The following is a 57671-nucleotide window of genomic DNA, read 5'->3' on the forward strand; positions in this document are numbered from 1 at the left end:
CGCAGCCCCCGGGCAGGCGTCCGGCCGCGTGCCGCACACCGTGTTCGGGCACGGCCGCCACGCCTGCCCGGGGGCTGCGAAGACCAGCAGGACACGCTCGCCCGCCGCGATGTCCCGGCCGGCGAGCGAGGTGTGACGGGCCGCCGTACGACGCGCCTGAAGGATCGGGGGATGGCCGCGCAGGGTCTCGTCCAGCAGAGCGGGCACGCCCCCGGCCGCCCCGCCCCCGGGCAGCGCCCGCAGCAGTTGTGCCCCGGCCGAGACCGTCGCCCCGAAGCCCGCCTTGACGAGGAGGACCCAGTTGAGCGCGAACCCGCCGGTGGACGACGTCAGCCGGGTGGCCAACGAGGTGGGGAGGTCGTCGGCGGGGTGGGCGGTGCGGTGCCGACGCAGCCGCGTGCAGAGGTGCAGGAAGGCGCGCAGCGCCTGTTCCTCGGCCTCGGGATCGGACGCCATCTCGCTGCTGTCCACGCACCAGGACCGGAACTCCTCCGCCAGGCCCCGCGGCACGCCGAGGAGTTCGCCCAGCGCGTCCGCCACCACCGGCACGACCACGTCCCGCACGAGATCCGCGGCCGCCGGCTGCGGCCCGGCACCGGCGGCCGTGCGGGAGAGGAGGGCCGTTGGGGCGGCCCCGGCGGCCGCGCGGGAAAGGGCAGCCGTCCGGGCGGCGGTGGCCTCCCTCACCCGGTCGCTCAGTCCCCGGGCCATGTCGGCGCGCAGTGGGGCGGAGAGCCCATGCCGCATTCGGGCGTGCGGACCGCAGGACAGCCCGGGGAGCTGGAGGCGCAGCAGGGCGATCTCCTCGGGGGACGGGTCGCTCATCGCCGTTCCGAGCAGTTCCCCGCTGAAGTCCCGCGGCCTCAGCGCCGCCTCGCGCAGCGCGCGATGCCCGGTGACGGCCCAGGCCCGCCCGCCGTCAAGGGTGCGCACGGCGACACAGGGCCCCCGGGTTCCGAGGTACGGGAGCAACCCGGCCCGTAACGCCGCGGGGTAGAGGGAGCTGTCGTCCCAGGCGTCGAGGAGGGCGGCGACCGGCGCGGGGACGGCGTTCACGCCGCACCCGCCGCGGTGCGGGATGCCAGCGCGTCCAGGACGGTCCGCGCGTCGCCGTCCCCGGCCAGCACGCCCCTCACGGTCTTCCAGGCAGCCGGCGCGGCCCACCAGCGCGGGCCCCAGCCGTCCGTCAGACATCCCAGGGCCTCGTCGCGCCAGGCGAATCCGGCCAGGTAGGAGCGGAGGCGGAGGCCGTCGGCGGCGTCCTGGAGCAGGGCCTGGGGCGCGCGGTCGATACCCAGGCGGGCGTTGAGGCCGACGGTCAGCGCGAGAGCCCCGACCGGGGTGGCGCCGGGCGGCAGCTCGTCGTCGAGGGCCACTGCGGCGCGGAACATCTGGAGGTCGAGGAGGCCGGTGAACGCGGCGGTGTCGCGGACGGCTTCGGTGAAGGGGGACGGGAGGCCGAGCGTCGCGAGCCACTCGGGGTCGGTGGCCAGGGATTCCAGGAGCAGGGCCCACCCCTCGGATCGCACGGGGTCGAAGCGCCAGCGGCTCTCCAGCGCCGCGTCCGGTGCGCGCAGGGCGTGTTCGGCCACATGGGCCAGCTCATGGAGGAGGTGGGCGAGTGCCGGCACGGCGGGGGTGGTGGACTGGACGAGCACACTGCGGCCGGGTACCCGTACGGGTACGGCCACGGCGCTCGTCCAGACCTTCCGTACGAGCGTGACCCGGTGCTCCGGGGGCAGCAGGCCGGCCCGGCGCAGCCGGGGGACCAGGATCCGCAGCAGGGCGTCGGCGGACGGCAGTGCGACGGCCGGGCCGTGGCGGCCCTCCCGGAGGGCCGTCCTGAACGCGGGGGTGGTCACCTCCTCGTCCCGGCCCGCTCCGGCCCAGCGGCGCAGCAGTCCGTCGACGGGCTCGACCGGGCCGCCGCAGCGGAGCAGCCAGGACCGGGTGCCCGCCGTGAGCGGGAACGGCCGCCCCCACTCCCACCACGGGTCGCCCGTCCTTCGCCGTTCCAGGAAGCCGGCCGCCAGCGCCGAGGCGTCCACCGAGGCGAGGCGCCGGTCGACGGCGGTCCGGCGGACGGCCGGATCAGCGGTGGGACTCGTGTCGAGGGCGAGCAGGGGCGTGGGCGGTGCCCCGCGGCCGGCCGGTGCGAGCTGGGTCAGCAGCTGCCGCACGCTCCCGGAGGCGGCGGCGGGAATCGGCCCCGGGTCGGCGCCCAGCCCGAGGTGGGCCAGCACCCGAGCTTCGAGGTAGTCCTCCGCCGGCTGCGGCATTCGCTCACCGCCTCCCGCCGCAGAGCCAGGCCGTCAGCGCCCCTCCGGCGGCAAGCCCGGCCGCGGCGACCGACCAGGTGACGGTGACCGAGTCGATGGCACCCACGAACCATCCGACGACGAACAGTCCGACTCCGGTCACGGCTCCGGACACCAGGGAGACGAAGGACAGCATGGTGGCCCGGTTGGCGCTGGTGAGCCGGTCGTTGACCGCGCCCTGGACGACCGGCACGGCCACACCCGACGCCGCGGAGAAGCAGGCGAACAGCGTGACCGCCTGCCAGGCGCCGTCGCTGAACGCGGTCCCCAGGAGCAGCACCGCGGCCGCGAACGACGCGGCCAGGACGATCGGCGGACGGGCGACACCCCGCTTGGTGCGCAGCCTGCGCACCAGGTCGAGGAGCGGGATCTGTACCAGCGGCCCCACGCAGCGCACCAGCCCGATCAGTACCAGGGAGGTCGTGAACTCCCCGTCCAGATAGGCCGTCCACTGCACGCCGGGCAGGCTGCTCATCAGGGCCACGAAGGCCACCGCCCCGGCCAGGAACATCAGTACCCGGTCTCCGCGCAGCGCCGCCCCCGTGCCGCCCAGGTTCTCCCGCAGGGCCGTGGACAGCGAGAGCCCGCCGGGGCGCGGGGCCCGGCTGTGTTCGCGCATGACCAGAGGCAGGACGGCCGCGGTCACCGCACACACCACCGCCGACAGGAGGAAGGGCAGGGCCAGGCTCCGGGTGCCGATGACCGCTCCTGTCAGGACACCGGAGATCAGACCGGAGTTGCAGGCGATGCGGCTGCGGGTGAACAGCGCGTCGACCGTCTCGTCCGCTCCGAAGTGCTCGCTCTCGTCGACCGCCCAGGCCTCCAGCGCGCCCGACTCGAACGTCGTACCGATGGAGACCAGTACATGCGCGAGCAGCAGGACGGGCAGGTCGTGAGCGAAGAACAGCACCCCGAACCCCACCGCCCGGAACACGAAGCTCGCGATGACCGAACTACGCCGCCCGAGCAGGTCGGCGACCAGGCCCGTCGGGATCTCGAAGACCGCCTCGGCCAGCCACACCACCGCGACCGTGGCGAAGATCGCCCCCGGGCTCAGGCCGATGGAGGCGAAGTAGAGGATGGAAGTCGCGGCCCAGGTGAAGTCGATGAAGTAGCCGACGTACGAGATGCCGTAGAACATCCTGGTCGTACGACGGATCGCCGCCAGGTCCTTCACAGGGGGCGGTCCGGTGTCCGCACCGAGGGACGCGGACGGCTCCTGGGCGGGCAGATCAGTGGTCAAGGTCTTCCTTCTCCGTCATGCACGAGGACAGTCATGCGAATCGAGTGAGCAGCGAAGGGTCCCGGTCGAGGTGCTCGTCGCCCACCGACTCCCTTACCCGGGCGATCAGTTCGGGCAATGCGGTCCGTGGAGCGCCGGTCGTGGGCAGATGGGCACCGTACTCCTCGTCGGCGACCGGCAGACCGGTACCGGCCACCTCCACCAGGTGCTGCATGTAGAGGTAGGGGACGTGCCGCAGGGCGACCAGGTCCAGTTGGAGCTGCGAGAGGTGATCGCCGGTACGGCCACCCGCACGCCACTTCTCGGCGCAGAGCTCGCCGTCGGCGAGCGCGGTGTCGATGGCGGGCTGCCAGGCGCGGCGGAACCACCGCATGCCCGCGGCGACCGCGGCGACATCGTCGTTCTCGTACAGGCCCACGATGTCGGGGAGTTCGTTCGGAGCGAAGACGCGGCCGTGCCGACGTTCGTAGAACTCCCGGATGGGGGTGCCCTGATAGAGCACGAGGGTGGTGTAGATCGCCTCGTGCGGGACGTAGTCGTAGAAGCCGAGCCGCCGGAGGAACGACAGGTTCAACCGCAGATCGGCCAGCGTGGTGGCCGGATCGAACATGATGAAGTCGACGACGATCTCCAGCCCGAGCCGCTGCAGCGTGCGCACCGCGTCGACGTTGACCTGGGGCGACACACCCTTCGCCAGCCGTTCCAGCATCGTGGGCGAGGCGCTTTCGATGCCGAGCTCGACGAACCGCAGGCCGATCTCCTTCATCCGCGCCAGGACGTCCTCGCTGCGCAGGATCTGGTTGACGCGGGTGCCGAAGCTGACCGTGATCCCGGGGTCGTACGCATGGATCGCCTCGATGACGGCGAGGGAACGGCGCGGGTTCACGTAGAAGTTCGCGTCGCTGAAGTAGATGTGCTGGTACGGGATCCCGTCCCGCTTCCGGAAGTAGCCGATCTCCTCGACCACCGACTCCGGCGAGCGCGTGCGGTAGCGCCGCCCGATGGTGAGCACACCGCAGAAGGAGCAGTTGTACGGGCAGCTCCGGCTGGTGTTGACGGTCAGCGCGGGTTTGAGCCGGCCGCTGACGTCGTCGAAGTACGTCAGCGTCGGGTAGCCCGAGTCGGAGGTGAACCGGGCGTCGGGGAACGGCAGGCTGTCCAGGTCCTCGATGAACGGCGGGTCCTCCCGCGATGCCGCCTCTCCGCTCGGCTCCCGCCATGTCGTGCCCAGCACGCCGGTCACCGGACGACGCGCGGCGACCCGTCGCGCGATCTCCAGCATCGGCTCCTCGCCCTCGCGGCGCACCACCAGATCGACCTGCGGATGCGCGACGACCAGGTGGCCGGCGACGGCGGTCGCATGGGGGCCGCCCAGCACGACCAGGGCGGCCGGGTTGCGCTCCTTGACCCAGGCGGCCATGCGCAGGGCGTTGTCGGCGGACTCGTTGTAGACGGAGAAGCCCACGATGTCGTACGTGTCGAGACGGTGCTCGGCGGCGAGCAGCTCCGGCTCGCGGAGCGCGCCGCCGAAGTCGAAGCCCTCGCTCTCCAGGCCGTGGGAGCGCAAGTAGGCCATCACGTAGGCGAGCCCGATCGGCTTGGACTTGCGGCGGTCCGAGTACCCGACCGACGGGTTCACGAATGCCATGGCCGGGCTGAACTCGGCAGCCTCGGCCGGGGTGAGTGCCGGGGCGATCCGCAGGATCTCGGGCCCCTGCCGGGTTCCGGAGGTCTTCCGCGTCGCCGGAGTGGTCCGCGCCATCAGCTGCTCCGTTCCGGGAGGAGCACGCCGTCGGCCAGCAGGGAGAGGGCGAACATCCGGTCTCCTCCCTCCAGTTGGTCCGGGGTGGCCTGCCCGGCGAGCAGTGCCCGCCAGACCGCGGAGGCGGCGGAGTTGAACCGCACGCACTGCCCCTGCGGGCCCCCCTCGGCCACGTAGACGTGACCGGCCTCGTCGAGCCAGCGATGAGTCGTCCGCATCCCGTTCTTCCCTGTGGTCCGTGTGTTCGGCGTGGTGGGACCACTGGTGCCGACCGGCACATCAGGTGGCGGTCCAGGTACGGCCGAGCATCTTCACGTAGCTCGCGCCGCCCAGGCTGACGGCCTCGGCCGCGGCCTCGTCCGTGTCCTCGAAGCCGTCCAGGGACAGCTCCTCGGCCAGCTTCGCCACGAGCTCCTGGTCGGTGGACTTGGTGGTCATGTTGTTCACCTCCCCCGTTCGTTCCGTGCGTCCCCCGCGGACTGTGTCCCCGGGGGCTGCTCGATCACCATCAGGCCGGTGTCGAGCAGGTCCGTGAGCGCCCGGGTCACCGCGGTCGCGGCCGAGCCGGGCGCGGCGGCGCGGAGGGAACTGACGGCGAGGCCGCTGTCCACCCCGTCGCACGCCGTGAAGAAGGCCCACTGGTACGCGTTCAGCACGTGGACGTCCCACGGCTCGAACGTGGCCACGAGGCAGAGGTCGGGCTCCGGCCGCCAGGCGCGGTGGCCGGGAGCGCTGCGGCGGAGGGTGCCGGCGGGAAGGGCGGCCGTGCTGCCCGGCCGGGACAGCGGCCCCGGCTCCCGTTCCCGCCGGGGGCCCGGCCCTGGCACGGCCGCCCCGCCCTCGTGGTTCCGCGGTGCGGCGTCCAGGACGTCGCGCAGCCACCGTGCCATCCGCACGCCGGCCGGCCCCAGGTCGCGGGAGGCGTCCGCCAGCAGTTCCGTCAGCAGGTACGCGGCGCGTTCGCGGCACACGTCCGGGCCGGTCGCGCGACTCCGGGCGGACGGGGCGTGACGTTCGTACAGCGCGACGAGGTGGACGTAGACATGGGCGGCGGCGAGTGCCCGGTTGGCCAGCCACCGGTGCGGCGCCCCGGACGCCGCGTCCCGGTGCCAGGGGACCGGCAGCAGCAGCGCGCTGTCGTCGGCCACGCCCGCGCGATGGACCGGGCGGGTCAGGGTGAGCGCGTTGAGCTTGAGGTGGAGCGCTTCGTGCAGGAGTGCTTCGGCGAGGCGGTCGGGATCGTCAATGATGCGGCGTTCGATGAAGATGATCCCCGGCTGCGAGAGAAGGGTTCCGCTGGCGAAAAGATCACCGTCGAAGAATGTGATTCCGTCGATGAACGGAAATGTTTCCCGAGTGATCTCGGGAACGGCCGCGCAGAGCAGCTCGGTCGCAGATTCGACGGCTTTCCGTTCGATTTCCCCGGCGACATAGAGGGTGCTGACCTTGAAATCCCCGTTCCCCGCGCCGAGGGCGCGGGAATGCGTTTCGCGTGAGGCCGGCGCGGTGCGTGCGTACCGTCCGAAAGCCGCGTCGACGGCCGCGGTCAGCGGCCCGTGCACCCCTTGCCACAGCCAGACGGTCTGCTGCCGCCGCTCGCCGATCCGCGCCGTGCACGAGCGCGCCGGCTCCGAGCCGGTCGGCGACAGACCATCCCGCCGGGGTGCCCGCGGCGCGATGGCGGCCGCCAGTACGGACGACGGTTCGGTCACCGGCTCGTGCAGGCCGTCGAACATCGACTGCAACGCGGCCCATACGGCCGGGTCCCCGGCGACCTCCGGACCCACCGCGACGTCGTCCCCGTGCCCGAAACGCCGCAGGGCGGCCGCGAGGGTGAACCCGAGAACCTGCCGGGCGCGCCGCCCGATCGCGTCCGCGCGGCCGAAGTCCGGGTGCGCGGCCAGGAGGGCGGCTCGTCCGGGTGCCACCCCTGTGAGCTGCTCAGTCATAGGTGGGCACCGCCCCGATGTCGTACTCGTAACCCCGGCCGGCCTCGTCGAAGGTGCGGCGGACGGCCTGACGGACGGCGGCCGGAATCTGCTGCGGATGGCGGCGGTGGAAGGCGCGCTCGTGCTGGAACATCACGAACGTCTCGGGCCGGCCGAACCCGTAGCGGGCGTGGTCCTCGCCGAAGCAGGGAGCGAAGCAGAGCACGAACGCCCGGTGCTCTCCCCACCGGAACCAGTGGCTGGGGTCCGTGACGTCCTCCGGCGACACCGCGGGGCGCCGGGGGGCCGAACGGGCCCCGTACCAGTCGAAGACCGCGACGGTGGTCTCCTCCAGCCGCTCCAGCGACTCGCCGGCCCAGCCCGGCAGTTCGAGCACATAGCCATCTGCCTCGCCGGTCAGGCACTCTGCGAAAGCGGCCCGGAAAGACGGAAAGGCGCATTCCAGATGTTCTTCGAGTGTCGCGGAGCAGTCGCTCGGCGGTGAGGTGCGGATGACCGAACGTGCCGCGTAATGGCATTCGCTCCGGTCCAGCACGTACTGAAACGTATTCTGGCTCATACCCGGCCCCCGTCGGATATCCATGCTCACTTCGGAAATGGTCACCACTTCCGAACTTCTCGCATAACAATTGATGGCCACCGCGGGGCGGGGCGTCAATCGCACACCGGGAAATTGGCTGAAAGGGCGCGTGGCGTGAAAGTGCGTCTTGCGTGATGGTGGAAAAGCTGCCCTGGAGGCGGCCGGCCGGGCGATGCGCGGGGTGTGTCCGGGGTGCGGGGCGGTGGACGCGCTCGCTGGACCGGACCGTCGTGCCGGACGGGGCGGGATGCCCTGCGATGTCCGCACGTTCCGCAGAGCGCCCGGCCGGGGTGCGGCGCAGGCCGCACCCCGGCCTGTCCTGCGGGGTCAGGGCTTGACGAGGACCTTGAGGCTCTTGCGGTCGGCCATGTCCCGGTAGCCGGCGGGGACGCCGTCGAGGCTGGTGGTGGCGTCGAAGACCTTTCCGGGCTCGATGCTTCCGTCGAGGATGGCCGGCATCAGTTCTTCGATGTAGGCGCGGACGGGGGCGGGGCCTCCGGCGAGGCGGAGGTTGGGGCGGAACAGGCTGCCCATGCCGATGGGTGCCTCTTCGTACTGGGGTACGCCGACGCGGCTGATGACGCCGCCGGGGCGGACGATGCCGAGGGCCTGCTGGTAGGCGGGCATGTGGCCGACGGCTTCGAGAACCACGTGCGTGCCGTGGCCGCCGGTGAGCTGACGGACCCGCTCGATGCCCTCCTCGCCGCGGGCGGCGACGACGTCGGTGGCGCCGAACTCGCGGCCGAGGTCGGTGCGTTCCCGGTGGCGTCCCATGAGGATGATCTGCTCCGCGCCCAGGAGCTTGGCCGAGAGCACCGCGAGGAGGCCGACGGCGCCGTCGCCGATCACGGTGACGCGGGTGCGCTCGTCGACTCCGCCCATGACGGCGGCGTGGTGGCCGGTGCCGAAGACGTCGGAGAGTGTCAGCAGGGACGGGATGAGGGCGGAGTCCGCGGCGACGGGCAGCTTGACGAGGGTTCCGTCGGCCAGTGGCACGCGAATGGCTTCGGCCTGGGCGCCCTCCTCGCTCTCGCCGTCCCAGAAGTTGGCCTGCGGGTGGGAGCAGGAGGTGTGCAGTCCCTCGCGGCAGAACTCGCAGGTGTTGTCGGAGATCGCGAACGGGGCGACGACCAGGTCGCCGCGCTTGACGGTGGTCACCTGCGGCCCGGTGTCCTCGACGACGCCGATGAATTCGTGGCCCATCCGCGCAGGGCCGTCCTCGGGCTTCATCGAGCCGTAGGGGTGCAGGTCGCTGCCGCAGACGCAGGACGCGGTGATGCGGACGAGGGCGTCGGTGGGGTGCTTGATGACGGGGTCGGGGACGTTCTCGACACGGACGTCGCCGGCGCCGTACATGAGGGTCGCGCGCATGAGTGGTGCTCCGTTTCCAGATGGTGTGTGGTGTGTTGACCAGGTGCCCGTGGAGAGCAGGATCTTGCTGAACCACTCTCGCCGGTTTGATGTGGGCTGTCCTTATTTGCGGTGCCTGTCCTCGCGTTCCTTCCGTGCCGGTGTCCGCGCAGGTGTCCGCAGTCTCCTAAGGGCTGTACCGCCAGGAATCGCAGGTCAGCGCTCAGGCGACGGCTGCTGCCGTGCGGCGGCGCTGGAGGAGCGCGATGGCGAGTGTGGGGATCAGGGTGAGGGCGGCGATCACGGTGCCGACGACGGCGGGGCCGGTCGTGCCGAGCGAGGAGTCGAGGGTGAGGCCTGCGATCCAGGAGCCCACGGCGGTGCCGAGGTTGAACGCCGAGACGGTCAGGGCGGAGGCCAGCACCGGCGCCTGCTTCGCGAAGCGCACGGCCAGGGCCATCAGCACCGGGTTGGCGCCCAGACCGAAGAAGCCGAGCAGGGTGATCAGGATGACGGTGGGCACGGCGTAGCCGGCCAGCAGGGAGATCGCGAGCAGCAGGAGGGTGGCTCCGGCGGGAGCCAGGATCGTGACTGTGTGAGGGCGGTGGTCGCCGAGGCGGCCTCCGACGAGCGAACCGGCCAGGGCGCCCAGGCCGAAGCCGACCAGGACCAGCGGCACGCTGCCGGACTGAACCTCCGAGCGGCCGATCAGCAGCGGTGAGATGTAGGAGTACGCGGCCAGGACGCCGCCGGTCGTGGTGGCACAGGCCGCCAGCACCAGCCACAGGCGGCCGGAGCGCAGCGCGGTCAGCTCGGAGCGCACCGACACCGTCCGCTGGGCCGGTCCGTCGTGCGTGACCGTACGGGCGATCAGAACGATGGCTGCGGCTGAGAGGACCGCCAGTGCCCAGAAGGGTCCGCGCCAGCCCGTGAGCTGTCCGGCGAACGCGCCCAGCGGCACGCCGACGACGTTGGCGAGCATCGCGCCGGCCCCGACGAGACCGAGGGCGCGGGAGCCGGCGGCCGGGCCCGCGGCGTTCGTGGCAGCCACATTGGCCACCGCCCAGAACGCCCCGGTGGCGATCGCGGTCAGGAACCGCGCCCCTAGGATCACGGTGAAGTCCGAGCCGAGAGCGACGATGACATGCCCGACGGCGAAGACCCCGAGGGCGAGCATCAGGGTGAGCCGCCTGGGCAGCCGCAGGGTGAGCATCGCCATCAGCGGCGCGCCGATGATCATTCCGACCGCGAAGACGGTGATCATCAGGCCGGTCCGGGCCACGCTCACGTCCAGGTCGCCCGCGATCTCGGGCAGCAGGCCGGCCACGACGAACTCGGTCGTTCCCATCAGGAACGTGCCGATCGCCAGGATGTGGACGACGAGCGGCAACCGGGACGGGCCTGCTGCCTGCTCGGCCGGTTCGGGCCGGACCTCGGCGGGAGCCTGGAGGGTTCCTCCTCGCGTACTCACAGTGCATCTCCATGGGGGTCGTTATTGGGTACGTCATCCAGGAAACCGACCCCGCCACCCTTGAGGAAGGTCGCGTTTATGGGGGGTACAAGCTCAACCTCCCTCCCCGCCCGCCGGTGGCTACCGTGGAAGACATGGACGACCAGCACGATCACCGCACCGAGATCCGGGACTTTCTCGCCAGCCGCCGAGCGAAGATCACCCCGGAGCGGGCCGGGCTGCCCACCAGCGGCCGGCGCCGGGTCCCGGGCCTGCGGCGCGAGGAGGTCGCCGTCCTCGCGGGAGTGAGCACCGAGTGGTACACCCGCCTGGAGAAGGGCCACATCAGCGGTGTCTCCGAGGACGTCCTCGCCGCCGTCGCCCAGGCCCTCCAGCTCGACGAGGACGAGCGCACCTACCTCTTCGACCTGGCCCGCGCCGCACGCCCGGCCCGGCGCACGCCGTCGCGCCGCCGGGACGTCGCAGTCCCGCCCCGCATCGAGTGGCTGCTGGACTCCATCACGATGTCGGCCGCCTTCGTCCGCAACGGCCGCCTGGACGTCATCGCCCACAATCCGCTCGGCCGGACCCTGCACGCGCCGATGTTCGACAGCCCCACCACCGACAGGCGCGGCCGACCCAACTTCGCCCGCTTCCACTTCCTCGACGACACCTCCCACGACTTCTTCGTCGACTGGGAATCCGGCGCCGCCGCCACCGTCGCACTGCTGCGCGCCGAAGCCGGGCGCGAACCGCACGACCGGACCTTGCGCGAACTGGTCGGCGAGCTGTCCACCCTCAGCCAGGACTTCCGCACCCTGTGGGCGGCGCACGACGTCCGCATCCGCCACGACGGCGTCAAGCGGCTCCAGCACCCCGAGGTCGGCGAGCTGGAGCTGACCTACCAGTCCGTGGACCTGCCCGTGTCCCAGCGAGCCGTGCATGACCTGAGCCTCTACACCGCCGAACCCGGCAGTACCTCCGAAGACCGGCTCAAGCTCCTGACCAGCCTGGCGGCAACCCGTACCGCCAGGACCGGCACGGCAGAGACCGATCAACGGAGCTGAGCGGGCGAAAGAGCGGAAACGGCTGGGTTTGCCGCCGAATGCCTCGATTGGATGCCGCAGGACGGTGGCCGGACATGACCCGTCCACGGTGATGTACTAGAGTTATCTCGACATCGAGATATATGCCGAAGGCGCACAGCGGGCCACCGCGCGGTAAGGGTTACCTAACTAAGCCTTACCTTAGCGGATGTCCGGCTCGCCGAAGGCGGCACCACGCGGCGCCCGCCGTAGTGAGGCGCGGCGCGGAGTTACGCGCACATTGATGAAGGAGACTGTCGTGTCGGCGAACAGCTTCGACGCCCGCAGCACGCTGCGCGTGGGCGACGAGTCGTACGAGATCTTCAAGCTGGACAAGGTCGAGGGCTCCGCGCGCCTCCCTTACAGCCTGAAGGTGCTGCTGGAGAACCTGCTCCGCACGGAGGACGGCGCGAACATCACCGCCGACCACATCCGTGCGCTCGGAGGCTGGGACTCCCAGGCCCAGCCCAGCCAGGAGATCCAGTTCACGCCGGCCCGCGTGATCATGCAGGACTTCACCGGTGTGCCCTGTGTCGTGGACCTCGCCACCATGCGTGAGGCCGTCAAGGAGCTCGGCGGTGACGCGACGAAGATCAACCCCCTCGCCCCGGCCGAGCTGGTCATCGACCACTCCGTGATCGCCGACAAGTTCGGCACGAACGACGCGTTCGCGCAGAACGTCGAGCTGGAGTACGGCCGCAACAAGGAGCGCTACCAGTTCCTGCGCTGGGGCCAGACCGCCTTCGACGAGTTCAAGGTCGTCCCCCCGGGCACCGGCATCGTCCACCAGGTGAACATCGAGCACCTGGCCCGTACGGTCATGGTCCGGGGCGGCCAGGCGTACCCCGACACCCTCGTCGGCACCGACTCGCACACCACCATGGTCAACGGCCTCGGTGTGCTGGGCTGGGGCGTCGGCGGCATCGAGGCCGAGGCCGCGATGCTCGGCCAGCCGGTCTCCATGCTCATCCCGCGCGTCGTCGGCTTCAAGCTGACCGGCGAGCTCCCGGCCGGCACCACCGCCACCGACCTCGTGCTGACCATCACCGAGATGCTCCGCAAGCACGGCGTCGTCGGCAAGTTCGTCGAGTTCTACGGTGAGGGCGTCGCCGCCACCTCCCTCGCGAACCGCGCCACCATCGGCAACATGTCGCCGGAGTTCGGCTCCACCGCCGCGATCTTCCCGATCGACGACGAGACGCTGAAGTACCTGCGTCTGACCGGCCGCGACGCGCAGCAGGTCGCGCTTGTCGAGGCGTACGCCAAGGAGCAGGGCCTCTGGCTCGACCCGGCCGCCGAGCCCGACTTCTCCGAGAAGCTGGAGCTCGACCTCTCCACGGTCGTCCCCTCCATCGCCGGCCCGAAGCGCCCGCAGGACCGCATCGTCCTCGCGAACGCCAAGGCGCAGTTCGCCCAGGACGTGCGCAACTACGTCTCGGACGACGAGGAGGCGGGCAAGGAGTCCTTCCCGGCCTCCGACTCGCCGGCCACCCACAACGGCGTCCCGTCGAACCCGGTCACCGTGACCGCCCCCGACGGCACCACGTACGAGCTGGACCACGGCGCCGTCACCGTCGCCGCGATCACCTCCTGCACCAACACCTCGAACCCGTACGTCATGGTCGCCGCGGCGCTCGTGGCGAAGAAGGCCGTCGAGAAGGGCCTGACCCGCAAGCCGTGGGTCAAGACCACCCTCGCCCCGGGCTCGAAGGTCGTCACCGACTACTTCGACAAGGCGGGCCTGACCCCGTACCTCGACAAGGTCGGCTTCAACCTCGTCGGCTACGGCTGCACCACCTGCATCGGCAACTCCGGCCCGCTGCCGGAAGAGGTCTCCAAGGCGGTCAACGACCACGACCTGGCCGTGACCTCGGTGCTCTCCGGCAACCGTAACTTCGAGGGCCGGATCAACCCCGACGTCAAGATGAACTACCTGGCCTCCCCGCCGCTGGTCGTCGCGTACGCCATCGCCGGTTCGATGAAGGTCGACATCACCAAGGACGCCCTCGGCGTCGACCAGGACGGCAAGCCCGTCTTCCTCGCCGACATCTGGCCCTCCGAGGCCGAGGTGAACGACGTCGTCGCCAACTCCATCGGCGAGGACATGTTCAACAAGTCCTACCAGGACGTCTTCGCGGGCGACGCCCAGTGGCAGGCGCTCTCGATCCCCACCGGCAACACCTTCGAGTGGGACGCCGAGTCCACCTACGTCCGTAAGCCCCCTTACTTCGAGGGCATGACGATGGAGACCACCCCGGTCTCCGACATCACGGGCGCCCGCGTCCTCGCCAAGCTGGGCGACTCGGTCACCACCGACCACATCTCCCCGGCCGGTGCGATCAAGGCCGACACCCCGGCCGGCAAGTACCTCACGGAGCACGGCATCGAGCGCCGTGACTTCAACTCCTACGGCTCGCGCCGTGGCAACCACGAGGTCATGATCCGCGGCACGTTCGCCAACATCCGCCTGCGCAACCAGATCGCGCCGGGCACCGAGGGCGGCTTCACCCGCGACTTCACCCAGGCCGACGCGCCGGTGGCGTTCATCTACGACGCCTCGCAGAACTACCAGGCCGCCGGCACCCCGCTCGTCATCCTGGCGGGCAAGGAGTACGGCTCCGGCTCGTCCCGCGACTGGGCGGCCAAGGGCACCGCGCTCCTGGGCGTCAAGGCCGTCATCGCCGAGTCCTACGAGCGCATCCACCGCTCGAACCTCATCGGCATGGGCGTCCTTCCGCTCCAGTTCCCGGAGGGCCACACCGCCGAGACCCTCGGTCTCACCGGCGAGGAGACCTTCTCCTTCACCGGCGTGACCGAGCTGAACGACGGCACCACCCCGCGCACGGTCAAGGTCACCACCGACACCGGTGTGGAGTTCGACGGCGTCGTCCGCATCGACACCCCCGGTGAGGCGGACTACTACCGCAACGGCGGCATCCTGCAGTACGTGCTCCGCAGCCTGATCCGCAAGTAGGCATCAGCGGCAGTACGGCGAGAGGGCCGCACCCCCGGCGACGGGGGTGCGGCCCTCTCTCATGATGTGGTGGAGACTACCGGGCTCAGTAGAGCAGTCGGTAGGTGCTCCAGCCGCTACCGATCTTCACGCGCGCCTTGTACGGCGAGGCCGCGTTGCCGGTGCCGGAGTAGCGCCAGAGGATGCCGTCCTTGTCACGGGCGAGCAGGTCTGCCCTGCCGTCGTAGTCGAGGTCACCCGACGAGATGAGCAGGTTGTACGCGTTCCAGCCACTGCCGACCTTGGTGCGGGCGGCGAACGGGGCCTTGTAGTTGCCCGTCCCCTTGTAGAGCCACAGGACGCCGGACTTGTCCTGGGCGACGAGGTCGTGCTTTCCGTCGCCGGTCAGGTCGCCGTTGCCCGCGATCTGGTTGTACGAGTTCCAGCCGCTGCCGACCTTGTAGCGGGTCGTCAGCTTGCCGGTGCCCGTACCCAGGTAGAGGTAGAGCACGCCCGAGCTGTCACGGGCCAGCAGGTCGCCGGCTCCGGCGCCGCCGAAGTTGCCCGCGGAGAGCATCTTGTTGTAGATGTTCCAGCCGCCGCCGAGCCGGAATCCCGCGGAGTCCCAGGGCATGTAGTACAGCGAGCCGGAGTAGTCCCGCGCCCACAGGCCGTCGGTCTTGGCGTCAGTGCCGTTGTTGACCTGGCCGAGCTCCTTGATGTCCGACCAGTTGTCGTCGCTGTTCGACTCGCGCGCCAGGAAGGCGCCCTTGCCGTTCTGCGTGTAGCCGTACGAGTTGCCGGCCTTGTCGATTCCGTACAGAGCGGACGACACGGTGGCGGCGGCGGCTGCTGCCGCGGCGGGCTGCTGAGCGGAGTTGACCGCGCTCGGAGCCACCGGGCTCGGGGAGTCGGCGGCGACGGCGGAGGTGCCGGTGCCGACGAGGGCGGCGGTGATTGCCGCTGCTGCCACGCGGGCGGCTATGCGTCTGTGCTTACGGCCAGAGGTTTTGGCCACGAAGTACTCCATGGTTCTCGATGAAGAGTGGCCTGCCCGCCCCAAGAGGGAGGGCAGGCCACGGGTTTCATCCGAATCGTGTCATGACTTCGGTCGCGAAACCTTCACTTTTTGGTCAGAAGATAAGACGATACGTGTTCCAGCCACCGGTACCGATCTGCGTGCGGTACCCGTACGGGGCCGCCGCCTTGCCCGTTCCCTTGTAGAGGTACAGTGCGCCCTTGGCGTCCCGGCCTACGAGGTCGGTCGTGCCGTCCAGGTCGATGTCGCCGGGGGCGAAGACGGTGTTGTACGCGTTCCAGCCACTGCCGACCTTGGTGCGGGCGGCGAACGGGGCCTTGTAGTTGCCGGTGCCCTTGTAGAGCCACAGGACGCCGGACTTGTCGGCGGCGACGATGTCGTTCTTGCCGTCGCCGGTCAGGTCGCCGTTGCCCGCGAGCTGCGTGTACGCGTTCCAGCCACCGCCGACCTTGTACCGCTGGGTGACGGTGCCGTCGCCGTATCCCAGGTACAGGTACAGGTTCCCGGCGGAGTCGCGGCCGAGGAGGTCACCGGCCTCGCCGCCGCCGAGGTTGCCCGCGGAGACGAGCTTGTTGTAGATGCCCCAGCCGTGGCCGACGTTCTTGAGGTCGGAGTTGTCGTTGGCGGCGTAGTTGAGCACGCCCGCCGCGTTGGTCTGCCAGCGGCCGTCGGGGAGGCTGTCCGCGTTGCTGTCCACGAGGCCGAGGAACTTGGTGTCCTTCCAGCCCGTGTCGAACGGGACGCGTGCCTGCAGGCTGCCCTCGCCGTTCGGTGCGTAGTAGTACGAGGCGCCCGTGCTGTCCACGCCCGTGATGCCGTACATGGGCGCGTCGCCCGTGTCCGCCGCGAACGCGGAGGTGCCGGTGCCGACGAGGGCCGCGGTTATCACGGCGGCGGCGACGCGGGTGGCTGCCCGCCCGGGCAGACGGCCGAAGATCTTGGCCACGTGTGTTCTCCATGGATGGTGGGTCGAGGCGTGACGCGCCGCGGGATACGGGGACACGCCACGGAATTGAGGGTGATCCTTTCACGAGTCCCTCACGGCTCCAAGGGTTTGACGGAAAGGCGCCAAAGCGACATCTCCGCCCGGCCGGGAGGGCGTTGCGCCCGGGCCCAGGTCAGGGACGGGCTGCGGAACCGGCTGCCGCGGGTTCGGCGGAGGCCTCTGTGGTCAGCCGGTGAATACCGTGCAGCTGCGTCATCACATCCCGCAGCGACCGGCAGTCCCGCGGACCCGGGCCCGGTGCCGGCCGGGCGGTGCGGTGGCCGTCCTCCAGGGCGTCCGCCAGCAACGACAGCGCCGTCGTCACGCGCTCCGCCTCGCCGGACGAGGGCCGCGGCACCCCGTTCTCGACCCGCAGCGCGCAAGCGGTCGCCGCGTCGACGACGAGCTCGGCGGCCACCGTCACCGCCGACCAGTCGTGGCGCCGCCCGCCGAACGGGCCCGGCAGCTCGGCCGCGACGGTCTCCGCGGCGGCCCGTGCCTCGGCCAGCGCCCGGTACGCGGCGCCGCGCAGCGCCAGCCCCAGCGCGTCGTCCCGCTGCCGGTTCGCGGCGTCGCCCGGCAGCCGTGCGTACCTCGCGTCGCCCGGCAGTCGTACGTCCCCGGCCGGGTCCGGAGTGTCCAGGACATGGCGCAGATACCGCTCCGTGCAGCGCAGCGTGACGGCGAACCGGTGGCCGACGCGCACCCGGGGGTCGGCCACCAGCGGCAGATGGCCGACGAGCAGCACGATGACGCAGGCCAGGAAGGTCTCCAGCAGCCGGGACGCGGCCGCCTCGGTGTCGCCCGCGGTGTGCACGAACGACAGCACGAGCACGGTGATCACCGCGGTCTGGAACGCGAAGTGGCGGGTGGACAGGGGAACCAGGGCCCCGGCCACGACGACCGCCGCCACGACCACCTGCGCACCGAGGCCGCCGAGCGCGGCCATGAGGGCGACGAAGGCGAGGACTCCGGCGACGGTCCCGGCGAACCGGTTCACCACCCGGGAGAACAGCGGGCCCATGTCGGGCTTCACCAGGAACGCGGCGGTGGCGGGCAGCCAGTACCAGTGGTCCTCGTGCAGCAGCAGCGCGACAGCCGCCGTGACCGAGACGCAGAGCGCCACCCGCAGGCCGTACTCACGCCCGGCGGAGGTGAACAGACCCGGGCGGAGACCGGAGCGGGGGCCCGTCGTACGGGAGGAGGGCCCGGGAGCCTGCGGGGCGTGTGCGCCGGCCGTCGTCCGGTCGAAGACCACCGCGGCCTCCAGCACCGCCCGGTCGAAGGCGAGCCGTTCGACGGTGTCCGGGGGCGGGCCCGGCAGCGTACCCGCCGGTCCGCCGGAGCGGACCGCCGCGGCCAGCCGCCGCGGACCCGCGGCCACGGCGTCCGGGACGGGACGGCCCTCCCACAGCAGCGCGATGCTCGCCTCGCAGAGCGCGACCCCCGAGCCGTGCCGTTCGACGAGGGCGTGCCCGGCCCCGCCGGACCAGCGGGGCCACGGAAGCAGCCGCATCAGCCGCAACGCATCGTCGGCCTGCTGCTGCGCGGCGACCAGGGCGCGCCGGGCGGCCGGCGCACCCGGTCCGCCGAGCGCGCCCAGCGCGTCCGCGAGTGTGTCGAACACGGCGGCGACGGCCTCGCGCTCGCCGCTCCACCGCGTCGCGCCCGGCGACCGCGGGGCGCGCGGCAGGAGGCGCAGGAGGACGAGCCAGCCCGCGCCGGAGAGGAAGCACAGCGCCTTCAGCCACGCAGGACCGGCCAGCGGCATCCCCATGCCGATCGTCGTGGCGACCAGCATCTGGAGGGCGCCCGCCGACCACACGGCGCCCCGGGCACTCAGCGCCCCGGACACCCAGCCCACCAGGAAGAGCACGGGGACCGCCGCCCACCGCCCCGCCGTGTCCGCGACCAGTGCGCCGACGAGCAGCCCCAGCGCACCGGCCGCGGCCGGCAGCCCTATGTGGACGAGCCCCTTGCGGCGGGTGCCCGGGCGGTCGTTGACCCCGGCGAGCATCGCCCCGAGCGCGGCGAGGACACCCGGCCCCGGCTGCCCGAGGGCGATACCCGCTCCGAGAAGGGGGCCCGCGCCGAGCGCGCCGCGCACCATCGCCGTGCGGGGCACGGGGGCCCGGCGCAGGCGCAGGACATGGGTGAGCCAGGCGGGCGCATCGCGCCGCGGCCTCGTGGGGTCGGATCGGACGGCCGGAACGTGCACCGCGTACCTCCTCGTTCACCGGCCGGACCACGGGTCCGGGGGGCGGGTGGAGCGGGCAACGGCGGCCGCGTACACCGAACGTAACAGGGGGATTTGTCGGGCGGGCTGCGGTGATGTTTCGGGCGTGTGATCCTTCGGTCTGCCGGTCGAATCGGACGGAAGCCATGGGTGCGCGCGAGGCCCGTGATCCTCGGTCCGGCCGGCCGCGGCGGACGGAAACCGCAGGTCGTCCGCGGGTGCGCGCGTCGCGCGGGATGCCGAGGGCCTACGCTCGATGGTCTGATGACGACGATCCAGCCTCCCTCACCCGGCGCCAAGGCCGGAGCCGAGTCCGTGCGCCGCAACAACCTCGGCCTGGTCCTGCGTGCCGTCCTGGAGGAGGGCGAGGTGACCCGCGCCCGGGTGGCGGCCCGCGTCGGGCTGACCCGGGCGGCGGTCTCTTCGCTCGTCGAGGAGTTGCTGTCCCTCGGCCATCTGACCGAGTCCGGCAAGACGTTCAGCGGAAGCGCCGGGCGCCCCGGCACCGTCCTGAAGGTGTCGGAGACCGGCCCGGCCGGGCTCGGCGTCGAGATCAACATCGACTACGTCTCGGTGTGCGCGGTCGGGCTCACCGGCACCGACCGGGTCCGCGTCACCGAGCACATCGACAACCGGAACACCCCGCCTGCCGAGGTCCTCGCCCACGCCGCCCGGCTCACCAACCGGGTCATCACCTCGACCGGCGAGCAGGGGCTGCGGGCCGTCGGTGTCGAACTGGCCCTGCCCGGCCTCGTCTCCGGCGGCATGGTCCGCCAGGCACCCAACCTGGGCTGGTACCGCGTCGCGGCCGAAGGCATCTTCGGCCAGGCACTCAGCACACTGAGGCCGGCGGGCCGGGCGCTGGCGGTCAGTTCCGACAACGAGGCCAATCTGGCGGCGCTGGCAGAGCTGTGGTTCGGCGGCCTCGGCGACGCCCGCGGCTTCCTCTACCTCACGGGCGAGATCGGCGTCGGCGGTGCGCTGGTGCTGCGGGGCGAACTGCTGCGGGGTGCCCACGGTTTCGCGGGGGAGGTCGGGCATGTGGTCGTCGACCCGGACGGGCCGCTGTGCGGGTGCGGCGCCCGGGGCTGTCTTGAGCAGTACGCCGGTCAGGCGGCCCTGCTCCGGGCCGCCGGCATCGACCCGGCCGCGGGGGTGCGGGGACTCGGTGAGCTGGAGAAGCGGGCGAGGTCGGACGACCCGGACACGCTGGAGGTGATGCGGGCGGCCGGGGACCGCATGGGCGTGGTGCTGGCCGGTGCGGTCAACCTCTTCGACCTGGACACCGTCGTGCTCGGCGGCATCTACCGCGACCTGATGCCGTGGCTCGCCGGGGCGGCCCAGGCACAGCTGGCGGACCGGGTGGTGTCGGGCCGGTGGCGGGACGACGGCACCGGGCTGCGGGCCTCCTCGCTCTCCGGCGACGCGGCCCGGGGCGCGGCGGCGCGGGTGGTGCGCGGGGTCCTGGCGGACCCGGCGGCGTACGCGGCGCGCTGAGGGGTCCGCGCAAGGAACCGCCCCCGTCCGCAGCAGGGCGAACGGGGGCAGAACAGGACCCGACCGGACGAGACCGGACCGGGCCGGAACTACTTCCGGTGTGCCGCGATCAGCTCCTGATACCAGCGGTAGCTGTCCTTCGGCGTGCGCTCCAGGGTGTCGTAGTCGACCCGGATGATCCCGAACCGCTTCGCGTAACCCAGCGCCCACTCGAAGTTGTCCAGCAGCGACCAGACGTAGTAGCCGCGCACGTCGACGCCCGCGTCCATCGCCGCACGCAGCGCCGTGAGGTGCGTCCGCAGGTACGCGACGCGGTCCGCGTCGTGCACCGAGCCGTCGGCGTCCACGGTGTCGAACTCCGCCGAGCCGTTCTCCGTGATGTGCACCGGCGGCAGCGCGTCCCCGTACGTCTGCTTCAGCGCGGTCAGCAGGTCGGTGAAGGACTCGGGCACGACCGGCCAGTTCATCGCCGTCTTGCGGACGCCCCGGTACTCGCCCTCGCTGTACCGGTTGTCGGTGGCGACCCGCAGGGCCGGGTCGGCCTCGCGGTGCGGGGCGGCGGCGACCACGATGGGGCGGTAGTAGTTGATGCCCAGGAAGTCCATCGGCTGGGAGATCAGTTCCAGGTCGCCCTCGCGCCGGAAGTCCTGCGCGGTGATGAGCTCGCCCCAGGTCTCCTCCTCGGTGACCGGGTAGCGGCCCGCCAGGATCGGCTCGGTCCACACGAGGTTGTGCTGGGTGTCCGCGCGGACGACCGCGGCCAGGTCGGCGTCCGACTCGGTGGCCGGGACGTTGCGGTCCAGGTTGAGCGTGATGCCCGCCTCGCGGACACCCGCCGCGCGCAGCGCGGTCATCGCGTGACCGTGGCCGACGAGCAGGTGGTGCGCGGCGGCCAGGGCCCCGCGGCCCTCCTTCGCGCCGGGCGCGTGCCGGCCCACCGAGTAGCCGAGGAACGCGCTGCACCACGGCTCGTTCAGCGTGATCCAGCGCGGCACCCGGTCGCCCAGGTGCTCCGCCATGATCGCCGTGTACTCACCGAAGCGCTCCGCCGTCTCGCGTACCCGCCAGCCGCCCTTGTCCTCCAGGGCCTGCGGCAGGTCCCAGTGGTAGAGGGTGGCGGCCGGCTCGATGCCCGCTTCGAGGAGCTCGTCGACCAGCCGGGAGTAGAAGTCCAGGCCCTTGGCGTTGACCGCCCCGGAGCCCGCGGGCTGGATGCGCGACCAGGCTATCGAGAAGCGGTACGAGTCCACGCCGAGGTCACGCAGCAGCGCCACGTCCTCGGGGTAGCGGTGGTAGTGGTCGCACGCCACGTCCCCCGTGTCACCGCCGTCGGTCTTCCCCGGCGTGTGGCTGTAGGTGTCCCAGATGGACGGCCCGCGGCCGTCTTCATCCGCGGCGCCCTCGATCTGGTACGAGGCCGTGGCCGCGCCGAAGACGAAACCGGGCGGGAAGACCGGGAAGTCACTCATGGAAACCCTTACTTGACCGAGCCGCCGGTGATTCCGGCGGCGATGTATTTCTGGGACAGGACGAGCAGGACCGCGGCGGGCACGGCCGAGAGGACCGAGGCCGCCATGACCGAACCCCAGTCACCGACGTGGGCGCCGATGTACTGGTAGATGCCCAGTGTGATCGGCTTGACGTCGTCCGTGGTGTTCAGCGTCAGCGCGAACATGAAGTCGCTCCACGCGTACAGGAACGAGAACAGCCCGGCGGTGATCAGCGAGTTGCGGCTCATCGGCAGGACGACCTGGATGAACGTACGGATGCGGCCGGCGCCGTCGACCTCGGCGGCCTCGATGACCTCGCGCGGGATGGACACCATGAACGAGCGCATCAGCACGATCGCGAAGGGGATGCCCAGCGAGGCGTCCGCCAGCATCAGGCCGAAGTAGGAGTTGACCAGTCCGAGGTCCACGTACGCGCTGTACAGGGCGTTCGCGATGACGATGCCCGGCACCATCTGGGTGATGAGCGTGCCGAAGACGATCGTCTTGCCGCCGCGCAGGTTGAACTGCGCCAGGCCGTACGCCGCCGGGGCGGAGATCGCCAGGCAGATCGCCACGGCGCCGAGCGCCACGGCCAGCGAGGTCAGCAGGTTGCCGCCCTGCTCGGTCAGGGCGGAGGTGAAGCCGGAGAAGTCCACGCCCGTCGGGACCGGGCCGACGTCGACCAGGCTCGCGTCGGGCTGCAGCGCGGTGTTGATCATCCAGTACAGCGGGAACAGCATCACCGCGAGGATGACGACGCCGAGGACGGTCGCTCCCCAGCGGCGCTTTCGCCGGTGGACGGCGGGAGCCGGGGCGGCGGGGATCTGGGTGGTGGTCGCCATGCCGGTCACTTCCCCTCGTTGCGGTTGGCCCGCAGGTAGAACACCGCGAAGACGGCGGAGATCAGGATCAGGATGTTGCCGACCACGGCACCGGCCCCGAAGTCCATCTGGACGAAGGAGTTCTGGTACGTGAGCGTGCCGAGCGTCTGGGTGGAGTCGGCGGGCCCGCCGTCGGTGAGGGCGAGGACCAGGTCGAGGATCTTCACCGTCGACATGAAGCCGAGCACCAGCACCACGGTGATGACGGGCTTGAGCATGGGCAGCGTGACCGAGCGGAACGTACGCCAGGCGGACGCGCCGTCGAGCGAGGCGGCCTCGTTCAGCTCCTTGGGGACCTCCTGGAGGCCGCCGTAGAGGATCACCATGTTGAACGGGATGCCGATCCAGATGTTCACCAGGATCACCGAGATCAGCGCCATGCTGGTGCTCGTCAGCCACGGCGTGTCACCGGGAAGGCCGATGGTGCCCAGGAAGGAGTTGAGGACACCGGTGTCCTGGTCGAAGATGCGCCGCCACACGATGCCGGAGACGACCATCGGGACCAGCCACGGCAGCAGGATCAGCGAGCGCAGGATCCCGTTCAGCGGGAAGCGGCGGGTGAAGAAGACGGCGAGGCCCAGGCCGATGCAGAACTGGCCGACGAGTGATCCGACCGTGAAGAGGATCGTCTGCCACAGGGCCTTGCCGAACAGCCCGTCGTTGAAGACGTTGCTCCAGTTGTCGAAGCCGTTGAACGGCGCCTCACCGGTGAAGAACGTGGACGGCGAGTAGTCCTGGAAGCTCATCACGATGTTGCGGACGAGCGGGTAGCCGAAGAACAGCGCCATGAAGATCACGGCGGGGGCGATGAACCCCCACTGGGCGAGCGTCCGGCGCCGCTTGGCGCTCCGCGGGTTCACCGGCTTCTTGACCGCACCGGCCGCGGGGGCCTTCGGGTCGGCCGGCAGCGCGGCGGCCGAGGCTGTGGTGGATGACATGGTTCGTATACCTCAGTTCCCGCTCGTGACCTGCTGCTGGGCACGCTTCAGAGCGGCCTCGCTGGACTCACCGGTGAGCGCGGACTGGAAGGCGCTCTGCAGGGCCAGCGACACGGACGACCACTGCGCGCCGAGCTTGGCGGTACGCGAACGGGCCGTGGCGACCTGGTCGGCGAGGGCGGCCAGCTCCGGTGCCTTCGTACGCCACACGGCCGCGGCCTTCTCGTTGGCCGGGACCATCCAGCTGTTGATCGCGTAGGTGATCTGCTCCTGCTCGCCCGACATGCAGCCGATGATGCGGGCGGACATCTTCTCCCGCGCCTCGTCACCGGTGTTGGGGACGGTCAGGATTCCCCCGCCCAGCGGGCCCACCGAGTCGTCACCCGCCTTCGGAACGGGGATCTGGGCCATGCCCCAGTTCAGCCCCTTCTTGGCGTTGAGGCTCTCGACCTGCCACGGGCCGTTGATCATCATGGCCGCGTTGCCGGCCATGAACTGGTCGTTCACGTCGGCCTGGGTCCAGTTGACCGTCGACTTGGACAGCGAGCCGTCCTTGAGGAGGGCCTTCCAGTAGTCCAGCGCGCCTGCCACCTGCGGGCTGTCGAGCTTCGTCTCGTCGCCGCCGTTGGACCACATGAACGGGGCGAACTGGAAGACGCCGTCCTCCGCACCGCCCGCGCTGAGCGCGAGACCGTACCGCTTGCCCTGCGTGAGCGTCTTCGCGGTCGCCTGCATCTCGGCCCAGGTGGTGGGCACCTCCAGGCCGGCCTTGGCGAGGGTGTCCTTGTTGTAGAACAGCGCCAGGGTGTTCACGGTGCGCGCCGCCCCGTAGTACTTCCCGTCGTACGAGCCGAAGTTGACGATGCCCTCGGGGATGTCCTTCGTCGTCAGACCGAGGTCCTTCAGCGGGATCAGCCCGCCGGCCTCGGCGAACGTCGGCATCTCCGAGGCGTCCAGCTGGAGCACGTCAGGCAGCGACTTCGAGGACGCCATCCGCAGGGCCTTCGTCATCACCTGCGAGGCGGGGACGCTCTGCTGCTCGATCCTCACCCCGAGCGTCTTGCTGCACCGGGCCAGCGTCTGGGCGTCCCAGCGGTGGTAGGACTCGTCGGTCGACGAGTTCATGACGGTGTACACGTCCGCGTCCCGCTGCTGCCCGCAGCCGGACAGGACGACGCCGCCGACCAGCGCGGAGACGACGGTGAGCGGGACGATGACCCGCCGGTGAGGACGGCGGCGCGGCTGGCGCATGCCGTCCGGAGAAGGTGCTGTCACGATGGTGCCCTTGCGTGAGAGGGGTGCCGGGCCCGGGGGGACCACTGTGTCCCGACGAGGTGGATCCGTCCGCCCGGGCGCGGGTCCGGCAGGCCCACGCCCGGGGAGCAGGGGGTGTCCGACGGCGAAGGTCCGCGCCGGACACCCCCGGTGGGGTCAGCTGACGCCGAGCAGGTGCTCCATGGCGAGCTGGTCGAGCGCCTCGAAGGCCATCGAGCGCTCGGCGGCGCCGTCCACGTCGAAGTCCTCGTACGCGGAACGGTCCGCGAGCAGGGCCTTGACGCCGTCGGCGGCGGTGGGCTGCGCCAGCTCGTCCAGACGGGAGGCGGCCAGCGCCTCCTGGACCGCCGGGTCGGCGCGGAACGCCAGCGCGCGCTCCTTGAGGATCAGGTAGTTGCGCATGCAGTTCTTCGCGGACTCCCACACCCCGTCGATGCCGTCGGTGCGCACCGGCTTGAAGTCGAAGTGCAGCGGGCCCGCGTAGTCCGAGCTCTCCAGCAGGTCGACGAGCCAGAAGGCCTGGCGCAGGTCGCCGGCGCCGAAGCGGAGGTCCTGGTCGTACTTGATGCCGGACTGGCCGTTGAGGTCGATGTGGAAGAGCTTGCCCGCCCACAGGGCCTGCGCGATGCCGTGCGCGAAGTTCAGCCCGGCCATCTGCTCGTGGCCGACCTCGGGGTTCACGCCGTACATCTCCGGGCGCTCCAGGCGCTCGATGAACGCCAGGGCGTGGCCGACCGTCGGGAGCAGGATGTCGCCGCGCGGCTCGTTCGGCTTGGGCTCGATCGCGAACTTCAGGTCGTAGCCCTGGTCCACGACGTACTCGCCGAGCAGGTCGAACGCTTCCTTCATCCGGTCCAGCGCGACGCGCACGTCCTTGGCCCCGCCGGACTCGGCGCCCTCGCGGCCGCCCCAGGCGACATACGTCTCGGCGCCCAGTTCGACGGCGAGGTCGATGTTGCGGACGACCTTGCGCAGCGCGAAGCGGCGGACGTCGCGGTCGTTGGCGGTGAAGCCGCCGTCCTTGAAGACGGGGTGCGTGAAGAGGTTCGTGGTGGCCATGGGGACCTTGAGACCGGTGCGGTCCAGGGCGCCCTTGAAGCGGGACACGATCGCGGCGCGCTCGGAGTCCGAGGACCCGAAGGGGATCAGGTCGTCGTCGTGGAACGTCACACCGTGCGCGCCGAGTTCCGCGAGCCGCTCGACGGACTCGACCGGGTCCAGAGCGGGGCGGGTGGCGTCACCGAAGGGGTCGTTGCCTCGCCAGCCGACGGTCCAGAGCCCGAAGGTGAACCGGTCGGCGGGGGTGGGGGTGAAGCGATTCGACATTCTGCTGCCTCTTCGACATGGCCCGGGCGGCTGCTCTGCCGTCCGACCGATTTGTTTGCTGGCAGTACTAATACGGCATCTTGGCGTTTGTTTCTAGACCACTTCTGTGACACATGCGTCACATAGGGACAACATGGCAGTCTGTCGTGGGGTCTTGCGGCCCAGGCGGGGCGGGGTGTCGGCGGCTTCCGCGTGCGTCGAAGCGCTTCGAAGAATTATTTGTTTTGTGTACGATCAAAATCGGGACCCACAGGAACGAGGTACGACATGCCGTCGCGACCAGCCAGAAACCCGGCCACCGCACCGGTATCGGCCGTCATCGGTGTGGACAGCTCCACCCAGTCCACCAAGGCAGCCGTGGTCGACACCGCCACCGGCCGGCTGCTCGCCGTGGGCCGCGCCCCGCACACCGTGACCGGACAGGGCGGCGCCCGCGAGAGCGACCCCGAGCAGTGGTGGCAGGCCCTGCGCACGGCCGTCGACGTGGCAGTGGCTGCGCGAGAACGAACCGGCCACGGCCGCCGCGACCGCCGCAGTCCGCCTCCCGCACGACTTCCTCACCGAACGGCTGACCGGCGCCGCCGTCACCGACCCCGGCGACGCGTCCGGCACCTGCTGGTACGACCCCGCCACCCAGGGTTACGACCCCGAGCTGCTCGCCCTCACCGGCATCCGAGCGGACATGCTGTCCACGGTCGCCGCCACCGGGGCCACCCGCGCCGGACACCTCACCGCCGATGCCGCCCGCGCCCTCGGCCTGCCCGCCGGTATCCCCGTCGCCGCGGGCACCGGCGACAACATGGCCGCCGCGGTGGGCCTGGGCCTGGGGGCCGAGGGCCTCCTCGACCACCCCGTGGTCAGCCTCGGCACCTCGGGCACGGTCTTCGCCGCCACCCGCAACCGCCCGCACTCCGCGCTCCTCGCCGGATTCGCCGCCACCGACGGCACCCGCCTCCCGCTGGGCTGCACCCTGAACTGCACCCTCGCCGTGGACAAGGTCGCCGAGCTGCTCGGCCTGGACCGCGAGGACGCCGTACCCGGCGGCGAGGCCGTGCTGCTGCCCTTCCTGGACGGCGAGCGCACCCCGGACCTCCCCGCCGCCTCCGGGCTCCTGCACGGCCTGCGGCACGACACGACCCGGCAGCAGATCCTCGGCGCCGCCTACGAGGGCGCGGTCGTGGCCGTCCTGCGCGCCCTGGAGGAACTGCCGCTCGACGCGCCCGACGCGCCGCTGCGCCTGATCGGCGGGGGAGCGAAGGGCACGATGTGGGTGGAGACCGTGCGCCGCCTGTCCGGGCGTGCTGTGATCCTTCCGGACTCCGGCGAGCTCGTCGCCCTGGGCGCGGCCGCCCTCGCCGCGGGCGCCGCCACCGGCCGCGACCCGGTGGCCCTGGCGACGGAGTGGGGCACCGGTGAGGGCCGGAAGCTGCCCGCCGTGCCCCGGGACACGGCCACCTGGGACCGGGTGACCTCGGTCCTTGACCGGGCCGCACCGGCACTCCTGACGACGCACCCCTGAACGACGCCCCCTGACGACGTACCCCGCACGCCCCCCGTACCACCGCTTAAGGAAGACCCCCCATGAAGTTCACCGACGGCTTCTGGCAGATGCGAGACGGTGTGAACGCCTCGTACGCCACCGAAATCCGCGACCTGCGTCTCGATGCCGACCGCCTCACCGCCCACGCCGCCGTCAAGCGCGTGACGCGGCGCGGGGACACCCTCAACGCCCCCCTGATCACGGTGGAGGCGTACGCCGCCGCCGAGGGCGTCATCGGCGTCCGCGTCACCCACCTCTCGGGGAAGCGCCGCCCCGGCCCGGACTTCGTCCTCCCCGGCGCGACCGGGGACACCACGGCCACCACCCGCGAAGACGGCCCCGCCGCCGAACTCACCAGCGGCCCGCTCACGCTCCGCCTGCCCACCGAGGGCGGCTTCGGCCTGGAGTTCCTGGACGCGGACGGCCGCGTGCTGACCTCCGCCGGGCGCAAGGGCACCGCCTTCGCCACCGTCCAGGACGGCGGCCACCACATGTTCGCCCAGCTCGCCATCGGCGTCGGCGAGACGATCCACGGCCTCGGCGAGCGGTTCACCCCGTACGTCAAGAACGGCCAGGTCGTCGACATGTGGCAGGCGGACGGCGGCACCAGCAGCGAACAGGCGTACAAGAACGTCCCGTTCTACCTCTCCTCGCGCGGCTACGGCGTCTTCGTCAACCACCCCGGCAAGGTCTCCTTCGAGGTTGGCTCCGAAGCCGTGGGCCAGGTGCAGTTCAGCGTCGAGGACCAGACGATGGAGTACTTCGTCGTCGCCGGACCCACGCCCAAGGACGTCCTCACCCGCTACACCGCGCTCACCGGCCGTCCGGCCCTGCCGCCGGCCTGGTCGTTCGGTCTCTGGCTGACCACCTCGTTCACCACCAACTACGACGAGGCGACCGTCACCTCGTTCGTGGACGGCATGTCCGAGCGCGGCATCCCGCTCTCCGTCTTCCACTTCGACTGCTTCTGGATGCGCGAGTACCAGTGGTGCGACTTCGAATGGGACCCGCAGACCTTCCCCGACCCGGAGGGCATGCTCGCCCGGCTCAAGGACAAGGGCCTGAAGATCTGCGTCTGGATCAACCCGTACATCGCGCAGAAGAGCGCCCTGTACGCGGAGGGCGCGGAGAAGGGCTACTTCGTCCTCACGCCCGAGGGCGACATCTGGCAGTGGGACAAGTGGCAGGCCGGCATGGCGCTGGTCGACTTCACCAACCCCGAGGCCACCGCGTGGTTCCAGGCCAAGCTGAAGACCCTCCTCGACCAGGGCGTCGACGGCTTCAAGACGGACTTCGGCGAGCGCATCCCCACCGACGTCGTCTGGCACGACGGCTCCGACCCGGAGCGGATGCACAACTACTACACGCACCTGTACAACAAGGCCGTCTTCGAGCTCCTGGAGAAGGAACGCGGAGCGGGCGAGGCCGTCCTCTTCGCGCGCTCCGCCACCGCCGGCGGCCAGCAGTTCCCGGTCCACTGGGGCGGCGACTGCTGGTCCTCGTTCGAGGCGATGGCCGAGTCCCTGCGAGGCGGCCTCTCCCTGTCCCTGTCCGGCTTCGGCTTCTGGAGCCACGACATCGGCGGTTTCGAGGGCACGCCCGACCCGGGGGTCTTCAAGCGCTGGCTCGCCTTCGGCCTGCTCTCCTCGCACAGCCGCCTGCACGGCTCCTCCTCGTACCGCGTGCCGTGGGAGTTCGGCGACGAGGCCGTCGCGGTCGCCAAGCAGTTCACCGAACTCAAGCACCGCCTCATGCCGTACCTGTACGGAGCCGCCGTCGAGGCCCACCGCACCGGCGTCCCCACCATGCGCCCGATGCTGCTGGAGTTCCCCGACGACCCGGCCACCCGCACGGTGGACCGCCAGTACCTGCTGGGCGCCGACCTCCTCGTGGCGCCGGTCTTCAGCGAGGACGGCCAGGTCGAGTACTACGTCCCCGAGGGCACCTGGACCCACTTCCTGACCGGCGAGACCGTCACCGGCCCCGCCTGGCACCACGGCACCCACGGCTTCGACAGCCTCCCGCTGCTGGTCCGCCCCGGCGCGGTCCTGCCGCTGGGCGCGGACGCCTCCCGACCCGACGGGGACTGGACGCAGAACCTGGAGCTGCGCGTGTACGCCCCCGAGGGCCTCGGCGACTTCACCCGCACGGTGACGGTCCCCGACCTCACGGGTGCCCCGGCCGCCACGTACGAACTGGTCCGAGAAGGCGGCACGCTCCGCGTCACGGCCGACACGGACCGGCCGTACGAGGTCGTGGTCGTCGGCGACGCGGCACTCGAGGTCGTCAAGGGCTGAGAAAGAGACCGCCCCCTCCGTTCGCGGCGCCGGGCGCGCCCGGGCGGAGGGGCCGGCCGCGGGACGCGTGGAGGCGTACCGCAGAGTCCTGCTGCTCCGACCGGGCGGTGCCGTTCACGCGGTGCCGTCCTCGGTGCCGAGTGCGGAGAGCCGGGCGAACTGGTCTTCGGACAGCTGCAGCTGCAGAGCGGCCAGGTTCTCTTCGAGGTGCTGCGGGGAGGAGGTGCCGGGGATCGGTACCAGGGTCGGCGAGCGGTGCAGAAGCCAGGCCAGGGCCGTCTGGGCGGGCGTTGCGCCAAGTTCGCCCGCCACAGCGGCCACCGGGCTCTGCGGTCCTGCGTGGCCGCCCATGGCGACAGGGAAGAACGGCAGGAAGACGATGCCGAGTTCGGCGGTGAGGTCGACCACCGCCTCGTTCTGCCGGGCGGTCAGGTTGTAGAGGTTGTTCACCGCGGCGATCGGAGTGATGGCCACGGCCTCGCGCAACTGCCCGGCGGAGACCTCGGAGAGCCCGATGTGCCGGACCTTCCCCTCGTCCTGCAACTGCCTCAGCGCGCCCAACTGGTCGGCCAGCGGGTACGCCGGGTCGATCCGGTGCAGCTGGAGCAGATCGATGCGCTCCACCCGCAGTCGGCGCAGGCTCAGTTCGGCCTGCTGACGCAGGTACGCGGGGTGCCCCAGGGGCACCCACTCGGCGGGTCCCGGCCGCACCACACCGGCCTTGGTGGCCACGGCCACCCCGTCGTACGGGTGCAGGGCCTCGGCGATCAGCTCCTCGCCCGCGCCCAGGGCGTAGGCGTCGGCGGTGTCGATCAGGTCGACGCCCTGCTCAACTGCCCGGCGAAGTTGCGCAATTGCTGCGGCCCGGTCGGTGGGGGCCCGCCAGATGGCGGCGGCTGCGGGGTCGGAGCCGGGGGCTGCGGGTCCGTCGGCCAGACGCATGGCGCCGTAGCCGATCCGGCGGACGGTCAGGTCGCCGCCCAGGTCGAAGGTGGCCTTGATGAGGGTGGGGCTCTCGTTCGTCATGGCTGCGACGCTACGATCTGACACCGATGTGAGATACAAGCATATGTGAGGGGGGTCACATGAAGATCGGAGATCTCGCCCGGGAGACCGGGGTCAGCCCGCGGCTGCTGCGCTACTACGAGGAGCAGGGACTGCTCGCTTCGGAGCGCCCTTCCGGGGGCCACCGCAGATACGGTCCGGACGCACCGGAGACCGTGCGACGGATCCGCCACCTGCTGGCGGCCGGCCTGCCGACGGCGGTGATCCGCGAGGTGCTGCCCTGCGTGGAGGGCACGGGGCCGGACGACGCACCTGCATTGGCCGCCTGCACCTGGGACTACTTGCGCGGGCAGCTGGCCGGCGTGAATGAGCGGATCACCGACCTGGAGCGCAGCCGCGCCTCGCTGGTCGCCCTGCTGGACCTCAGCGAGCGCACGGCGGTCTGAGACGCGGCCGGATCCTGTCCCGCTCTCATCGCCGACGGCCACAGCCCTCGGCCGGTGTTCCGGAAAGGCGTTGACGGGTGGATCCCCGCTGAGGTCGTATGTCCGGTGGCCAGGGAGACCTCTTGATCCGGAAGGTGCCGATGAGCGCGGGCAGCATGCACGCCGACGAGCCCGAGACCGACGACGCCCTGGTCCGCCGGCTGATCACCGCGCAGTTCCCGCACTGGTCCGGCCTCCGCGTCGAGCGCGTCGGTGCCGCCGGTACCGCCAACGCGATGTACCGGCTCGGCGCGGACCTGGTCGTGCGGCTTCCCCGTACAGCGGGCTCGGCCGACGACACCGCCAAGGAGCAACACTGGCTGCCGCGCCTCGCGTCCTCGCTCCCGGTCGCGATCCCCGCACCGCTGGGCGCGGGCGTTCCCGGCGAGGGCTACCCCCACCCCTGGTCCGTCTACGGCTGGCTCGACGGGAGCTGCCCGGCGGTCGGCGACACGGCCGAAGCCGTCCCGCTCGCCCGGGACCTGGCCCGCTTCGTCACCGCGCTCCACCGCGTCGACCCCACCGGCGGGCCCCCGTCCTACCGCAGCGAGCCCCTGGCCGCCCGGGACCGCGCAGTCCGCAAGGCCCTCGCGGACCTGACCACCGAGATCGACACCGCGGCGGCCGCCGAGATCTGGCAGACGGCCCTGCGCGTACCCGCACCGGCCGGTCCTCCCGTCTGGATCCACGCCGACCTGCAACCCGGGAACATGCTGACGGCCGACGGCCGGCTCACCGCCGTCATCGACTTCGGCTGCCTCGGCCTGGGCGACGCCGCCGTCGACCTGATCGCAGCCTGGTACGTGCTGCCCGCCGCGGCGCGCGACACCTTCCGCACCGCGGTCGAGGCGGACGACGCCGCCTGGGCGCGGGGCATCGGCTGGGCGCTGTCGATCGCGCTGATGGAGCTCCAGTACTACCGGGAGACCAACGCGTTCATGGCCGACACCGCACGGCACGTCATCGCGGAGATCCTCGCCGATCAGCGGCAGCGGGCGTAGCGGCATCCGGTCACTTCCGGGCGCGCCCGCCCGCCTCACCAAGGCAAGGAATGCGATCGTGGACCAGCGGGTTCGCACCATCGACAGCACGTGAGCGGTAACAGCACTGAGAGCGGATGGCCTTCACATGGGCGAGTTGATCCTGATCCGGCACGGCGAGACCGAGTGGTCCCGGAACGGACAGCACACGAGCCACACCGACCTGCCCCTGACGCCCCTCGGTGAACGTCAGGCCCGTGCCCTCGCCCCCCTGCTCGCCGACCGCGACATCGCCCTCACCCTGGTCAGCCCGTCGGTACGGGCCCGGCGAACCGCCGAGCTCGCGGGGCTTGCCGCGCCCCGCATCACCCCTGAGCTGCGCGAGTGGGACTACGGCGGCTACGAGGGCATCACCACCCGGGAGATCCACCGCACCCGCCCCGACTGGAACCTCTGGAGCGACGGCGTCACGCCGGGCCCCGAGGCCCACCCGGGCGAAACCCCCGCAGCGGTCGGCGAACGGGCCGACCGGATCCTGGCCGAGGTCAGGGAAGCCGCAGGACGGGCCGGTGACGAGGACATCGCCCTCGTCGCCCACTCCCACTTCCTGCGCGTCCTGACGGCCCGCTACCTGGGCCTGACCCCGGCGGAGGGCACGCTCTTCCAGCTCGCCACGGGCGCTGTGTCCCGGCTCGGCAGGGAGCACGGCCAGCCGGTCATCACGGCGTGGAACGTGACTCTGCCGGAGAGTCTGTTTCCCACGGCCGTTCCGGAGACCCCGGAACACGTCTGAGCGCGACTCAGAGAGAGCCGTCCCCGAGGGCAGCGACGAAGGGCGCCCAGCGCTCCCGCGCGAAGGCGAGCGCCGGCCCCTCGGGGCCGGTCTTGCTGTCGCGTACGGGGACGATGCCGGGGACGTTGTCGGCTACCTCGACGCACTCGCCGCCGTCGCCGTTGCTGTACGACGACGTGCGCCAGACGGCCGTGCTCAGGTCAGGTGTGGTGCTCATGGCGTCGCGAACTCCTTCGCCGCCGAGACGATCCTTTGCAGGGATGCCTCCGGCGACAGCGCGGCAGCCCTGGCCAGATCGTATGCGGAGCGGAACTGCTCCACCAGCAGTGGTTCTTCCACGAGTTGGCCGCTGTAGGCGCCTTCCGTGTACACGACGGTGGGAGCGTCGGTGAACTGCATCAGCGTCATCGACCCGTGCAGAAAGGGATGCGCACCGGCGGAGAACGGAAGCACTTGAGTGACGATGCGTGGGCGGGAGTCCGTCTGTTCGGCCAGGTGCGAGAGTTGCTCGGCCATCACAGCGTTGCCGCCCACCGGCAGAAGCAGGGCCGCTTCGTGAAGGACCACCCAAAGCACGGGCGCGGTAGGTGAGTCGAGAAGACTCGTACGCTCCATGCGCGTGCGGACGTGTCCCTCGATGACATCCGTGGCGGCGAAGGGATGAGCGGCCCGGGTGAGCGCCCGCGCGTACGACTCGGTCTGCAGGAGTCCGAGGACGAGCATGGATGTGTAGCTCCCGATGGACGATGCCTGCAATTGCAGTTCCGCCGCGTCCGCGAAGTACCCCGCCACCTTCGACGTCCGCGCCAGCCGGCACAGCCGCTGCAAATGCTCGCCGCTACCCAGCAACTCGTCGAGGGACCGGGAGAGTTCGAGCTGTGGGCGCCGTTCCCCCGCCTCGAACAGCCCGATGTACGTGCCGGAGCAGAACGCCCGGGAGCCCAGCTCGCCCTGGGACAGTCCGGCCGCCTCGCGCAGGCGGCGTAACTCGGCACCGTAGAAGGCGCGGGGATCGGTGTACGGGTCCAGGTCCTTCGGCTGCGGCATGGCACGGAACGTAGCGGCTGCCCATGGCCGCGTACCCACTGATCGACGCAGATCCACCCGCACGTGAGAACCACGACCGGCCGGCACCCCGCAAGGAGGTACCGGCCGGTCGTTCAACAGGAGCTCGGGAGCTCAGGAGATCAGCTCGACCTCCGCGAGCGTCGACTCACCGCTGAGCACCAGCCGGTAGTGCGCGTACGAACCGCGCGCGTTCACCGTGAAGGCCCTCGTCTGCTTGTCCCAGGCGAACGACTGGCCGGACCGCTTGTCGAGGTCCTTCCACGTCGTGCCGTCCGACGAGCCCTGCAGCACCCAGCCGCTCGGCGCCTTGGCGGCCTCGCCCGACGTCAGCGTGTACTGGACCGCGTCCGTCGCCGACGGGACCGGCAGCTCCACCGTGGAGACGGCGGCCGTCGTGGCCGAGGTGTTGTCGAACAGTGCGCCCTCGCCCTTCAGGACGTCCTTCTTCGGCGTCGGCACCTTGTCGTCCTTGGTGATGGAGACCGGGGCGGCGTCCTTGCCGGTGCCCCAGGCCGACGGCTTCGAGCCCATGTCGAACTCCAGCACGCCGCCCTTGGCCAGCAGGTCGTGCGGCAGCGAGGTGGAGGTCCACTTCTTGCCGTTGACCTTCAGGCCCTGCACGTAGATGTTCTTCGCGCTGTTCTTCGGCGCCTTGACGACCAGGTCGTGGCCGTTCTCCAGGTGCACGGTGGTCTTGGTGAAGAGCGGCGAGCCGATCGCGTACTCGCCACTGGCCATGACCAGCGGGTAGAAGCCGAGGGAGGAGAAGAGGAACCAGGCCGACTGCTCGCCGTTGTCCTCGTCGCCGTGGTACCCCTGGCCGATCTCGCTGCCCGTGTACAGGCGGCTCAGGACCTCGCGGACCTTCTCCTGCGTCTTGTACGGCTGCGAGGCCGCGTCGTACATGTACGTGACGTGGTGCGCGACCTGGTTGCTGTGGCCGTACTGGCCCATCCGTACGTCACGGGCCTCCGTCATCTCGTGGATGACGCCGCCGTACGAGCCGACGAACTCGGGGCCCGCCGTCTCGGGGGTGGAGAAGTACGTGTCCAGCTTCTTGGCCAGACCGTCCCGGCCGCCGTACAGGTTGGCGAGGCCCTTGCTGTCCTGCGGAGCGGTGAAGGCGTAGCCCCAGCCGTTGGTCTCCGTGTAGTCGTAGCCCCAGACCCGCGGGTCGTACTGGTCGGACGGGAGCCGCCAGTCACCCTTGGCGTCCTTGCCCTGGAAGAAGCCCGCCTTGTCGTCGAAGAGCTCGACGTAGTTGCGGGCCCGGTTCAGGAAGTACTCGGACTCGTCCTTGTAGTGCTGCTTGTGCGTCTTCTTGTAGAGGGCCTGGCCCATCTGCGCGATGCCGTAGTCGTTGAGGTAGCCCTCCAGCGACCAGGACAGGCCCTCGTGGGTGGAGGTGTTGGCGTACCCGGCGAACGGGGACGTCTCCATGCCCTTGCGGCCGACGCCCGAGGACGGCGGGACGACCGTGGCGTTCTTCAGCGCGGCGTCGTAAGCGGCCTCCGCGTCGAAGTCCACGCCCTTGACGTACGCGTCCGCGAACGCGACGTCCGAGGAGGTGCCCGTCATCAGGTCCGAGTAGCCGGGGGAGGACCAGCGGGAGATCCAGCCACCGTCCTTGTACTGCTGGACGAAGCCGTCGACCATCTCGCCGGCCTTCTTCGGCGTGAGGAAGGAGTACGCCGGCCACGTCGTCCGGTAGGTGTCCCAGAAGCCGTTGTTGACGTACACCTTGCCGTCGACGATCTTCGCGCCGGTGTGCGTCGGGGTGTCCGAGCCGACCTGCGGGGAGAACGGGGAGGCGTACTTGTCCTTCTCCCCGACCTTCTCGAAGCCCGAGTTCGGGTAGAGGTACAGCCGGTACATGCTGGAGTACAGCGTGGTCAGCTGGTCGGCGGACGCGCCCTCGACCTCGACCTTGCCCAGCAGGTCGTCCCAGGCGTCCTGGGCCTTGCCCTCGACCCGGTCGAAGGAGCGCGAGGCGGGGATCTCGGCGGCGAGGTTCTGCTTCGCCTGGTCGATGCTGATCAGCGAGGTAGCCAGCCGCAGGTTGACGGTGCGGTCCTTGCCCGCGTCGAAGCGCAGGTAACCCGTGACGTCGTCACCGCCGCCGCCGGAGAGCTTGCCGCTGCCGGTGACGGGGGCGTCGAAGACGCCGTATACGAAGAGCCTGGTGGCTCCGGTCGAGCCGCCGCTCTTCACGTCGGAGAAGCCCGTGAAGGAGCTCGTCCCCGGGTCCAGGGTCAGACCGCCGTCGTTGGAGACGTTGTCGAAGACCATGCTCGCGTCCTTGCCCGGATACGTGAACCGCATCCGTGCCGCGTGGTCGGTCGGCGTCATCTCGGCCTTGAGACCGTTCTCGAACGTCACCCCGTAGTAGTGGGGCCTCGCCGTCTCGTTCTCGTGCTTGAACGGCAGCGCGCGGGCCGTGCGCGAGGCGTCCGGGGTGCCGGAGGCCGCCGACGGCATCAGCTGGAAGGTCTGCCGGTCGCCCATCCAGGGGCTCGGCTCGTGGCTGGCGCTGAAGGCCTGCAGCGTGGGCAGGTTGTCGTCGTTGTTGCCGCGCGCGTAGTCGTACAGCCAACTGGTCGATCCGGCGTTGGTGACCGGCGTCCAGAAGTTGAAGCCATTGGGGACCGCGGTGGCGGGGAAGTTGTTGCCCCGCGAGAAGCCGCCGCTGGAGTTGGTGCCGCGGACGGTCGAGGCGTAGTCCGAGAGGTGCTTCTTGCGCTTCTCGGGCGCCTTCGGGGCGATCTTGACGTCGTCGATCCAGCCCTGGAACTTCGACGGGCCCTTGGGGGAGTCGTACGCGACGAGGATCCGGTCGACGGTCTTGCCGGCCGCGACCGTGCCGATCCGCGCGTCGACCTTGTTCCACTGGTTGACGTACAGCCGCTTGGCGTCGGCCTGGCCGCCGGGGGTCAGCAGCCCGCCGTTGGTGTCGGTGGCGCGCAGGTCGCTCAGGTAGGTGCCGTCCGTGAACGCGAGGTCCACCGCGACGTGCGTGGCCGGGTAGGACAGGTCCGTCTCGCCCATCTGGGGGTACACCAGGTAGGAAAGTTCGGTGTCCCGGGTGACGGCCGTGTTGACGTCGAAGATCTTGTTGTACGAGTACGCCCGGCCGTCGGCCTTGTGCGTGCCCGCGTACCGCAGCGCCTTCTTTCCGGTGAAGCCCGCGCCGGCCTTGGCGGTGGGGGAGCCGGACGGGCCGCGGTCGATCTGGCTGCGCATGTCGTCGGGGGCGGGGGCGGAGGTGTCCCCGTCGGAGAACTGGACGTCGGCGAGCTGGGTCGCGTCCGGAGCGCCGTTGTTCTTCGTGATGTCCAGGCGGAAGTGCTGGTAGGCCTTGTCCGACGTGAAGTCGTACGACTTGGTCTGGAAGCGCTCGCTGAAGGTCTGGCCGGTCCGGGTGTCCAGGTCGGTCCAGGTCTTGCCGTCCTCGGAGCCCTGAAGGGTCCAGTCCTTCGGGTCCCGCTCGTCGTGGTCGTCGGCCGAGGTCAGCGCGTACGTCACGACCTTGACCGGCTCGACCAGGTCGAACTCGGCCCAGGCGGTGGGCTCGAACGACAGCCACTTCGTACCGGATTCGCCGTCGACGAGGTTTTCCTTCACCTCGCCGCCGCCGGAGTTCTCGTCGCTGGCGCGGACATCTGTCACCTTGTCGGTCACATTGCCCGGTATTCCGGCGGAGAAGCCGCCATCGATACCCGATGCCCGCTTCTTTCCGTCGGGGCCTTCTTCCACGGTATTACGCCAGTCCGGCTGCTTTTCGTCCGCCTCGAAGGACGAGCTGAAGGTCCGGTCACCGGCGGCCTTCTGGCCCTTCGCGCCCGCGCCGGCCGAGGTGGCGGCGGCCGCTGTGGGGGCGGTCACGAGCAGGACGAGTGAGGCCGCTATCAGCGCGGCCGTGCTGCTTTGTCTCTTGCGAGAACCATGTCGGGGCTGCATGCCGAGCCATTCCTCCCGAGGAAGTGCGCTTGGACAACGTTGTCATAGGGGGGCGCAGGAACCAGTAGGGAGTGAAGTGGCGGTTGGTGTCAAGGGTGTTGGATCAGAGCCGGTGTTCGAATCGACCGGAATGCGGAAATCGTTACATCCGAAGGAGGCCGTGCGGTGCCGAGGTATCCGCGAGGTCTCAACTCGGGAAAGACTGCCGTCCAAACCTGCATTCGATCTTGCTCAGTTGGCGGCAAGTGGACTATACCTGTCGGCGTCTGCACAGCTTCTTTCCAACTGTGCGGTCAGGGGAGACACGGGGGCAGGACAACGGGGCGCCGCAGGTGCGTCCGCTGTTCGGTCTCCCCGTGCCCCCCACTGCAATGGCTAGCCTGAAATCTGTACCACCCAAGCGCAACTGACCGCGGTGGCGGGGCCCTTCGCCTGAGGCGAATTTCGACGGGCGACCGGTACACACCGCCTGAGTCCTGGAGAAGGCGAGGACTTGAGCATGGGATCCACCTCCGGCCACAAGAATGAGGGCCTTGGCCGTCGCGATCTGATCAAGCGGTCTGCCGCACTCGGTCTGATCACCGTTCCGACGATGAGCTTCCTGTCGGCCTGTGCGAGCAGCGACGGCGGCGGCGACGACCAGGTCGAGAAGGGCAAGACCAGCGCGAAGAACCCGCTGGGCGTCAACGAGACGGCCGCGCTCGACGTGGTCATCTTCGACGGCGGCTTCGGCCAGCAGTACGCGATCGACGCCGAGAAGAAGTACACCGCGGCCTTCCCGAAGGCCAAGGTCAAGCACTCCGCGACCCAGAAGATCCAGTCGCAGCTGCAGCCGCGCTTCAACGGCGGCACCCCGCCGGACCTGATCGACAACTCAGGTGCCGAGCAGATGGACATGGGTGTCCTCGTCGACAAGAAGCAGCTGGCGGACCTGACGGCGCTGATGGACGCCCCGTCCATCGACGACCCGAACAAGAAGGTCCGCGACACGCTGCGCCCGGGTGTCCTGGAGATGGGTCAGTTCGACGGGGACCCGGTCTGGATCATGTACTACGCGTACACCGTCTACGGCGTCTGGTACTCGCAGACCAACCTGGAGAAGCTGGACGCCGAGTATCCCGAGGACTGGGATGCCATGCTCGCCCTGTGCGCGAAGGCGAAGAAGCAGGGCGTCGCCGGCTGGACGTACCCGGGCAAGTACCCGTACTACCTGCCGTTCTCGCTCTACCCGTTCATCGCCAAGATCGGCGGCCGGGAGGTTCTCGACAAGATCGACAACCTGGAGCCGAACGCCTGGAAGGACCCCGCCGTCAAGGCGGCGTTCGAGGCGTACTACGAGCTTCAGCAGAAGGGCTACATCCTCAAGGGCACCCCGGGCCTGACCCACATCCAGTCGCAGACCGAGTGGACCAAGGGCAAGGCGCTCTTCATCCCGAACGGTTCGTGGGTGGAGAACGAGGCGGCCCCGACCACGCCCAAGGACTTCAAGATGATGGTCGCGGCCCCCTCCGGCCTCGACTCGTCGGACAAGCTGCCCTTCGGCACCATCTGGGCGTCCGGCGGCGAGCCCTTCGTCGTCCCGGCCAAGGCGAAGAACCCGCAGGGCGGCATGGAGCAGCTGCGCATCATGCTCTCCGAGGAGTCCTCGAAGAACTTCACCAAGCAGGTCAAGTCCCTGAGCGCCTTCAACGGCGGCACCGACGGCCTGACCCTCTCCACGGCCATGCAGGCCGGTGTCGACGCGCTGAAGAAGGCCGGCGACAACGTGGTGAACCCGCGCCTGCAGGACTGGTACGTGAAGCTCCAGAAGGAGCAGATCGGCACCGCCGGCATCGGCGAGATGATGGCCGGGCGTCTGACGCCCGCCGAGGCCATCAAGAAGATCCAGGGCTACGCGGACGCCGCGGCCAAGGACTCGTCCGTCAAGAAGTACAAGCACCAGTGAGTAACCGTCACCAGCGGCGGCACCCGCGGAAAGATCGGGGTCGGTAAACGATGCAGCACGGCAAGTACCGGTTCATTGTGGGGTTCCTGGTAGCCCCACTGGCGTTGTATGCGGTCTTCGTCATCTGGCCGTTCATCCAGTCCATCTACTACTCGTTCACGGACTGGACCGGCCTGAGCCCGGACTTCAAGATGGTCGGCCTCGACAACTACACGAGGATGTTCAAGGACGACATTTTCTGGAAGTCGCTGCAGCACAGCGTGCTGCTCGTGCTGCTGCTGCCGTTGGTGACGCTGGGCCTCGCGCTCTTCTTCGCCTTCATGCTCAATGTCGGAGGCCGGCGGCGCAAGAACGCCGCGGTCTCCGGCGTGCGGGGCTCGGGGTTCTACAAGATCGCCTATTTCTTCCCGCAGGTGCTCTCGATCGTCATCGTCGCCCTGCTGTTCCAGTTCGCGTACAACCCGCGCAGTGGAATGCTGAATTCGGCGCTCAAGGGAGTCGGACTCGACTCCATCCAGCCGGACTGGCTGGGTGACCCGAACCTGGCGCTCATCTGCGTCATGGTGGTTCTGGTCTGGTCGACGGTCGGATTCTTCGTCGTCCTCTTCTCCGCCGGAATGGCGTCCATTCCGAAGGACTTCTACGAGGCCGCGCTCCTGGACGGGGCCAGCCGCGTCACGACGTTCTTCAAGATCACCCTGCCGCTGCTCTGGGACACCGTGCAGTCCGGGTGGGTCTACATGGGCATCCTGGCGCTCGGGGTCGAGGCGTTCACGGCCGTACAGGTCATGACCGTCGGTCCCGGCGGCCCCGACTACGCGACCTCGGTCCTGCCGCTGTACGTCTACCAGACGGCCTTCCGCGACGGTCAGGCCGGATACGCGACCACGATCGGTGTGGGGCTGCTCATCGTCACCATGGTGTTCGCCGCCATCGTGATGCGTCTGGGCCGGCGCGAGCGGCTGGAGTTCTGATGCTGTGCTTCCCGGGACGCGTTGCCCGGATCCCCAGCAGGCAAGACAGCCCGGTCCCGGCGGCCGGCTCGACAGTACGAGGTGAGCACACGTGAAGGCCACTGAAACCCCTCCCGTGGTCACGGTGACGGAACCGGCCCCCGTGTCCAAGGCGCCCGCACAGGACGGCAAGAAGAAGAGCGGCGAGGGCAAGGTCCTCAACGTCTTCTCGCACGGCGTGCTGATCATCTGGGCGATCCTGGTGGTCATGCCGCTGCTCTGGGCGGTCATGACCTCGTTCAAGACCGACGACTCGATCCTGTCGACGCCGTGGGCGCTGCCGGACAAGCTTCACTTCGAGAACTGGTCACGCGCCTGGAGCCAGGCGCACATGAGTGAATACTTCTTGAACACCATCGTGGTGGTCGGGGGCTCACTCATCGGCACTCTGCTGCTGGGTTCGATGGCGGCCTACGTGCTGGCGCGGTTCGACTTCCCGGGCAACCGCTTCGTGTACTACCTGTTCATCGGCGGGATGAGCTTCCCGATCATCCTGGCGCTGGTCCCGCTGTTCTTCGTGATGAACAACATGGGGCTGCTGAACACGACGCACGGACTGATCCTGGTCTACATCGCGTACTCGCTGCCCTTCACCGTCTTCTTCCTCACCGCCTTCTTCCGGACGCTTCCGGGGTCCGTGGCGGAGGCGGCGATGCTCGACGGGGCCTCGCACACCCGGACGTTCTTCCAGGTGATGCTGCCGATGGCGAAGCCGGGCCTGATCAGTGTCGGCATCTTCAACTTCCTGGGGCAGTGGAACCAGTACATGCTGCCCACGGTGCTGAACAGCGACCCCGACCACCGGGTCCTCTCCCAGGGCCTGGTCGAACTGGCCAACAGCCAGGGCTACAAGGGCGACTGGTCCGGACTGTTCGCCGGTCTGGTGATGGCGATGCTCCCGGTCCTCGCGGCCTACATCGTCTTCCAGCGCCAGGTCGTGGCCGGACTGACCGCGGGTGCGGTGAAGTAGTACGCGCAGCGCCTCCCGCACGAAACCAGCGAACCGCCCGTCGGCATCCCGCCGACGGGCGGTTCGTCTGTGTAAGGGGGATTTCGCGGAGCGTGCCGTGCGAGGGTCCGGTGCTCATCCGAGGCTTCGACTGCTCAAGGTCTTGACGGGGCGCACCCCAAAACTGTCAGCTTAGGGTTCACATGTTGGAGAATATGGCAGGAGTGAGTGAGTCGATGGAGACTCCGGGGTCGCAGACATCTCTGCATCGCGCCAACCTTGAGCGGGTCGTGCGCGCCGTACGTATGGCGGGCTCGCTCACCCAGGCGGAGATCGCCAGGAGCACGGGCCTCTCCGCGGCCACCGTCTCCAATATCGTTCGTGAACTGAAGGAGGGCGGCACCGTCGAGGTGACCCCCACCTCGGCCGGCGGCCGCCGGGCCCGCAGCGTCTCGCTCAGCGGGGACGCGGGCATCGTCATCGGCGTCGATTTCGGGCATACGCACCTGCGGGTGGCGGTTGGCAACCTGGCCCATCAGGTGCTCGCCGAGGAGTCCGAGCCGCTGGACGTGGACGCCTCGTCGGCCGAGGGCTTCGGACGGGCGGAACAGCTGGTGAACCGGCTGATCGAGACCACCGGGATCAGCCCCGGCAAGGTCATCGGGGTGGGTCTCGGTGTTCCCGGCCCGATCGACGTCGAGTCCGGCACGCTGGGCTCCACGTCGATCCTGCCGGGCTGGACGGGCATCAACCCCAGCGAAGAGCTCGCCGGACGCCTGGGCGTGCCGGTGTACGTGGACAACGACGCCAACCTCGGGGCCCTGGGCGAGCTGGTGTGGGGGAGCGGCCGGGGGGTCCGGGACCTCGCGTACATCAAGGTCGCGAGCGGTGTCGGCGCCGGTCTGGTGATCGACGGGCACATCTACCGCGGGCCCGGTGGCACGGCCGGCGAGATCGGCCACATCACCCTCGACGAATCGGGCCCTGTCTGCCGCTGCGGCAACCGCGGGTGCCTGGAGACCTTCGCGGCCGCGCGGTACGTCCTGCCCCTGCTCCAGCCCGGCCACGGGCCCGATCTCACCATGGAGCGGGTGGTCCAGCTGGCCCGCGAGGGCGACCCGGGCTGCCGCCGGGTGATCGGCGACGTCGGGCGGCACATCGGCAGCGGGGTGGCCAACCTCTGCAATCTGCTCAATCCGAGCCGGGTCGTGCTCGGCGGCTCGCTCGCGGAGGCCGGCGAACTGGTCCTGGGGCCCATCCGCGACTCCGTGTCGCGCTACGCCATCCCCAGCGCCGCACGACAGCTCTCGGTGCTCCCGGGCGCCCTCGGCGGACGGGCGGAGGTGCTGGGTGCCCTGGCCCTCGTCCTGAACGAGATGGGGGATTCAACCCTTTTGGAGAGCACCCTCCCCGCGGCGACGCCTGCCTTCACTTAGATAACGAATGGCACCGTTGTCATCTCGTTAAGAATTTACTCCTTGACGCCAAGCCTGCGGCCGAGTTGACTCCAACCCACCTCGGCCGCAACGTTGCGGCCTCGTCAGGGAGGCACACCCGCAATGAACGCAATGACGCGACGCATCGTCATAGGCACGGCCGCCGTTTCGATGGCCGTCTCCCTCGCCGCTTGTGGCAAGGCGGGCGACGACAAGAAGGACTCGGCGGACTCGGGAAGCAAGACCAAGATCGGTCTGCTGCTCCCGGAGAACAAGACCGCTCGCTACGAGACGCTGGACAAGCCGCTGTTCATCGAAGCGGTCAAGAAGGACTGCGCGGACTGCGAGGTCGTCTACAACAACGCGGCCGGTGACGTCGGCCAGCAGAAGCAGCAGTTCGAGCAGCAGATCGCCGACGGCATCAAGGTCATCGCGATCTCCTCGGTCGACGCCGAGAAGTCCGCCGCGTGGGTCGCCGACGCACACAAGAAGGGCGTCAAGGTCGTCGCGTACGACCGCGCCATCGTCGGTGCCGACGCCTACGTCAGCCACGACAACGAGAAGATCGGCCGGCTCCAGGGCCAGGCCGTCCTCGACGCCCTGGGCTCCAAGGCGGCCGACGCCAACCTCGTCATGATCAACGGTGACGAGAAGGACCCGAACGCCGGCCTGTTCAAGAAGGGCGCCCACGCGTCCCTCGACGGCAAGATCAAGATCGCCTACGAGGCGTCGGGCGAGTGGGACCCGAAGATCGCCGGCGAGAAGATGACCGCCGCGATCTCCTCGGTCGGCAAGGGCAAGATCAACGCCGTCTACTCCGCCAACGACGGCATGGCGGGCGGCATCATCACGTCCCTGGGCAACGCCGGCATCAAGGACATCCCGGTGGGTGGCCAGGACGCCGAGCTCCCCGGTATCCAGCGGATCATCGCCGGTACGCAGACCTTCACGATCTACAAGTCGCCGAAGCAGCTCGCCCCGGCAGCCGCCCAGTTCGCCGTCAACCTGCTCCAGGGCAAGGACATCGGCGCCCAGGGCAAGACGGACGGTGTTCCCTCCACGCTGCTCGAGCCGACCGTGGTGAACAAGGACAACATCGAGTCCACCGTGATCAAGGACGGCATCTACAAGGCCGCCGATGTCTGCGTCAAGGACATCGCCGCCAAGTGCACCGCACTGGGCATCAAGTAGTCCCTCCTCGCGCCAGGGCCAACAGGCCCTGGCGCGCGCGGGTTTGATCCGCCCCGCACGGCGGGGCCGGCCCGCCCCACGACTGTCCGGCCTCGGCCGGCCCACACCCCGCTGCCGGCCGGGTGCCGGACATTCTTCCCCTCCCAGTACTTCCAGTACGTCGACGCTGCCCTCGTGGCGCGGCGTCTCCGCCGGTCAGGCGGCACATCCCCGCCGGTCAGGCGGCGAAGGAGATGGTTCACGTGTCACAGACGCCCGTGCTGGCGTTGCGTGGAGTCTTCAAGCGATTCGGAGCGGTCCAGGTCCTCTCCGGTGTCGATCTCGAAGTCCACGCCGGAGAAGTGGTCGCCCTGGTCGGCGACAACGGTGCAGGAAAGTCCACGCTGGTCAAGACGATCGCCGGCGTGCACCCCATCGATGAGGGCGTCATCGAGTGGGAGGGCACGAAGGTGGACATCAACCGTCCGCACGACGCCCAGAACCTCGGCGTCGCCACCGTCTACCAGGACCTCGCGCTCTGCGACAACCTGGATGTCGTCGCCAACCTCTTCCTCGGCCGCGAGATCAAGAAGGGCGGCGTCCTCGACGAGGTCGCCATGGAGAAGCGGGCACAGGACCTCCTGTCCACGCTCTCCATCCGTATCCCCAGCGTCCGTATCCCGGTTGCCGCGCTCTCCGGCGGCCAGCGCCAGGTCGTGGCCATCGCCCGTGCCCTGGTCGGCAACCCCAAGATCGTGATCCTGGACGAGCCCACCGCGGCCCTCGGCGTCGAGCAGACCGCACAGGTCCTCGACCTGGTGGAGCGGCTGCGCGAGCAGAACCTCGGCGTCATCCTCATCAGCCACAACATGGCCGATGTGAAGGCTGTCGCCGACAAGGTCGCCGTGCTGCGGCTCGGCCACAACAACGGCATCTTCCCCGTGGCGACGACCAGCCACGAAGAAATCATCGCCGCGATCACGGGCGCCACCGACAACGCCGTGACCCGCCGCAAGTCCCGCAGCGCGGAGGCATCCAAGTGAGCAACACCAACGAGGCTTCGGCCACGGTCCCGGCCCAGGCCACCGAGGCTCCCGCGGCAGCGGCCGGCGCAGTCAAGGTCGTCGACCCCCGCCTGCTCGTCCGCGAGCAGGGCTTCAAGGGCTACTGGACCGAGTTCAAGCGCAAGGTCCGCTCGGGCGAGATCGGCTCGCTGCCGGTCGTGGTGGGCCTGATCATCATCGGGATCGTCTTCCAGCTCGAGACCGGCAACTTCCTCACCTCGTACAACCTCGACCAGATCACGCTGTACGCGGCGGGCCCCGGCATCATGGCCGTGGGCATCGTCTTCGTGCTGCTGCTCGGCGAGATCGACCTCGCGGTCGGTTCCGTCGCGGGTCTCGCGGGTGCGATGTGGGCCGTGGTCGGAACGGACATACCCGACTCCCTTGCCATCATCGTCGGCATCCTGTCCGGCACGGTCATCGGCGCCTTCCACGGCATTGTCTTCGCCAAGATCGGCGTGCCCGCGTTCGTCGTGACGCTGGCGGGCTTCCTGGGCTGGGCCGGTCTGCAGACCTGGGTGATGGGCGACAAGTCCACCATCACGACCCCGCTCGGCAGCTTCGTCCGCGACCTGACCAGCTACTACTTCGCCGACGTCGCCGCCGCGTACGGTCTCGCCGTGTTCGTGATCGTCGCCTTCTACCTCGCGCAGCTGCGCGACTCGCGCCGCCGCAAGGCCGCCGAGCTGCCGCACCGCCCGCAGAGCGAGATCATCCTGCGCACCGCGCTGCTCGCCGTCCTGTGCCTCCTCGCCGCGTACGCGTTCAACCAGGAGCAGGGCCTCCCGCTCTCCCTGGTGATCTTCCTCGCGATCCTGGTCATCACCGACTTCGTTCTGCGCCGCACCACCTACGGCCGTCAGATCTTCGCGGTCGGCGGTGGCATCGAGGCAGCGCGCCGTGCCGGTATCAACGTGTCCTGGATCCGCATCTCGGTGTTCATGATCTCCGGCACGCTCGGTGCGGTCGGCGGTCTCTTCCTGGCCTCCGCGACCGGCGGCGCCGACCGCTCGCTCGGTGGCGGCAACCAGCTCATGATGTGCATCGCCGCAGCCGTCATCGGCGGTACGTCCCTGTTCGGCGGACGCGGCAAGGTCTGGTCCGCGCTGCTGGGCATCCTGGTCATCCAGTCGATCGTCCAGGGCCTCAACCAGATGAACCTGTCGTCGAACGCGATCCAGTACATGATCACCGGTGGCGTGCTCCTCATCGCCGTGATCATCGACTCGGTCTCGCGCAAGACCCAGAAGACCGCAGGCCGCGCGTAACACCACCGGGCCCGGCGGGGCCCGGTGACACGCAACGCCCGACCGTGCCCGGCGCCCTTTTCCAGGGCGCCGGGCACTGTCACGTACGGGCCGCGGGGCGGGCCGGCACACGCACGCCCGATGTCCGGCGCGGCGGGCGGAACATTACGGACTTACTCCCGGCAGGGCGCGGATCGGCGAGCGGCGTCCTGTGGCCTCGATCGCAGGGCGGAGGAGGCGGGCGACGCGGAGCGTCGTCGACCCACGACAAGGCCGCAGGCGGAGTCGCAGGGCGTCGGGCACCCGCGCCCTGCCGGGAGGGAGGCCGTTAGACTCATCGGATCGGCATGCTCGACCAGCACAATCGCAAGGAGGCACGGTGACACAGCCGCGCGAAGCGCGTCAGGCGGTGACGGGCGAGGGATGGGATCTGCTGGCCCGCATCGGCGGACCGCGTGACCTGGACCGTCTCACCCCCGAGCAGCTGGAGCAGCTCGCCGAAGAGATCCGGACCTTCCTCGTCGACGCCGTCTCCAAGACCGGCGGACACCTCGGACCCAACCTGGGTGTGGTCGAGCTGACCATCGCCCTGCACCGGGTCTTCGACTCCCCGAAGGACAGGGTCCTCTTCGACACCGGCCACCAGAGCTATGTGCACAAGCTCCTCACGGGCCGCCAGGACTTCTCGAAGCTCAAGAGCAAGGGCGGCCTCTCCGGCTACCCCTCGCGTGCCGAGTCCGAGCACGACGTCATCGAGAACTCGCACGCCTCCACCGTGCTCGGCTGGGCCGACGGCCTGGCCAAGGCCAACGAGGTGCTGGGCAAGGACGACCACGTCGTCGCGGTCATCGGTGACGGCGCCCTCACCGGCGGTATGGCCTGGGAGGCGCTCAACAACATCGCCGCCGCCAAGGACCGCCCCCTCGTCATCGTCGTCAACGACAACGAGCGCTCCTACGCACCCACCATCGGCGGCCTCGCCAACCACCTGGCGACCCTGCGCACCACGGACGGCTACGAGCGCTTCCTGGCCCGCGGCAAGGACCTCCTGGAGCGCACCCCCGTCGTCGGGAAGCCGCTGTACGAGACGCTGCACGGCGCCAAGAAGGGCCTCAAGGACTTCATCGCCCCGCAGGGCATGTTCGAGGACCTCGGCCTGAAGTACGTCGGCCCGATCGACGGCCACGACCTGGAGGCACTGGAGTCCGCCCTCCAGCGCGCCAAGCGCTTCGGCGGGCCCGTCATCGTGCACTGCCTCACGGAGAAGGGCCGCGGCTACACCCCGGCCCTGCTCGACGAGGCCGACCGCTTCCACGCCGTCGGCAAGATCCACCCCGACACCGGCCTCCCCGTCGCCACCTCCGGCCTCGACTGGACCTCCGTGTTCGGCGAGGAGATGGTCAAGCTCGGCCGGGAGCGCGAGGACATCGTCGCGATCACCGCGGCCATGCTCCAGCCCGTCGGCCTGACCAAGTTCGAGAAGGCCTTCCCGGACCGGATCTACGACGTGGGCATCGCCGAGCAGCACGGCGCGGTCTCCGCCGCCGGGCTCGCCACGGGCGGCCTGCACCCGGTCTTCGCGGTATACGCCACCTTCCTCAACCGCGCCTTCGACCAGGTCCTGATGGACGTCGCCCTGCACAAGTGCGGTGTGACGTTCGTCCTCGACCGGGCCGGAGTCACCGGTACGGACGGCGCCTCGCACAACGGCATGTGGGACATGTCGATCCTCCAGTGCGTGCCGACGCTCCGGATCGCCGCCCCGCGCGACGCCGACCAGGTCCGCGCCCAGCTGCGCGAGGCCGTCGAGGTCGACGACGCCCCGACGGTCGTCCGGTTCTCGAAGGGCGCGGTCGGCCCGTCGGTCAAGGCCGTCGGCACGGTCGGCGGCATGGACGTGCTCCGCAAGCCGGCCGCCGCCCGTCCGGACGTCCTGCTCGTCTCCATCGGGGCGCTCGCTCCGATGTGCCTGGAGATCGCGGACCTGCTCGACGCCCAGGGCATCTCGACCACCGTCGTGGACCCGCGCTGGGTCAAGCCCGTGGACGAGGCCATGGCCCCGCTCGCGGCGAAGCACCGGGTCGTCGTCACCGTCGAGGACAACAGCAGGGCCGGCGGCGTCGGCTCAGCGGTCGCCCAGGCGCTGCGCGACGCCGACGTCGACGTACCGCTGCGCGACTTCGGCATCCCGCCGGTCTTCCTCGACCACGCCTCCCGCAAGGAGGTCATGGCCGAGATCGGGCTGACCGCGCCGGACATCGCCCGCCAGGTCACCGGTCTGGTCGCCAGGCTCGACGGCCGCTACGACACGGACACGGAGACCCGTTCCGTGGTGGAGCCGGTCCGGGACTGACCCGGCCGCACCGCACAGCGATGGGGCCGGGCCCGGGACCGACCCGGCTGCCACCGCACTCCGATTGGGCCGGTCGCCCACCCCGTACGGGTGGTCCGACCGGCCCATTCGCGTGAAATACGGCGGTGCGCGGCGTGCTGCGCGCGCCCGGGGGGCCGGCGGGTCCGAATCATGGCGTCCACGACGAGTGCGTGGAGGTACGCCGGTGAGCACCCAGCAGGACCTGCCCCCCAGCGGAGACGGACTGTTCAGGACCAAGACGGTCGAACAGTCGATCCGCGACACCGAGGAGCCGGAGCACGCCCTCAAGAAGTCCCTCTCCGCCGTGGACCTCACGGTGTTCGGCGTGGGCGTAGTCATCGGTACCGGCATCTTCGTGCTCACCGGAAAGGTGGCCAAGGAGACCGCGGGGCCGGCGACCGCACTCGCCTTCGTGGTCGCCGGGGTCGTCTGCGCCCTGGCGGCGCTCTGCTACGCGGAATTCGCCTCCACGGTTCCGGTGGCCGGCTCCGCCTACACCTTCTCCTACGCCTCGCTGGGCGAACTGGTGGCCTGGATCATCGGCTGGGACCTGGTCCTGGAGTTCGCGCTGGGTACGGCGGTGGTGGCGGTCGGCTGGTCCGGCTACGTCCGCTCCTTGATGGACAACGCGGGCTGGCACCTGCCCGACGCGCTCTCCGGCCCGGATGTGGCGGACGGCTTCGGCTTCGACATCCTCGCCTTCGTGCTGGTGCTGGTCCTGACCGTCATCCTGGTGCTGGGCATGAAGCTCTCGGCCCGGGTCACCACGGTCGTCGTCGCCATCAAGGTGGCCGTGGTCCTGGTCGTGATCATCGCGGGGCTGTTCTTCATCGACAGCTCGAACTACTCGCCGTTCATCCCGGACGCGCAGCCCCAGCCCTCCGGATCGGGCCTGGACGCCCCGCTGGTCCAGCTGATCTTCGGCTACGAGCCCACGAACTTCGGCGTCATGGGGATCTTCACCGCCGCATCCGTGGTCTTCTTCGCCTTCATCGGCTTCGACGTCGTGGCCACGGCCGCCGAGGAGACCAAGGTCCCGCAGCGGGACATGCCGCGCGGGATCCTGGCCTCGCTCCTGATCTGCACGGTGCTCTACGTCGCCGTTTCGATCGTCGTCACCGGAATGCAGCACTACACCGAACTTTCCGTGAGCGCCCCGCTGGCCGACGCCTTCAAGGCCGTCGGGCACCCCTTCTACGCCGGTGTCATCAGTTTCGGCGCCGCCGTAGGCCTCACCACGGTCTGCATGATCCTGCTGCTCGGCCAGACCCGGGTGTTCTTCGCGATGAGCCGTGACGGCCTGCTCCCGAGGTTCTTCTCCAAGACGCACCCGCGCTTTCGCACCCCGTACCGCCCGACCATCCTGCTCGGCGTGCTCATCGCGGTCATCGCGGGCTTCACCAGCATCAACGAGCTCGCCACGCTGGTGAACATCGGCACGCTCTTCGCCTTCGTGGTCGTCGCCCTGGGAGTCATCGTCCTGCGCCGCACCCGCCCCGACCTCCACCGCGCCTTCCGCACGCCGTGGGTTCCGCTGATCCCGATCCTCTCGGTCGCCGCCTCGGTCTGGCTGATGCTCAACCTGCCGGCGGAGACGTGGCTGCGTTTCGGCATCTGGATGGTCATCGGCGTGATCATCTACTTCGCGTACGGACGCGGGCACAGCCGGATCAACCGCACCCGGGTATGACGCGGACGGCCCCGCAGGCCCGTGGGGGCCGGCGGGGCCGTGCAGTCTGTCGTCGTGTCAGCCGCCTGTGGCGGGGGACTTCTTGGCGGACTCCGGTATGGCGGAGTCCGTGCGGACCGCCTTCCAGAGGGTGTCCGCCTGCGGCTGCGCCGCCACCACCCGGTTCCTGTCGATCTTGTCGTAGGCCACGGGGAGCATGATGGTCTCCATCGAGGCCGGGTCGACACCGTTCATCGAACGGGCGAAGTTGGTCAGCGAGGTGAGCGAGGCGAGGCCCTCGTCCGTCGTCAGTGACTTGGTCGCGGAGTTGGCGATCTTGTAGGCACTGGTCGGACTGCCCAGCAGATCCTGCTTCTTGACCTCGGTGAGGAGTGCGAACAGGAACTGCTGCTGGAGCCCGATGCGTCCGAGGTCACTGCCGTCACCGATGCCGTGCCGGGTGCGTACGTAGGCGAGGGACTGGGTGCCGTCGAGCTTGTGGGGCCCGGCGGTCAGGTCGAGGCCGGAGGACGTGTCGTGGATGTCCTGGGGGACGTCGACGGTGACGCCGCCGATGGCGTCCACGAGCCCCTTGAACCCGGCGAAGTTGATCTCCAGGTAGTGGTCGATGCGGACGCCGGACATCTTCTCGACGGTCTTGACGACGCAGGCGGGACCGACCTGGGAGTAGACGGAGTTGAACATCTTGCGCTCCGCGGAGGGCACCTTGGTCCCGTCGGCCTTGGTGCACTCGGGCCGGGTCACCAGGGTGTCGCGGGGGATGGAGATGGCGACGGCCTTGCTGCGGCCCTCGGGGATGTGCACGACCATCGCGGTGTCGGACCGGGCCCCGCTGACGCTGCCCCCGCCGCCCAGCTCCTTGTTCTCGTCCCCGGCGCGCGAGTCCGAGCCGAGGACCAGGAGGTTCTGCCCGCTGGTCGGGAGCTTCTCGGGCCGGTCCTCGCCCAGCGCCTTGTTGATGTCGACGCCCTTGATGTTGCCGTCCAGCCGGCTGTAGAGCCAGTAGGCCGTTCCGCCGGCCGCGATGGCGAGCACCAGAACGGACAGCAGGACGGCCCGGCGTATGCGCTGCCCCCGCGTCCGCACGCGCTTGCGCCCGCTGGAAGGGGTCTCCGGGGAACTCCGGTGCCCGGGCGTGATGGCGTCTTGGCTCATCCTGAGTGAGTCCTCACAACTTATGGCCTGGTCAGGGCGCAGATGATGGGGTGGGACTCGGGTGGGGGGTCATGCCGGTCCGCGATTTCCTGGTGAGTGAGCACTATAGACAGTCGATCTGGTGTACGTACGAAGTCTGTGGCGCGACTGTGACACGGCGTGCGGACGGCGGAGCCCGGGAGTGGCGGCGAATCGTACGCTGGTGAGGCCCGGGAAAGGCTTCCGCGCCGGGGCTTTAGGATGTGACAGCTTCGAAATGCTGTGCGAGTTGTCGGAAGTCAGTTCTCGAAAAGGTGATCGCAGACCATGCCCGGACAGGATGCCCGTGCGACCTCGAAGGTCGCGCCTGAGACCAAGGCGCTCCGTGGCATCTGGCTCACCCGGGGCAAGGACGGCAGGCTTACCGCGTACGCACCCGGCGACGGCGGTCTGCGGCGCTGGACCGAGAGCCGTCCGGGGGGTCCGGACTGGGGTGCTTCGGGCGTTGTGCCGGCCCCGGACCTCACGCATCTGTCCGTGACGCAGGACGCCCATGCCTATGTGCACTTCGTAGGCCGTCGTGAACGGAGAGCGGCCGATGGTGACGTCACCGTCGACATCGTGCACGCGACCCAGTACCAGACGGGCCGCCCGGCCTCGTCCTGGCACTCGCTCGGCACCCCGCACAAGGAAGCCGCCGTGGGCCGCAGGCTCGGGGCTCCCGTAGCCGTCGTCAGCGAGTCCGGTGAGCTGCACATCGCCGTCCGCAACGGCGGCGGCGGCATGATGATGCGCCGCGAGCGGCCCGACGGCAAATGGCGTGGCTGGGAAGATCTGCGCGGCAGGCACATCAAGGAAGAGCCCGCCGTTGTCGCGCTCAGCTCCGGATGCTTGGCTCTCCTCGCGGCGACGGACGAGGGGTCGCTGCATTGGCAGCAGACGGAGCCGGGCGGGGGCTGGGGCGAGGTGAACGCCTTGCGGCTCGCGATGGTGCCCGGTTCGCTCGCTGCGCTGGAGACGGCCCAGGGTCGCGCCACGTACTACTGGACCGACCCTGCGGGTGGCGTCGTGGCCTACCGCACCGACGGCTGGCCCATGGCTCTCGGCGGCGCTCCGGGGGGTGGCGCGCATGCCGTGATCCGCACGGTTCTGGACGGCTTCGACTGTACGGTCCTGGCGCATCGGGGGCTGGAGGGCACGGCGGTTGTCGGAGTGGGAGTGACCGAGAACGAGGCCAACGGGCTGTGGTGGTCGGACACCGGTGCGTCCTGTCAGGGTGTGCCGGCCCTGACCCGCGATGCCCAGGGCCGACTTGTGATGGCCGTCGTCGGCTCCGACGGGGCTCCGCGGGTGGCGCGCCAGACGGATGGGCCGGGACTGAACTTCGACGTGTGGCGCGCTCTTTGATCCCTCCAGGTCGATTTCGTCCAGGCGCCCGATGAAGCGAACGGGTGCGGATCACTGGCCCGGCCCGATGGTTGTGCGCTGCACTCAGTGATCTGAATCACCTGGGCGGGAGCGGTGCTTCCATGTGTCTATGGGGGGTATGGGGTCATTGGTGACCTTTATGTTTCACTTAAGATTCACATCTGGCGCAGAGGTTCCAGAGTTGAGCGATAAATGGCCGACTGAGGTTCATCTCCATGTCGGATGCTCGGCGAAGACGGTGCGCAAGGGATGGAGCCTTGAGCAATGACGCGCAAGCGCTCATTGCTGCCTTGGAGTGGAGTGTGGAGCATGGCCGGTGGGCCGCGCCTGAGTGTGATCGTCCCTTTTCAGGATGTTGAGACGTATCTCACGGAGTGCCTGGAATCCATCGCGAGGCAGACTTTCCGCGACTTCGAAGTGATCATGGTCGACGACGGTTCGACCGACGGATCCACTGCGCTGGCGCAGGGGTTCTGCGACAACGACCCGCGCTTCAAGCTGATCCGCCAGGAGTCCCAGGGGCCGGGCCATGCCCGGAATACCGGACTCCGGTCCATGCATCCCGAGGGTGAGTTCCTGGTCTTCGCGGACGGCGACGACGTCATTCCCGAGTACGCCTACGAGTTGCTCATCCGCACGCTCTCGGAGTCCGGTTCGGACTTCATCTCCGGGAACGTTCAGATGATGAACTCCACGAAGAAGTGGCAGTCCCCCCTCCACAAGGGCCCCATGCAGCGGGACCGAAAGGGAACGCACATCACGCGCTTCGAGGCGCTGATCTACGACCGAACGGTGTGGAACAAGGTATTCCGGCGGACTTTCTGGGACTACCACTTCATACAGTTCCCGGAAGGTGTTCTCTACGAGGACTCCTGGGTCAACATGTTTGCCCACTTCCGGGCCAAGAAGGTCGATGTCATCACGGATATCGTCTACTTCTGGCGTCGGCGTGACGGCGCAGCCGCCCCCTCCATTACCCAGCGGCACACTGAACTGAGCAACCTCCGCGACCGCGTCGCGGCCGTGCAGTCCGTGAGCCGCTTCCTTGCCCAGCACCGTTCGCGGACGTTCGTCGAGCACAAGCGGAAGTACGACCTCGCGTGCCTGAAGTCCGACCTGATGCTGCATCTGAAGGTTCTCCCCGACGCGGACGACGAGTACCGCGACGCGTTCATGTTCTGGGCGAGGGAGTTCCTGGAGGAGGCGGACGAGGGCATCATCGACGAACTTCCCGCCGACGCGCGGGTCAAGTGGCTCCTCGTTCAGGAAGGGAAGCTCGACGCACTCCTCGACGTCATCGAGTTCGAGCGCAAGGGTGGTCCACTGCCGGTACGCCGACGGCTGCGCCGCTACCTGAACTACCCCCACCTGGGCAACCGGAAGACCGGCCTGGACAAGAGCGACTACCGCCTCGACAAGGAACTGTCGCCTTTCAGCTCGCTCACCGGTGCGCACTGGAACTCGGAGTGGCTGACGCTGACGGGCTCCGCCTACGTGCGCTTCATCAACGTGCACAAGCGCCACATGTCGACCAAGGCGCTGGCGCTGCGCAACAAGAAGTCCGGCAGCAAGATCATCAACATGGCCAGGACGACGTACTACCCACAGGCGACCGAGCACTCCAACCAGAATCGGTACTGCTACGACTGGGCAGGCTTCGAGAGCCGGTTCGACACCACCCGGCTCAAGAAGAAGGGTGAGTGGGTCGAAGGCACGTGGGACGTCGCCGCCGGCGTGTTCAGCCGCGGACTCTTCCGGTACAAGAGCATCGGACGAGGTGGTGCCGGTACGGCCGCCAATCCGCCGTACCGCTATGTCGACAAGAACACGCGCATCCTGCCTCTCTTCGTGCAGGGCGGCCTGAAACTGCGCGTGGAGGTCGTCCGGTGCCGAATCACCCGGCACCGCATCGTGGGTGAGCACCTGGAAATCGGCGGTGTGTACCTCGGACCCAAGGTCCCCGAATGGGGAAAGTTCCGGGTGACCAGCATGAACGGTGCGGGTCGCCACGACGCCTGGATGAACTTCAAGCCCGGCGGCGAGGGCTGGTGCACCTTCGTCACGCGCATTCCCCTGCGCAACGTCGTACCCGGATCCCGCAGCTCCGGCGACAATTCGGTGCCCCAGGCGTGGACGATGGGCAGCAACGGCTGGAAGACGACCGCCCATGTCGAGGGACGGAAGGCGCCGCTGTATCCGGTGATGGCCGAGGAGGTCGAGGACGGCCACTACCGGATGCCGGACAAACTCCAGACGGCGGACGGCGACCGCGAGATCGTGGTGCACCGCAACGGTTCCGGATACGTGGTGCTCTTCGAGCGCGCCGCCCTGCCGATGCTTGTCGACGGCTGCTGGCGTGCCGGCGGCTCGCTGGAACTGATCGGTGAGTACTCCTGCGCCGATCTGCTCACCCCCGCCGAACGCATCTCGGCCCATGTGGTGGTCAGATCCCGCGCCCACGGAGAGGAGCGCGCGGTGCCGATCACCTGGAACGGCGGCCAGTTCCGAACGGTGGTCACTCCTGCCGCGATGAAGTCCCTGGCCGGCGCCATCCCGCTCGCCGCCGGGCGCTGGGACTTCTTCCTGCGCCGCCAGGATCCGTCCGCCGTCGCCCCGGACGAACGCTCGCCCGACCTCATGATCAAGATCGTGCAGGGTCTGATAGCCACCATGCCCCAGGAAGTGGAGGAGGGCGGCCGCGGATACGCCCTCCAGGCGGAGGCGTACGACAGGCTCTCGATGCTCGTCCAGTCCGCGATGCCGGAGAACGCCCGGGGCCCGTACCGGCAGAAGCTCCTGCGCACCAAGGCGTACCCGCAGGCGAGGAAGGAGAGGATCCGCCCGGCGGTGCTCTTCGACGCCTTCAAGGGCACTCAGTACTCGGACAGTCCCCGGGCAGTCCATGAGGAGATGGTCCGGCGCCGGGTGGACCTGGAACAGCTCTGGGTGGTGCGCGACGACCAGGTCGAGGTACCTCCCACGGCTCGCGCCATCCGCATGTGGTCGCCCGAGTGGTACGAGGCCCTGGCAAGGTCGCGGTACGTCGTGGCCAACAACCACCTTCCCGACTGGTTCGAGAAGCGCGCCGACCAAGTAGTCGTGCAGACCTGGCACGGGACCCCGCTGAAGCGCATCGGCCACGACATCGAGTCGGTGCACTTCGCGGACAAGCGCTACCTGGAACGGGTGGAGAAGGAGGTACAGAACTGGGACATGCTCGTGTCTCCGAACAGTTTCTCCACTCCGATCCTCCAGCGCGCCTTCCAGTTCCCGGGGGAGATGGTCGAGTGCGGCTACCCCCGCAACGACATCCTCCGGCGCCCGGGCATGGAACACCGCGCCGAGGAGATCCGCAGGCGCATCGGGCTTCCGGCGGGCAAGCGCGTCATCATGTACGCGCCGACCTGGCGAGACGACCAGTACTACGCCCCGGGCAAGTACAAATTCGACTTCCGGATCGATCTGGAAGACGCCCGTGCCCGCCTCGGTGACGACCATGTGCTGATGGTGCGCCGCCACCCGAACGTGGTGGACCCGGTGCCGGGCGCCGGCGACGGATTCGTCTTCGACGTCTCCGACTACCCGGACATGGCCGACCTCTCGCTGATCACCGACGTGATGATCACGGACTACTCGTCGCTGATGTTCGACTACGTCAACACCGGCCGTCCGATCCTGTTCTTCACCTACGACCTGGACCACTATCGCGACACGCTGCGCGGGTTCTACTTCGATTTCG

Annotated in this window: 41 protein-coding genes and 1 pseudogene (1 of these 42 running past the window's edge); 19 read left to right on the plus strand and 23 right to left on the minus strand. The window is 69.6% G+C overall.

The genetic code is table 11. From position 1 onward, the window contains the following. From JGS39_RS00375 to JGS39_RS00420, 10 genes are all read right to left on the minus strand, one after another. Positions 1–1056 (minus strand): cytochrome P450 family protein (locus JGS39_RS00375; protein ID WP_219566448.1); only part of this gene is annotated, 1056 nt, incomplete at its 3' end. Next, positions 1053–2279 (minus strand): hypothetical protein, encoded by a 1227-nt coding sequence (locus JGS39_RS00380; protein ID WP_219566449.1) that lies wholly within the window; start codon positions 2277–2279, stop codon positions 1053–1055. The genes JGS39_RS00375 and JGS39_RS00380, both read right to left, overlap by 4 nt. 4 nt (positions 2280–2283) lie before the next feature. Continuing rightward, positions 2284–3561 carry an MFS transporter gene (locus JGS39_RS00385; protein ID WP_219566450.1) on the minus strand — a complete coding sequence of 426 codons (1278 nt, stop codon included), beginning with the start codon at positions 3559–3561 and terminating at the stop codon, positions 2284–2286. Between the two features lie 31 nt (positions 3562–3592). After that, positions 3593–5323 carry a B12-binding domain-containing radical SAM protein gene (locus JGS39_RS00390; RefSeq protein ID WP_219566451.1) on the minus strand — a complete coding sequence of 577 codons (1731 nt, stop codon included), beginning with the start codon at positions 5321–5323 and terminating at the stop codon, positions 3593–3595. Further along, on the minus strand, positions 5323–5541 hold the full coding sequence (locus JGS39_RS00395) for a hypothetical protein (RefSeq protein WP_219566452.1): 219 nt from the start codon (positions 5539–5541) through the stop codon (positions 5323–5325). Before JGS39_RS00395 ends, JGS39_RS00390 begins: the two co-directional genes overlap by 1 nt. 61 nt (positions 5542–5602) lie before the next feature. Continuing rightward, a complete protein-coding gene (locus JGS39_RS00400; protein WP_219566453.1) occupies positions 5603–5761 on the minus strand; it encodes a hypothetical protein in 159 nt (52 codons plus the stop codon). A gap of 5 nt (positions 5762–5766) precedes the next feature. Then, positions 5767–7272, minus strand: a complete 1506-nt coding sequence (locus JGS39_RS00405) for an aKG-HExxH-type peptide beta-hydroxylase (RefSeq protein WP_219566454.1) — start codon at positions 7270–7272, stop codon at positions 5767–5769. After that, positions 7265–7831 (minus strand): hypothetical protein, encoded by a 567-nt coding sequence (locus tag JGS39_RS00410; RefSeq protein ID WP_219566455.1) that lies wholly within the window; start codon positions 7829–7831, stop codon positions 7265–7267. Before JGS39_RS00410 ends, JGS39_RS00405 begins: the two co-directional genes overlap by 8 nt. Positions 7832–8179: 348 nt before the next feature. Beyond that, on the minus strand, positions 8180–9223 hold the full coding sequence (locus JGS39_RS00415; protein ID WP_219566456.1) for a zinc-binding dehydrogenase: 1044 nt from the start codon (positions 9221–9223) through the stop codon (positions 8180–8182). A gap of 202 nt (positions 9224–9425) precedes the next feature. Continuing rightward, entirely contained in the window at positions 9426–10673 is a 1248-nt protein-coding gene (locus JGS39_RS00420; RefSeq protein ID WP_306083476.1) for an MFS transporter, read from the minus strand. Positions 10674–10807: 134 nt separating this feature from the next. Here JGS39_RS00420 and JGS39_RS00425 point away from each other — a divergent pair, with 134 nt between their 5' ends. Both JGS39_RS00425 and acnA read left to right on the plus strand, forming a co-directional pair. Further along, positions 10808–11719: a helix-turn-helix transcriptional regulator gene (locus JGS39_RS00425; protein ID WP_219566457.1), complete on the plus strand. Its 912-nt coding sequence runs from the start codon at positions 10808–10810 to the stop codon at positions 11717–11719. Positions 11720–11996: 277 nt separating this feature from the next. Next, positions 11997–14711 carry an aconitate hydratase AcnA gene (gene acnA / locus JGS39_RS00430; RefSeq protein ID WP_308120081.1) on the plus strand — a complete coding sequence of 905 codons (2715 nt, stop codon included), beginning with the start codon at positions 11997–11999 and terminating at the stop codon, positions 14709–14711. An 85-nt stretch (positions 14712–14796) separates the two neighbouring features. Here acnA and JGS39_RS00435 read toward each other — a convergent pair whose 3' ends face one another. The 3 genes from JGS39_RS00435 to JGS39_RS00445 form a co-directional block, all read right to left on the minus strand. Beyond that, positions 14797–15663 carry an FG-GAP repeat domain-containing protein gene (locus tag JGS39_RS00435; protein WP_308120082.1) on the minus strand — a complete coding sequence of 289 codons (867 nt, stop codon included), beginning with the start codon at positions 15661–15663 and terminating at the stop codon, positions 14797–14799. 160 nt (positions 15664–15823) lie between these two features. Beyond that, complete coding sequence (locus tag JGS39_RS00440) at positions 15824–16675, minus strand: FG-GAP repeat domain-containing protein (protein ID WP_219566460.1); 852 nt, start codon at positions 16673–16675, stop codon at positions 15824–15826. Between the two features lie 172 nt (positions 16676–16847). After that, complete coding sequence (locus tag JGS39_RS00445; protein WP_308120084.1) at positions 16848–18932, minus strand: FUSC family protein; 2085 nt, start codon at positions 18930–18932, stop codon at positions 16848–16850. A gap of 282 nt (positions 18933–19214) precedes the next feature. Here JGS39_RS00445 and JGS39_RS00450 point away from each other — a divergent pair, with 282 nt between their 5' ends. Then, positions 19215–20447 carry an ROK family transcriptional regulator gene (locus JGS39_RS00450; protein ID WP_219566461.1) on the plus strand — a complete coding sequence of 411 codons (1233 nt, stop codon included), beginning with the start codon at positions 19215–19217 and terminating at the stop codon, positions 20445–20447. A gap of 89 nt (positions 20448–20536) precedes the next feature. Here the strand turns inward: JGS39_RS00450 and JGS39_RS00455 are convergent, their stop codons facing one another. The 5 genes from JGS39_RS00455 to xylA form a co-directional block, all read right to left on the minus strand. Further along, a complete protein-coding gene (locus JGS39_RS00455; RefSeq protein WP_219566463.1) occupies positions 20537–21916 on the minus strand; it encodes a GH1 family beta-glucosidase in 1380 nt (459 codons plus the stop codon). Positions 21917–21924: 8 nt separating this feature from the next. Next, a complete protein-coding gene (locus JGS39_RS00460; protein WP_219566464.1) occupies positions 21925–22779 on the minus strand; it encodes a carbohydrate ABC transporter permease in 855 nt (284 codons plus the stop codon). A gap of 5 nt (positions 22780–22784) precedes the next feature. Beyond that, positions 22785–23756, minus strand: coding sequence for a carbohydrate ABC transporter permease (locus tag JGS39_RS00465; protein ID WP_219566465.1), 972 nt, complete (start codon positions 23754–23756; stop codon positions 22785–22787). 12 nt (positions 23757–23768) lie between these two features. Beyond that, positions 23769–25007, minus strand: coding sequence for a sugar ABC transporter substrate-binding protein (locus JGS39_RS00470; protein ID WP_219566592.1), 1239 nt, complete (start codon positions 25005–25007; stop codon positions 23769–23771). Between the two features lie 180 nt (positions 25008–25187). Next, positions 25188–26357: a xylose isomerase gene (xylA, locus tag JGS39_RS00475; protein WP_219566467.1), complete on the minus strand. Its 1170-nt coding sequence runs from the start codon at positions 26355–26357 to the stop codon at positions 25188–25190. 267 nt (positions 26358–26624) lie between these two features. Between xylA and JGS39_RS00480 the strand changes: the two are divergent. Beyond that, positions 26625–27876 (plus strand): annotated as a pseudogene (locus tag JGS39_RS00480) (FGGY family carbohydrate kinase). 62 nt (positions 27877–27938) lie between these two features. Then, on the plus strand, positions 27939–30194 hold the full coding sequence (gene yicI, locus JGS39_RS00485) for an alpha-xylosidase (RefSeq protein WP_219566469.1): 2256 nt from the start codon (positions 27939–27941) through the stop codon (positions 30192–30194). A gap of 114 nt (positions 30195–30308) precedes the next feature. Here the strand turns inward: yicI and JGS39_RS00490 are convergent, their stop codons facing one another. Further along, a complete protein-coding gene (locus tag JGS39_RS00490; RefSeq protein WP_219566470.1) occupies positions 30309–31220 on the minus strand; it encodes an aldo/keto reductase in 912 nt (303 codons plus the stop codon). A 59-nt stretch (positions 31221–31279) separates the two neighbouring features. Here JGS39_RS00490 and JGS39_RS00495 point away from each other — a divergent pair, with 59 nt between their 5' ends. The 3 genes from JGS39_RS00495 (at position 31280) to JGS39_RS00505 (ending at position 33457) form a co-directional block, all read left to right on the plus strand. Continuing rightward, on the plus strand, positions 31280–31645 hold the full coding sequence (locus tag JGS39_RS00495) for a MerR family transcriptional regulator (RefSeq protein ID WP_219566471.1): 366 nt from the start codon (positions 31280–31282) through the stop codon (positions 31643–31645). A gap of 140 nt (positions 31646–31785) precedes the next feature. After that, entirely contained in the window at positions 31786–32685 is a 900-nt protein-coding gene (locus JGS39_RS00500) for an aminoglycoside phosphotransferase family protein (protein ID WP_219566473.1), read from the plus strand. A gap of 127 nt (positions 32686–32812) precedes the next feature. Further along, the gene (locus JGS39_RS00505) at positions 32813–33457 is read left to right on the plus strand and encodes a histidine phosphatase family protein (protein WP_219566474.1); all 645 of its coding nucleotides are present in this window, start codon (positions 32813–32815) and stop codon (positions 33455–33457) included. 7 nt (positions 33458–33464) lie between these two features. Here the strand turns inward: JGS39_RS00505 and JGS39_RS00510 are convergent, their stop codons facing one another. The 3 genes from JGS39_RS00510 to JGS39_RS00520 all read right to left on the minus strand — a co-directional run bounded on the left by JGS39_RS00510 (position 33465) and on the right by JGS39_RS00520 (position 38482). After that, the gene (locus JGS39_RS00510; RefSeq protein WP_219566475.1) at positions 33465–33674 is read right to left on the minus strand and encodes a DUF397 domain-containing protein; all 210 of its coding nucleotides are present in this window, start codon (positions 33672–33674) and stop codon (positions 33465–33467) included. Next, on the minus strand, positions 33671–34504 hold the full coding sequence (locus JGS39_RS00515; RefSeq protein WP_219566477.1) for a helix-turn-helix domain-containing protein: 834 nt from the start codon (positions 34502–34504) through the stop codon (positions 33671–33673). Before JGS39_RS00515 ends, JGS39_RS00510 begins: the two co-directional genes overlap by 4 nt. Positions 34505–34636: 132 nt before the next feature. Then, positions 34637–38482, minus strand: a complete 3846-nt coding sequence (locus tag JGS39_RS00520) for a GH92 family glycosyl hydrolase (RefSeq protein WP_219566479.1) — start codon at positions 38480–38482, stop codon at positions 34637–34639. A 499-nt stretch (positions 38483–38981) separates the two neighbouring features. Between JGS39_RS00520 and ngcE the strand changes: the two genes are divergently transcribed. The 9 genes from ngcE to JGS39_RS00565 all read left to right on the plus strand — a co-directional run bounded on the left by ngcE (position 38982) and on the right by JGS39_RS00565 (position 51370). Then, a complete protein-coding gene (ngcE, locus tag JGS39_RS00525) occupies positions 38982–40427 on the plus strand; it encodes an N-acetylglucosamine/diacetylchitobiose ABC transporter substrate-binding protein (RefSeq protein WP_219566481.1) in 1446 nt (481 codons plus the stop codon). Positions 40428–40477: 50 nt separating this feature from the next. Further along, on the plus strand, positions 40478–41401 hold the full coding sequence (locus JGS39_RS00530) for a carbohydrate ABC transporter permease (protein WP_219566483.1): 924 nt from the start codon (positions 40478–40480) through the stop codon (positions 41399–41401). Positions 41402–41543: 142 nt separating this feature from the next. Further along, positions 41544–42410 carry a carbohydrate ABC transporter permease gene (locus JGS39_RS00535; RefSeq protein WP_371930486.1) on the plus strand — a complete coding sequence of 289 codons (867 nt, stop codon included), beginning with the start codon at positions 41544–41546 and terminating at the stop codon, positions 42408–42410. 215 nt (positions 42411–42625) lie between these two features. Next, positions 42626–43825 carry an ROK family transcriptional regulator gene (locus tag JGS39_RS00540; RefSeq protein ID WP_148022260.1) on the plus strand — a complete coding sequence of 400 codons (1200 nt, stop codon included), beginning with the start codon at positions 42626–42628 and terminating at the stop codon, positions 43823–43825. 123 nt (positions 43826–43948) lie between these two features. Beyond that, entirely contained in the window at positions 43949–45016 is a 1068-nt protein-coding gene (locus JGS39_RS00545) for a sugar ABC transporter substrate-binding protein (protein ID WP_371930288.1), read from the plus strand. A 233-nt stretch (positions 45017–45249) separates the two neighbouring features. Then, entirely contained in the window at positions 45250–46038 is a 789-nt protein-coding gene (locus JGS39_RS00550; protein ID WP_219566490.1) for an ATP-binding cassette domain-containing protein, read from the plus strand. Further along, positions 46035–47327, plus strand: a complete 1293-nt coding sequence (locus JGS39_RS00555) for a sugar ABC transporter permease (protein ID WP_219566492.1) — start codon at positions 46035–46037, stop codon at positions 47325–47327. Before JGS39_RS00550 ends, JGS39_RS00555 begins: the two co-directional genes overlap by 4 nt. A gap of 409 nt (positions 47328–47736) precedes the next feature. Beyond that, on the plus strand, positions 47737–49659 hold the full coding sequence (gene dxs, locus JGS39_RS00560; RefSeq protein WP_219566593.1) for a 1-deoxy-D-xylulose-5-phosphate synthase: 1923 nt from the start codon (positions 47737–47739) through the stop codon (positions 49657–49659). A 205-nt stretch (positions 49660–49864) separates the two neighbouring features. Then, positions 49865–51370, plus strand: a complete 1506-nt coding sequence (locus tag JGS39_RS00565) for an amino acid permease (RefSeq protein WP_219566496.1) — start codon at positions 49865–49867, stop codon at positions 51368–51370. A 57-nt stretch (positions 51371–51427) separates the two neighbouring features. Here the strand turns inward: JGS39_RS00565 and JGS39_RS00570 are convergent, their stop codons facing one another. Beyond that, positions 51428–52525, minus strand: coding sequence for an LCP family protein (locus JGS39_RS00570; RefSeq protein ID WP_219566498.1), 1098 nt, complete (start codon positions 52523–52525; stop codon positions 51428–51430). Between the two features lie 306 nt (positions 52526–52831). Here JGS39_RS00570 and JGS39_RS00575 point away from each other — a divergent pair, with 306 nt between their 5' ends. Together JGS39_RS00575 and JGS39_RS00580 are read left to right on the plus strand one after the other, a co-directional pair. After that, positions 52832–53911, plus strand: coding sequence for a PLL family lectin (locus JGS39_RS00575; RefSeq protein WP_219566500.1), 1080 nt, complete (start codon positions 52832–52834; stop codon positions 53909–53911). Positions 53912–54241: 330 nt separating this feature from the next. Beyond that, positions 54242–57671: the 5' portion of a bifunctional glycosyltransferase/CDP-glycerol:glycerophosphate glycerophosphotransferase gene (locus JGS39_RS00580; protein WP_219566502.1), read on the plus strand. The gene runs 395 nt beyond the window's last position; 3430 of the gene's 3825 nt are visible here — the first part of the coding sequence; its start codon is at positions 54242–54244; its stop codon lies off the right edge, out of view.

It is taken from the genome of Streptomyces poriferorum, from assembly GCF_019399235.1.
In the GTDB taxonomy this organism is placed as follows: domain Bacteria; phylum Actinomycetota; class Actinomycetes; order Streptomycetales; family Streptomycetaceae; genus Streptomyces; species Streptomyces poriferorum.

What these genes read in the sequence shown, in the direction of transcription:
- JGS39_RS00425 (WP_219566457.1), top strand. Translation starts at nt 10,808, where the DNA reads ATGGACGACCAGCACGATCACCGCACCGAGATCCGGGACTTTCTCGCC.
- JGS39_RS00505 (WP_219566474.1), top strand. Translation starts at nt 32,813, where the DNA reads ATGGGCGAGTTGATCCTGATCCGGCACGGCGAGACCGAGTGGTCCCGG.
- JGS39_RS00490 (WP_219566470.1), bottom strand. Translation starts at nt 31,220, where the DNA reads ATGACGAACGAGAGCCCCACCCTCATCAAGGCCACCTTCGACCTGGGC.
- JGS39_RS00465 (WP_219566465.1), bottom strand. Translation starts at nt 23,756, where the DNA reads ATGTCATCCACCACAGCCTCGGCCGCCGCGCTGCCGGCCGACCCGAAG.
- JGS39_RS00400 (WP_219566453.1), bottom strand. Translation starts at nt 5,761, where the DNA reads ATGACCACCAAGTCCACCGACCAGGAGCTCGTGGCGAAGCTGGCCGAG.
- JGS39_RS00380 (WP_219566449.1), bottom strand. Translation starts at nt 2,279, where the DNA reads ATGCCGCAGCCGGCGGAGGACTACCTCGAAGCTCGGGTGCTGGCCCAC.
- JGS39_RS00575 (WP_219566500.1), top strand. Translation starts at nt 52,832, where the DNA reads ATGCCCGGACAGGATGCCCGTGCGACCTCGAAGGTCGCGCCTGAGACC.
- JGS39_RS00460 (WP_219566464.1), bottom strand. Translation starts at nt 22,779, where the DNA reads ATGGCGACCACCACCCAGATCCCCGCCGCCCCGGCTCCCGCCGTCCAC.
- JGS39_RS00415 (WP_219566456.1), bottom strand. Translation starts at nt 9,223, where the DNA reads ATGCGCGCGACCCTCATGTACGGCGCCGGCGACGTCCGTGTCGAGAAC.
- xylA (WP_219566467.1), bottom strand. Translation starts at nt 26,357, where the DNA reads ATGTCGAATCGCTTCACCCCCACCCCCGCCGACCGGTTCACCTTCGGG.
- ngcE (WP_219566481.1), top strand. Translation starts at nt 38,982, where the DNA reads ATGGGATCCACCTCCGGCCACAAGAATGAGGGCCTTGGCCGTCGCGAT.
- JGS39_RS00540 (WP_148022260.1), top strand. Translation starts at nt 42,626, where the DNA reads ATGGAGACTCCGGGGTCGCAGACATCTCTGCATCGCGCCAACCTTGAG.
- JGS39_RS00545 (WP_371930288.1), top strand. Translation starts at nt 43,949, where the DNA reads ATGAACGCAATGACGCGACGCATCGTCATAGGCACGGCCGCCGTTTCG.
- JGS39_RS00530 (WP_219566483.1), top strand. Translation starts at nt 40,478, where the DNA reads ATGCAGCACGGCAAGTACCGGTTCATTGTGGGGTTCCTGGTAGCCCCA.
- JGS39_RS00520 (WP_219566479.1), bottom strand. Translation starts at nt 38,482, where the DNA reads ATGCAGCCCCGACATGGTTCTCGCAAGAGACAAAGCAGCACGGCCGCG.
- JGS39_RS00455 (WP_219566463.1), bottom strand. Translation starts at nt 21,916, where the DNA reads ATGAGTGACTTCCCGGTCTTCCCGCCCGGTTTCGTCTTCGGCGCGGCC.
- yicI (WP_219566469.1), top strand. Translation starts at nt 27,939, where the DNA reads ATGAAGTTCACCGACGGCTTCTGGCAGATGCGAGACGGTGTGAACGCC.
- JGS39_RS00390 (WP_219566451.1), bottom strand. Translation starts at nt 5,323, where the DNA reads ATGGCGCGGACCACTCCGGCGACGCGGAAGACCTCCGGAACCCGGCAG.
- JGS39_RS00515 (WP_219566477.1), bottom strand. Translation starts at nt 34,504, where the DNA reads ATGCCGCAGCCGAAGGACCTGGACCCGTACACCGATCCCCGCGCCTTC.
- JGS39_RS00500 (WP_219566473.1), top strand. Translation starts at nt 31,786, where the DNA reads ATGAGCGCGGGCAGCATGCACGCCGACGAGCCCGAGACCGACGACGCC.
- JGS39_RS00450 (WP_219566461.1), top strand. Translation starts at nt 19,215, where the DNA reads ATGACGACGATCCAGCCTCCCTCACCCGGCGCCAAGGCCGGAGCCGAG.
- JGS39_RS00510 (WP_219566475.1), bottom strand. Translation starts at nt 33,674, where the DNA reads ATGAGCACCACACCTGACCTGAGCACGGCCGTCTGGCGCACGTCGTCG.
- JGS39_RS00570 (WP_219566498.1), bottom strand. Translation starts at nt 52,525, where the DNA reads ATGAGCCAAGACGCCATCACGCCCGGGCACCGGAGTTCCCCGGAGACC.
- JGS39_RS00470 (WP_219566592.1), bottom strand. Translation starts at nt 25,007, where the DNA reads ATGCGCCAGCCGCGCCGCCGTCCTCACCGGCGGGTCATCGTCCCGCTC.
- JGS39_RS00410 (WP_219566455.1), bottom strand. Translation starts at nt 7,831, where the DNA reads ATGAGCCAGAATACGTTTCAGTACGTGCTGGACCGGAGCGAATGCCAT.
- JGS39_RS00550 (WP_219566490.1), top strand. Translation starts at nt 45,250, where the DNA reads ATGGTTCACGTGTCACAGACGCCCGTGCTGGCGTTGCGTGGAGTCTTC.
- JGS39_RS00405 (WP_219566454.1), bottom strand. Translation starts at nt 7,272, where the DNA reads ATGACTGAGCAGCTCACAGGGGTGGCACCCGGACGAGCCGCCCTCCTG.
- JGS39_RS00395 (WP_219566452.1), bottom strand. Translation starts at nt 5,541, where the DNA reads ATGCGGACGACTCATCGCTGGCTCGACGAGGCCGGTCACGTCTACGTG.
- JGS39_RS00495 (WP_219566471.1), top strand. Translation starts at nt 31,280, where the DNA reads ATGAAGATCGGAGATCTCGCCCGGGAGACCGGGGTCAGCCCGCGGCTG.